Consider the following 56108-nt stretch of genomic DNA (forward strand, 5'->3'; position numbering starts at 1 on the left):
ACGCGAAAAACCCATCATGGTCGATGTCGCGCATCACCATGGCGTTCTTCGGCCGCTTGGTGACGCCCCACCAGTCGATCACGGTCATCCCCATGGTCAGTTCCGAGGCGGTTTCCACGCTGACGTTGCAGTTGCGGCCCTTGAACAGGTCCGGCTTCAACAGATAGGCGATGACGCAAGGGTCGTGCAGCGGGCCGCCGTCGGTGCCGTATTTCTCCTCGTCGAAGCGCTCGAAGAACTCCAGCATCTCGGCGGTGGCGGTGCCGACCTTGGTGCCGAGCGCGCGGAAGGTTTGCGTGCGCTTGGCAGTGGTCAGCGCCTTATGGGTGACATCGAGCGGCATCATCACGATCGGGATGCCGGATTTGAGCACGACATCGGCGGCCTGCGGATCGACATAGATGTTAAATTCGGCGGTCGGGGTGACGTTGCCGCCTTCGAAGAAGCCGCCGCCCATCAGCACGATTTCCTTGATGCGTGGTGCGATGCGCGGCTCGCGGATCAGCGCCAGCGCAATGTTGGTGAGCGGGCCGAGCGCGCAAAGCGTGATCGTGCCGCTTTCTTCGCTCATCAGCGTCTGGACGATGAAATCGACCGCGTACTGGTCCTGCAGCTTCATCGTCGGTTCGGGCAGTTGCGGTCCGTTGAGACCGGTCTTGCCATGCACTTCCTCGGCGGTGACCAATTCGCGCATCAGGGGCCGGATGGCGCCGGCATAGACCTTGATGTCCGGACGGTCAGCCAACTCGCAGATCTTGCGGGCATTCTTTTCGGTAAGCTTCAGCGGCACGTTTCCGGCAACGGCTGATATGCCGACGATCTCCAGTTCGGAGCTGCCGAGCGCCAGCAATATGGCGACGGCATCATCCTGACCGGGATCCGTGTCGATGATGATCTTGCGTGACTGGGGCATTTCAATTCCTTGTTTGGCGAGGTCGTGGGCTTGAACCGATCCGATCGAAACATCCAAATGACGCCGAAGCGGCCGCGAGCTGCCATGCCGAACCGCTCGACCGGGGAAGACGATCCCCGACCTGCGCGCTTCTCCTTGCATCTGCTCGCCGTTTCAAGCGCCATGCCGATCATTCCTGTGAGTCCACGGCCTGGTCTTTTTGGGCGGGTCTGTTGACGGCTTGAACTTGGTCGCGGGGCGGACCATATCAAGGCCATCGGGAAAAATGCCATCTGGGTTTTTCCACTTTATGTCGCTCTTGAGAGGACAATGTAACATGAGCCGAATGACGCCCTTTTCCAGCCCGCTTCTCCTTGGTTTCGACGCCATGGAAAAGACCCTGGAACGCTTGGCGAAATCCGGCGACAGCTACCCTCCCTACAACATCGAACGCCTCAGCGGCGCCGACGGCAAGACCGAAAGGTTGCGCATCACATTGGCGGTCGCCGGTTTCGCCGAAAGCGATCTCGATGTCACCACGGAGGAAAACCAGCTGGTCGTGCGCGGCCGTCAGACCGACGACACCGAGCGCGAATTTCTTCATCGCGGCATCGCCGCGCGCCAGTTCCAGCGCTGTTTCGTGCTGGCCGACGGCATGCGGGTGATCGCGGCGGAGTTGAAGAACGGTCTTTTGTCGATCGACCTCGATCGGCCGGAGTCCGAACGGCTGGTACGGAAAATAAACATATCGGTGAAAGACTGATCGTTACCACTGCATCGGCCGGAAAATCGGCACCGATTTTTCGAAAGCACGATGCAGCAAATTGAATGGCTCTCATGCGGGATGGCCTTGAGCGGCGTCCTCGCGCCAAGGAGGCTTTGAAATGACCAGAACTGAAAACATCACCATGACCAATGGCGAATTCGCTCATCTCGGCGAAGGCTCGGTCGCTTATCTCAGAAAGGTCTCGAGCGACGAATTGCTCGGCCGTTTCCCCAATCTCGGCGAAATCGCCCCCGGCATGGAACTGTGGGCGCTGTTTGCCGCCAATGGTCAGCCGATCCTGCTTTCCGATGCGCGTGACCGCGCTCTGGCCGGCGCCATGGAAAACGACCTGACCACCGTCGCCATTCACTGACAGCGATTCCGGCTGAAACGGAAAAGGGCCGCCCATGGCGGCCCTGTGGCGATATCATTCTCGAAATTCAGGCCGCGTGCGAAGCCTGGGTGTCCGACAAAAGCGCGTGGATAGCGGCGGCGTCGCGCGTACCCCTGATCTTGGCCACCGTGTCGGCATCGCGCAGCACCCGCGCGATGCGCGACAGTGCCTTGAGGTGGTCGGCGCCCGCCCCTTCCGGCGCCAATAGCAGAAACACGAGATCGACGGGCTGATCATCCAGCGATTCGAAATCGACAGGCGTCTCCAGCCGGGCGAAAACACCTGCGATGCGCTTCACGCCGGCCAGCTTGCCGTGCGGAATGGCGATGCCGTTGCCGACGCCGGTCGAACCCAGCCGCTCACGCTGCAGGATGGTGTCGAACACCTCCCGCTCCGGAATGCCGGAAATCGCCGCTGCCCGTTCGGACAGCAATTGCAGCAGCTGCTTCTTGGAGTTCGCCTTCAACGCCGGCAGTATCGCCGGAACGTTGATAAGATCGCTCAGATCCATGCTTGAAAATCCCTTGTTCGCCTGCCGTCACCAGTCCCCACCCCTCGTGCGGCCGGCTCTTATCCCAGTGCGACCGTGGTCGTCACGTCCGTGCGACCTTTGTCGTCACGCTTGCGCGACCTTGGTCGTCGACGGGTCGATCCAGCCGATATTTCCATCGGGTCGGCGATAGACGATGTTGAGATGGTCGGTTCCCGCATTGCGGAAGACAAAGACCGGGCTGTCCTTGGTGTCGAGCTCGATGACCGCCGACGCCACCGACATGGTCTTCAGCGTCATGGTTGATTCGGCGACGATGGCCGGCGCGAAATTCTCCGGAATGTCCTCGTCGTCATCGGCAAGCGGCGCCATCACCGTGTAGGCTATGTCGGTCGGCTGGCCGTTGGCGGCGCCCGAATTGTGCGATTTCAGCCGGCGCTTGTAGCGCCTCAGGCGGGTTTCCAGACGATCCGCCGCGGCCTCGAAGGCCAATGTCGGATCCTGGGCATCGCCGGTGGCCTGCAGCGAAGCGCCGGAATCCAGCCGGATCATGCAGTCCGCCGAATAGCGCGAGCCCGATTTGATGACCGTGACATGTCCGGCAAAGCCGCGATCGAAATATTTGCCGATCGCTTCGCCGACGCGATCATTGATGCGTGTCCGAAACGCATCGCCGATGTCCATGTGTTTTCCCGATATGCGCAGATTCATCTGAAAACTGACCTTCCTGCTCAGGCTTCAAACTGGCCCGAGTTTATACTCGTGATCCGTGCGCACAAGCTTTGCGGCGTCACTTGCGCCGATTTTAAATCCAAACTTTCCGGTTGATCACAAGCCGCCCTTTGACCGTCCCGAGGCCAACGTCGTGACGGACCATCCGCATGCGGGCATCTAGCCCGTCTCATGCGGGCGGGCTTCTAGCCACTTCACCGCGGCTTGTCAATGAAGTGCCGGCCTGTGGAAAATCGACCCGCTCAGCGCCCGGCGCTGGCCATCGCCCGTTTCTCGCGTCGGCGCTGCACCGAAGAGGGGATATTCATGCCTTCCCGGTACTTGGCGACCGTACGCCTTGCAATGTCGACGCCACTTTCACGCAACATGTCGACGATTGCGTCGTCGGAAAGCACGTCGACGGGTTTTTCCTCGTCGATCAACTGCTTGATGCGGTCACGCACGGCTTCCGAGGAATGCGCATCGCCGCCGCCCGAGGCGGCGATCGAGGCGGTGAAGAAATACCGGAGCTCGAACACGCCGCGCGGCGTCAGCATGTATTTGTTGGCTGTGACCCGGCTGACCGTCGATTCGTGCATGCCGATGGCGTCGGCCACCGTGCGCAGATTGAGCGGCTTCAGCTGCCGCACGCCATGGACGAGGAAGGCATCCTGCTGGCGAACGATTTCCGAGGCGACCTTGAGGATGGTCTTTGCCCGCTGGTCGAGGCTGCGCGTCAGCCAGTTTGCATTCTGCAGGCATTCGGCCAGAAAATCCTTTTCCGCCTGGTTCTTGGCCTGCGGTGAGACCTGGGCGAAATAGATATGGTCGACCAAAACCCGCGGCAGCGTTTCGGCATTGAGCTCGACCGTCCAGCTGCCGTCATTGGCCGCGCGCACCTCGACATCGGCGACGATCGCGTCGCTGGCGCCGCCCGAAAACGCCATGCCCGGCCGGGGATCGAGCGCCCGGATCTCCGCCAGCATGTCGAGCAGATCCTCCTCGTCGACACCGCAGATCCGTTTCAATGCGTGAAAATCACGCCGTGCCAGGAGTTCGAGATTGGCGACCAGCGCCTTCATCGCCGGATCGAGCCGGTTGCGCACCGCAAGTTGCAGCGACAGGCATTCGGCTAGGTCGCGGGCAAACAGGCCGGCCGGCTCGAAGGTCTGACACACCGCCAGCACCTTCGCGACGGCGGCGGCATCCGCACCGAGACGAACGGCGATCTCGGCCAGGTCGGCACGCAGATAGCCGCTCTCGTCAAGGCCGTCGGCGAGTTCGGCGGCGATCAGCCGTGCAGCCGGATCGGCGAAGGCTAGCGCCACCTGTTCACCGACATGGTCGCGCAGCGTGATCGCAGCAGTCGCCATATCGCCCGCATCAAACCACTCGGATGAGGAACCCGCGCCATTGCCCGAAGCCGACTTCCATTGTGCCGTCAGGTCGGGACCGAGCCGCTCGCTGGTGCCCGGGTCGTCGGGAAACAGGTTTTCCAGCGACGTGTCGAGCTTGTCCGAGATCGCCTCGGCGCTCCACTGCGTCTCGTTTTCGAACCAGTCGCCTTCGGCGGTGGCTTGCGGCTCCGCCTCGATCTTCTGCGCCTGGTCGCTGGCGGCATCGTCCTGCGGCTCGGCGCGTTCCAGCAGCGGATTGCGCTCGATTTCCTCGTCGATGAAATGCTCAAGCTCGACATGGGTGAACTGCAGCAGCCGAATCGACTGCATCAGCTGCGGCGTCATCACCAGCGACTGCGATTGTCGTAGCTGTAGTTTGGCCGCCAACGCCATGGTTCGGTTTCAAACGCCTCGTCTACGCATCCCGACTTCCGGGCAAGAATTTTGCAGCCGGCCATAAAAACTGGCCCGGCTTTTGCTTGTCAAGGCAATTGGTAGCAAAACGCGCTTACCGGAGCGTTATCCCGGAGCAAAATCGAGAAAAAAGCGCCGCGCGAACCGCACGTGTCAGGAAACAAATTTCACGCTCAGAGCAATTCCAGGAAAAGTGTGAAACGGTTTTCCCGGAAAAGCGCATAGCGCTTTCCCTTGGGAATTGCGTCAAGACGAAAAGACGGAGCGGATTGGCGTTTTCCGTGAAACGACGAACCGTTCAGAGCGTAAAACCCTCGCCGAGGTAAAGTCGCCGCACATCCGGGTTTGCCACCACTTCGTCGGCCCTGCCATGGGTCAGCACCTGGCCGGCATGGATGATGTAGGCGCGGTCGATCAGGCCGAGCGTTTCGCGCACATTATGATCTGTGATGAGGACGCCGATGCCGCGCGCTGTCAGGTGGCGCACCAGTTGCTGGATATCGGCGACAGCGATCGGATCGATGCCGGCGAAAGGCTCGTCGAGCAGCATGTAGGCCGGACGCGTCGCCAGCGCTCGCGCGATTTCCAGGCGTCGCCGCTCGCCGCCCGAAAGCGACATGGATGGCGCCTTGCGCAGATGGCTGATGTGGAATTCCTCGAGCAGTTCGTCGAGATTGCGCTCGCGCACCTTGCGGTCCTTTTCGACCACTTCCAGCACCGCGCGGATATTCTGCTCGACATTGAGCCCACGGAAAATCGACGCTTCCTGCGGCAGATAGCCGATGCCGAGGCGTGCGCGACGGTACATCGGCATCGACGTGACGTCGAAGCCGTCGATCTCGATCGTGCCTTCATCCACCGGCACGAGGCCGGTAACCATGTAGAAACAGGTCGTCTTGCCGGCGCCGTTGGGGCCGAGCAGTCCAACGGCCTCGCCGGCGCGCACGCCGATGGTGACGCCGCTGACGACCTTGCGGCCCTTGTAGCTCTTGGTCAGCCCCTTGGCGATCAGGGTTCCCTTGAACTTTCCCGCATCGACGGTCACCGTGGCCGGCGCCGAAAGCTTGCCGGCGGCCCGTCCCGGAAGACGCGCCGTCAACGACGACAGGCTGGCCATCAGGGGTTCGTCGCTCCCGATTTCGGCGGCGGCGTGATCGACATCTGGACGCGTTGCCCAGCACATGGATCCACCTGAGCCAGTCCGCTTTTCATCTGCACCGTAAGCTTGCAGCCCACCAGAACATTGTCGTTTTGCGACAGAACGACCTTTTTGCCCGAAAGCACCAGCACCTGGCTCTTCATATCGAAGCTGCCTTGATCGCCGGTCGCGACCTGCGCATCCGACTTGATGTAAACCTTGTCGGAGATCTCCAGGTGATCGATGTTGGCCGAGCCCGTCATCGCCGCACCCGCGGCCTCCGTGCCCTTGGCAGCGGCGTTGGGGTCCTTGACGTAGTAGACCGTCATCTTGCCGGCCTTCATCAATGTCGGCCCCTGGACGACGCTGACATTGCCCGTGAAGATGGCGACACTGTCGGCCTGGCGGACTTCCAGCTTGTCGCTCTCGATCTGGATCGGCTTGTCGCCGGACAGTTTGAGGCCTGATTGACTGGTCGTCTGCGCCCATGACGGCACGAGTCCGAGCAGCAGCAACGCTGAAGTTGCAGCCGCGAGCCGCGTCGAACTACTGAGCCGCATTGGTTTCTCCGCTGTTTCCCTGTGCCGCCTTCAAGGCGGCGGAATCGATGTTGACGCGCACTTTGTTCTCGAAAACCAGAACCTTGCCATTGTCCTGGACCGACATCGTATCCGCCGTGATCCGCGACCCGCCACGGCTGACATCGACGGGATCTCCCGTCTTCATAGTGCCTTTGCCCATGTCGAGGAAGACCGATTTGAACTTGGCCTGCATGCCGTCGGTCGTGGTGATCGTCACGTCGCTGGTCAGGTTCATCGTATTGCCGTCGCGATCGTAGGTGCCGTGCGAGGCCTTGACCGCCGCCACATTGTCGGGCGCGATCGGCACCTTGGCGTCGATGCCTTCCAACTCGATGATACCTTGCGTGCTGACATCCTGAATGGCACGCAGCGCCGTCATCGAATAAGGCTGCTTCTGCTTGGTGAAACCGTTGAGCTTGGGATTGGCCATCACCAGCTTGCCGTTGGAAAAGGCAGTGCCTTCCGCCTGAACCTTCACGGCGACGGGTGCGGCGAGATAGGAATAGACCGGGAAAGCGACCGCTATCAGTGCCGCGGCCACTGGCACGGCAAATTTGAGAACGCGCACGCGGCGCGAATGACGCTGTGCACGGTCGAAAGCATCGCCGCGCGTCCGACCGCCCGCCGGGGGAGCCAACACCGCCTCGGCGTTGGTTGGTTCAATAGGTCGCGCTAACATTCACTGCTTTCTTCTAACCCTGCCCGCCCTTGAGCACCGCCTATAGGTGGGACGCCGGCGCTTTCAAGCAAGCACAAGCCCACGAAAACTGCAAAAGTGTGACAACCGCCTTTGTACAGACGAAAACGAAGTCCGCACAACTGCGTGTTCTCCATAGCAGAAACAGACACGCGGCGTAAAATTTATCAGCGCCTGTCTCGCCGCCCGACCTCGCGGTGATTGCCCAAAAACGTGAGGGGAGATGTCGGATGCCCCGCCTAGCCAGCCTGGTCGATCGTGTATGCGGCGTTGCCGATCACGTCGGCGGGACGCTTTTGGCTTTAGATCCGGTCGGCGTCAGGCCGCCTTCCGCTGTATGAGACCAACAAGAACGGTGCGCATTCCCGAATACGATGGGCTGCCAATTTTCACTTCCCAATCAGTGTTGCGTTTCCGAGGGTGCTTCACATTACGCAACGCTTGGCGGAATGTGTTCGGGTCGACGCCTACAGTTCGAGCCATATCTTCGGCGGTTGTGTGTTTGGCGATCATGAAATCTCCTATGCCTTTTGCCTGTATATAGGGCGTTTGCGCAACTCGGCCAAAGGATTAGCCGTTTGCGCAAACTTCAGACTGAGACAATGCCGGAAAGAGAACTGCTTCCCGATGAGAGGATCATGGTCTAAAAGCGTCCCCTTCCGCCGACTGAAAGGCTGACCATGGCACTGAGAGCCGACGACCTGATCGACCGCCGCCGTTTGCGGCGCAAGCTGACATTCTGGCGCGTTGTCGCCATAGGCATCGTGGCCCTTGGCGTGATTGCGCTTTCAACCTGGTTCTATGGCGGCGATTTCGGCGGCTCGACGGTCGACCATATTGCCAAGGTCAAGATCGAAGGCACGATCACCGAGGACGAGGAACTGATCAAGCGCCTGGAAACCATCCGTCTTTCATCGAAGGTGAAAGGGGTGATCCTGTCGATCGATTCGCCTGGCGGCACCACCGTTGGCGGTGAATCGATCTATGAAGAAGTGCGCAAGCTGGCCGCCGACAAGCCGGTGGTGGCGGAAGTCGGCACGCTCGCCGCATCGGCGGGCTATATGATCGCCAGTGCCGCCGATCACATCGTTGCCCGCAAGACCTCGATCGTCGGCTCGATCGGCGTGCTGATCCAGTATCCCGACGTCAGCGGCCTGATGGACAAGCTCGGCGTCAAGCTGGAGGAGGTGAAATCCTCGCCGCTGAAAGCCGCGCCCTCTCCCTTCAAGCCTACCAATGACGACGAGCGCGCCATGGTTCGCAAACTCATCCTCGACAGTTACAACTGGTTCGTCGACATCGTCGCCGAACGCCGCAAGATGACCCGCGAACAAGCGCTGATGCTTGCCGACGGCTCGATATTCACCGGGCGCCAGGGCGTTGCCAACGGGCTGATCGACGCTGTCGGCGGCGAGGCCGTAGCGGTCGACTGGCTGGCCACCAAGGGCGTCGATGCCAAGCTCAAGGTCGTCGAATGGAAGGATACCGAACGGCGCGGCGGCTTCCTGTTCTCGAAAGCGATGGCGCAAACCATCAGCAGTGCGCTCGGCCTGCCCGCCTACAGCGGCGACGTCATCCATGAACTCGGAGCCGACCGCTTGTTTCTTGACGGTCTCGTTTCCGTCTGGCACCCTTGATACGCCGTTTGGGGCAAGTGAAAAAAGCAAATAAAATCATCCTCATAATTTTGACCGCACTGCTTTCACGGGGACCCGTCTCATGATCAAGTCCGAACTTGTGCAGATTATTGCCACGCGCAATCCGCATCTTTTCCTGCGCGACGTCGAAAACATCGTCGGCGCCATCTTCGATGAAATCACCGATGCCCTTGCCGAAGGCAACCGGGTCGAGTTGCGTGGCTTCGGCGCTTTTTCGGTGAAAAATCGTCCCGCCCGCACCGGCCGCAATCCGCGCACCGGCGAATCCGTCGAGGTCGAGGAGAAATGGGTGCCGTTCTTCAAGACTGGTAAGGAACTGCGTGAAAGGCTGAACGGCGGCAAGTAGGCGCGACGTCAGCGCCTGACGGCCTTTCGGACAGGCCAGCTTCCGACGGAAAACATCATGTTCAATCGCTTCATGCTCATCGCGATCTTCGTGCCCCTGGCGATCATCCTGATCGCACTCGCCGTTGCCAACCGCGAACTGGTCGCCTTCACGCTGGATCCGTTCAACCCCGGCAATCCGAAGCTGACCCTGACTTTGCCGCTGTTCATCTTCCTGTTCCTGGCACTCGCCATCGGCATGATCGTCGGCAGCCTGGCAACCTGGGTCAAGCAGGGCCGCTATCGCAAGCTGGCGCGCCAGCGCGGCGTCGAGGCCGAGAACCTGCGCCAGGCGGTCAGCCGTGCGCCGGCGGTACCGCAAAGCCCGGCCCAGGGATCGGCCCAAGGGTCCGCCCAAGGATCGGCATTGCCGAAGCCGACCGCTTGAACCGCCCGCAGGCGGCTTTGTCCCTACGGAGTTTTTCATGCTGACCATTTCGGCCGCAGAGGTCGACCATGCGCTGACCTTTCCCGGATTGGTCGAGACGCTGCGCACGGCGTTTCGCGACGGTGCGGTGCAGCCGGTCAGGCACCATCATACGATCGAGCGGCCAGATGGTGCCGCCTCCACACTGCTTTTGATGCCGGCCTGGACCGATCTCAACGCGGCGGGCACATCGGCCGGCAGTCACGTCGGCGTCAAGATCGTCACCGTGTCCCCCGACAACAATGCCATCGGCAAGCCGGCGGTGATGGGGCTCTATCTCCTGCTCAATGGCGCCACCGGCGAACCCGAGGCCTTGATCGACGGCCAGCGGCTGACACAGTGGCGCACCGCCTGCGCTTCGGCGCTCGCGGCCTCCTATCTCGCCCGCGACGATGCCTCGCGGCTGCTGGTGGTCGGCGCCGGCGCGCTGTCGCCCTTCCTCGCCAAGGCGCACTCGGCCGTACGGCCGATCAAGACCATCCGCATCTGGAACCGCACTCCGGCCAATGCCGAGAAAGTCGCCGCCGACCTGCGCGCCGAGGGTTTTGCAGCCAGCGCGGCGAGCGATCTCGATGCCGAGCTTGGGCAGGCCGACATCGTCTCCTCGGCGACGATCACCACCACGCCGTTGATCAAGGGTGCGCTGTTGCAGCCGGGAACCCATGTCGACCTGGTCGGAGGCTTTACGCCGACGATGCGCGAGAGCGATGACGACGCGATCAGGCTTGCCCGCGTCTATGTCGACACCCGCGCCGGCGCCACCAAGGAAGCCGGCGACATCGTCCAGCCGCTGGCCTCCGGCGTGCTGAAGCCGGAAACCATTGTCGCCGATCTGCACGAATTGGCGCGCGGGCAGAAGAAGGGTCGCGAGAGCGCCGGTGAGATCACGCTGTTCAAGTCGGTCGGCGCGGCGCTCGAGGATCTTGCCGCCGGCATTGCCGTCTACAAGGCGCTCACGGCCTAGTTGCCGTTGCGCCCATCTCGGCGCCCATCGCCTCGGCTATAACACGAAAATCTTGATCCCCGATTTCGAAAAGGCCAAAGCGAAGCTGATAACCCCAGTTCGACTTGCCGACGGTGAATTCGAGCTTGTTGAGCAGCGGCTTGATCCGCGCTTCCTCGGCCTTGGCCCACGCCACATCGCGACGGAACGGCGTGAAGCCAGCGCCCATATCGCCCTGATAGGGCTCGCCTTCCCGCACCGTGCCGATCGCCGTGAAGGCCTGCAGGCCATCTTTCTCGCCCAAAACAGTGTTCGGCGAGTAGTAGACGATGCCATCGCCTGGCTTGACGCGACGCAGCGGTGCCGCCTTGCCGTGGTTGACCTGCATGAAGCCGGCTGCGCGGCCCCGCCGGACATGTTCGGCCGACGCCACGGCGATCCAATACGCGCTCATTTATGGTTACCATTGGCCTGTTCGCCATCGGACAGCCAGTAGACGCGCAGGCGATGATTGTCGGGATCGAGCGCGACAAAAGTACGGCCGAAATCCATGTCGGTCGGCGTCTGCAGGATATTCAGCCCGCGCCCGGACCAGTCGGCATGGGCGGCATCGACCGCATCGGGCGTATCCAGCGCAAACACGATTTCGGCGCCACCGCCTGATGCGGCGGCTGCCGGCTCCGCCGTATGGCGCGACCAGAGGCCGAGCTTGAAGCCGGCATCGAGCACGAACAGCACGAAGGTCGGCGAACTTTCGACCGGCTGACGGCCGAGCAGCGCGCTGTAGAAGGCGCCGCTCTGCTGCGGCTGGTCGACATAGAGGATGACGAAATTCGGGGTGGCCATATCTGCTCTCCAAGGTTCGGTGCTTCGACTTGGCGACCATAAGATGGTCTACTGTCAGATTATGGCAGCAGTCATCTCGAACCACGCGGCGTGTCGAGCGTTGCCCGCCATTCCTTGAGCAGCGCCTGGCGACGACGCGGATAGCGCGTGTCTGTTGCATGGAGTTCGGTGATGCGATCGGTGCGAAAATGCCGGAAATCGTGCCGCATCTCGCACCACGCCACCACCACCCGCACCTTGTCGAAGAAGCCCAGCGCAAATGGCCAGACGACACGCTCGGACGCAGCGCCGCCCGCGTCGCGGTAAAGAAAGCCGAGCTTGCGCTCGTTGCGGATGGCCTGCCGTACGAGGCCAAGGTCGATGGTCTCGATGGCCATGGCGGGAGGGCCGACCAGCAGTGTGCTCGCGTCGAGATCCTCGCGCAGATCGTCCGGCAGGACAGCCGCGATCTTGGCCAACGCGTTGGCAGCGGCGGCCGAAAGACGCTGGTCCGGCTGCTTGGCGACCCAGCGCGAGCCGAGCACGATGGCTTCGATCTCCTCGTCGCTGAACATCAGCGGCGGCAGCATGAAGCCGGGCTTGAGCACATAACCGACACCCGCCTCGCCCTCGATCGGCGCGCCCTGGCCCTGCAGCGTGGCGATGTCGCGGTAGAGCGTGCGGATCGAAATCCCGAGTTCATCGGCCAGCGCTTGCCCGCTCACCGGCCGGCGATGCCGGCGCAGGCACTGGATCAGGTCGAGCAGGCGTTCGGAGCGGGACATCCGGTAGATTTGCCTGTTTCTTTGACATTGGTCCATCGCGGCCAACCTGAACCGGAGAGGCCGACCTGTCGGACTTGGTTGCGAAGCCGGTTGCCCTATGTCAAAAGCGGCCACCCCGTTCGGAGTTGCCCCCGCTTGAAGTCTTTTCGCGACAAACGCCGCGACAACCGTCCACATCCATCCGCGAAGGGTGCGGCGGACGTGTCACGTCCGCGTCCCGGCCAGGCTCCCGCCAGACCGGAAGCGCCACCGCGCGAGCGCCATGAGGCGAAGACGGAAAGTCGTTCCGAACCGAACTCGGCGCCGCGCATCCTGGCCCGCCGCGAAGGCGCTCTGCCCGCCGAACATCTTCCCGTGATCCTGGAAGTGGCGCCCAATGCCGATTATGCGCTCCTCGACAGCGGCACCGGCCAAAAGCTCGAACAATATGGCCCCTACCGTATCGTACGGCCCGAGGGCCAGGCGATCTGGCAAAAGGCCTTGCCGGCAAAGGAATGGGAGCGCGCCGACGCCGTCTTCACCGGCGACACCGACGAGGAGGGTATCGGCCGCTGGCGTTTTCCCAAGCTGCCACTCGGCGAGACCTGGCCGATGAAGCATGACGGCATCGACTATCTCGGCCGTTTCACCTCGTTTCGTCATGTCGGCGTCTTTCCCGAGCAGGCCTCCCATTGGGATCACATGGCCGGGCTGATCGCGGCGGCGAAGCGGCCGGTCAAGGTGCTGAACCTGTTCGGCTATACCGGTCTCGCCTCATTGGTGGCGGCTCGCGCCGGCGCCGAGGTCACCCATGTCGATGCCTCGAAGAAGGCAATTGGCTGGGCCCGTGAAAACCAGGAGATGGCCGGCCTCGGCAGCAAGCCGATCCGCTGGATCGTCGACGACGCGGTCAAATTCGCCGAGCGCGAGGAGCGTCGCGGCAGCCGCTACGACATCATCCTGTTCGACCCGCCGGCCTATGGCCGTGGCCCCAAGGGCGAGGTCTGGCAATTGTTCGAGGACCTGCCTGATTTGACCGAACTTTGCCGGGCGATCCTGACGCCGAAGCCGCTTGCCGTGGTGCTGACCGCCTATTCCATCCGCGCCTCCTTCTTCGCCATCCACGCCTTGATGCGCGATACGTTTGCCGGCATGGGCGGCAAGATGGAATCGGGTGAGCTGATCATCCGTGAAAAGTCCGCCGGCCGGGCGCTCTCGACCTCATTGTTTTCGCGTTGGGTGGCTGAATGAACGAGCGGCATGCAGGCGCACCTGGCCAGGTGAAGGAGGTCACCAGCCTCGCCAATCCGCTGGTCAAGGACATCAAGGCGCTCGCTCAGAAGAAGTTCCGCGACCAGCAGAACGCCTTCATGGCCGAGGGGCTGAAGCTGGTCATCGATGCGCTCGATCTCGGCTGGCAGATCAGGACATTGGTTTTCGCCAAAGCCGGGCGCGGCAATGCGGCGGTGGAGAAGGTGGCCGCACGCACCGTTGCCGCAGGCGGCATGGTGCTAGAAGTGTCGGAAAAGGTGCTGGTCGCCATCACCCGCCGCGACAATCCGCAAATGGTGGTGGGCGTCTTTTCGCAGAAATTCCTCGCCTTGAAGGATGTGCGCGCCGACAATGGCGACGTCTGGGTGGCACTCGATCGGGTACGCGATCCCGGCAATCTCGGCACCGTCATCCGCACCGTCGATGCCGTCGGCGCCAAAGGCGTCATTCTGGTCGGCGATACCACTGATCCATTCTCCGTGGAGACGGTGCGCGCCACCATGGGTTCGATCTTTGCCGTGCCGGTAGCCAAGGCGACAACCGAGGCTTTCCTTGCCTGGCGGGGCGGCTTCTCAGGCCTCGTCGCCGGAACCCACCTGAAAGGCGCCGTCGACTACCGCTCGGTCGATTTTTCCCGCGGGCCCGTGCTGCTGATGATGGGCAACGAGCAGCAGGGGCTGCCCGAAAGCCTGGCTGCGAGCTGCGACAGGCTGCTCAGGATTCCGCAAGCGGGCCGTGCCGATTCGCTCAATCTGGCCGTCGCCACCGGCATCATGCTGTTCGAGATCCGGCGCGGCGCGCTGAAGCTCGAGCCAATCCTGGACCAGCAATGAAGGTTGCCTGCCCGTGAGATCATGGTCTCCCTACGCACTGCTCGTCGTCGCGGCCATCGCGCTCGACCAGTGGATAAAGTACCTGGTCGAGGCCGGTCTGCCTTTTCAGGAAAAGGTTGATCTGTTGCCCTTCCTGGCGCTGTTTCGCACCTACAATACCGGCATCGCCTTCTCGATGTTCTCATCCTTCGGCGACACCGGGCTGATCGTCATTTCGCTCGCCGTCGTTGCCTTCGTGCTGTTCCTGGCGACGCGGATCGCGCCGTCCCAGATCCTTGCCCGCACCGGCTTTGCGCTGATCGTCGGCGGCGCGCTCGGCAACCTGATCGACCGCGCCGTCTACGGCCACGTCATCGACTACATCCTGTTCCACACGACGGTCTGGTCGTTCGCCGTCTTCAACCTTGCCGACGCCTTCATCTCGGTGGGCGCGGCACTGGTCGTCTTCGACGAGCTGTTCGGCTGGCGGCGCGAGCCCGGACCGTCCAACGCCAAGCCTTCCAAAGCCATGCCTTCCAAGGCCAAGTCTTCGAAGGCCAAGTCTTCGAAGGATTGACCCCGTGCCGCCATCGCCGCACAGTTCATGTCGCCAAACACGATCGCGGAGAAAGACATGTCCGAAACCTTCAAAGCCATCCTCGTTTCGCGTGACGCCGAGAAAAAGCAGTCGGTAACCGTGACCGATCTCACCGACGCCGACCTGATGGAAGGCGATGTCACCATCGCGGTCGAGGCAACGACGGTGAACTACAAGGATGGCCTGGCGATCACAGGCAAGGCGCCGGTGATCCGCCGCTGGCCGCTGGTGCCGGGCATCGATTTCGCCGGCACCGTCATCTCGTCTTCCCATCCCGACTGGCGCGCCGGTGACAAAGCCATCCTGAACGGCTGGGGCGTCGGCGAAACCCATTTTGGCGCCTATGCTGGCCGCGCCCGTGTCAAAGGCGACTGGCTGGTGCCGCTGCCGCAGGGCATCAGCCCGCATGACGCGATGGCCGTCGGCACCGCAGGCTATACCGCCATGCTCTGCGTCATGGCCCTGGAGCGGCACGGCATCCTGCCCGATCGCGGCCCGGTGGTGGTGACGGGGGCGGCCGGCGGTGTCGGCTCGGTCGCGGTCTCGATCCTGTCCAGCCTCGGCTACCATGTCATTGCTTCCACCGGCCGCAATGCCGAAAGCCCCTATCTGATCGACCTTGGCGCCGCCGAAGTGATATCGCGCGACGAGCTTGCCCAGCCGGCCAAGCCGCTGGCCAAGGAGCGCTGGGCCGGCGGCATCGACGCAGTTGGCAGCCACACGCTGGCCAATGTGCTCTCGATGACCTCCTATGGCGGCGCGGTCGCCGCCTGCGGCCTGGCCGGCGGCATGGACCTGCCGACCAGCGTCGCGCCCTTCATCCTGCGCGGCGTCTCATTGCTCGGCATCGATTCAGTGATGGCGCCGAAAGCAGTCCGCCTCGAGGCATGGCGCCGCATCGGCACCGACCTCGATCTTCAGAAGCTCGCCAGCCTGTCCAGCACCATCGGGTTCGACGGCATCGTCGATGCCGCGCGCGACATCGTCGACGGCAAGATCCGCGGCCGCGTCGTCGTGGATATGTGACTCCGCCCAACTGCCGGAAGGGATGGAATCGCCAGATCTGCGGCAAACCCGCCGCGCCTCGGCAAAAAGCGCTCATCCGCTAAAATTCGAACGATCCGCCGCAATTTTCCATAATCTCTGTCTGGCAAGGATTTCGCATGATCGCGGAATCCGGCAGCCAACAGGCGGACACTGGCGACGACGTCGATGCGGTGCTCCCGCCGCTGGTGCCCGAGCCGGAATTCTCCAGGCGCGAAAGCCTGCCCTTTCTGACATTCGTCGCCATCGTGGTGGTGGCCGGGCTGGCGCATCTGACCGGGGCACCAATCTTCATTAGCGTCGCATTGCTGGCAACCGGTCTTGCCGGTCTTGCCCTGCATCTGCGCGCCAGGCGGAGCGAACATCGCACCTCTGCCCTTCTTGACGAAACCACTGCCCGCAGCCGCGCCGAGATCGAGACGCTGGCCGACCGCATGTGGGAGATGCAGGAGAGCGATGAGCGCTTTCGCGGCCTGATCGACGCGCTTGGCGATCTCGTCATCCATCGCGACCGCGATGGCTACATCGTCTATGCCAACAAGGTCTTCGCCGATCTCGTCGAGATCGACCAGCGCGACCTTGCCGGCAAGACCCTGGCAGAACTGGGCATCGAGGTCGGCATGGTTCCCGATGCCGCCTTTTCCGACCATGAGTGCCTGAGTTCCACCGATGTCTCTATCAGCACGCCGAGCGGGCAGCGCTGGTTCTCCTGGATCGAACTGTCGGTGCGCGACAAGGACAGCGGCGCGGTTTCGCACCGCGCCATCGCCCGCGACATCACCGCCCGCAAACGCGCCGAATCCTCGCTGATCACCGCACGCGAACGGGCCGAATATGCCAGCCAGGCCAAATCGCGCTTCCTCGCCACCGTCAGCCATGAAATCCGCACCCCGATGAACGGCATCATGGGGATGGCCAGGTTGCTGGCCGACACCAGCCTGTCGCCGGAGCAGCAAACCTATGTCGGCGCCGTCTCGACCTCGGCCAGCGCATTGCTTGCCCTGATCGAGGATCTTCTCGACTATTCCAAGATCGAAGCCGGGCGTTTCGACCCCGAGCCGCAGCCGATGTCGGTGCGCGAGATCGCCGACAACATCATCGAATTGCTGGCAGCGCGGGCTTTCGCCAAGGATATCGGGCTGGGTTGCCATGTCGAACCCGACGTGCCGCAATTGATCACCGCCGATCCGGGCAAGGTGAGGCAGGTGCTTCTCAACCTCATCGGCAACGCCATCAAGTTCACCGACAGCGGCGGCGTGCTGGTGAGCATAGCACGCGCACGCACCGAAACCAGCGACCGCATATGCTTCACCATCGCCGATACCGGTCCGGGCCTGCGTGATGCCGACCTGGAGCGCATTTTCGAGGAGTTCGAGCAGGCCGACGGCACGTCGACACGCACACATGGCGGGGCCGGCCTCGGCCTTGCCATCTCCAGACGCCTGGTGGCCGCCATGGGCGGCACGATCTCGGTATCCAGCCGGCTCGGCCAGGGATCCGAGTTCGTCTTCGAAATCCCTGCGATAGCGGCCACCGAAGCGCCGCAGGGCCACCAGAATGCTCTCTCGGGCAGACGCGCGGTGATCCTGTCGAAGAACGCCGTCGAGGCCGACGCCATCGCCCGCACCATCCGCGCCAATGGCGGCGCGGTCGACATCGCCACCACTGCCGCACAGGCCGCGCCTTTCGCCGCCGGCTGCGATGCGATCCTGGTCGATGCAGCGATGGAAGAAGGCGACGGAAGGCTGCTCAAGCGCCTGCGCCAAAGCGGTTTCTCCGACTGTGAGGCGATCACGCTGATCGCGCCGACCGATCGCGGCATGCTTGGCGAGTTCCGAGCCAGCGGCTACGCAACCTTCCTGGCCAGACCGGTGCGTGGCGGAACACTTCTGCGTGTGCTGTTGAGCAGCCATGCTCCGAGCCTCGGCCCGCCGCAGCCGGAAAGGCGCGGCGCGCCGACGCTGCGCGCCATCGGCAACCGCCAGCGCGGCCTGTCGGTGCTGATCGCCGAGGACAATGACATCAACGCCATGCTGGCCCGCGCCACGCTGCTGAAGGCCGGGCATCGCGTCAAGGTGGTCGGCAACGGCAAGGCCGCCGTCGAGGCTGTCACCGGCGCCGCGCACAAGGACCGCTTCGACGTGGTCTTGATGGATCTCCACATGCCGGTCATGGACGGGCTGGACGCGATTGCCGCCATCCGCCGCCATGAGGAAGAAAGTGCCGTGCGGCCGGTGCCGATCATGGTGCTGTCGGCCGACAGCCAGGAAAAGACCCGTCATGCGGTGTTGGCCCATGGCGCCAGCGGCTTTGTCACCAAGCCGCTCGACCCCGAGGCGCTGGTCAATGCCGTCGAGGGGCAGGTCGTCGCGGCCTGAGCTTTCCACCGCCATTCGGCACGGGCGATCACTTAAACGTAGCCGGTTGATCGTATTCGCCAGCCGACGAAGTATTGCCCATGACGTCGTATCACGGTACTGTCACAATCCTGTTGCACCTACACCGTATCCCCGTGCCAAGAGGGATGGCTCGAAGGAGAATCACTCGTGCATACAGTTATGCCGGAATGTGACACTCGGCCGAACGCCAGCAGCGCCTTGCTTGCCGGACGTAACGTCGATTCCGTCATAAAGGGCGCTGCGCTGGGCCGTATAGGCAATCTTGAAGTGCGGCTCGCTCGCAACGAGGCCGAGATCGCGGCCGCGCAGGAAGTGCGCTACCGGGTGTTCTACGACGAACTTGGCGCCAGGAAGGACCTGTTCCAGGCCCATGACCGCCGGGACGCCGATCGGTTCGATCCGCTCTGCGACCATCTGCTGGTTTTGGACACCACGCTTTCCGGTCCCGAACATCGCCGCATCGTCGGCACATATCGGCTGCTGCGGCAAGAAATCGCGGCCACGGCCGGTGGCTTCTATTCCGAAGGTGAATTCGAGCTGACCAAGCTCATCGCCCGCCACCCCGGCCAGCGCTTCCTTGAACTCGGCCGCTCCTGCGTGTTGCCGGAATACCGCTCGAAGCGCACCATCGAGGCGTTGTGGCAAGGCATCTGGGCTTACATCAACCATTACGAAATCGGTGTGATGACCGGCTGCGCGTCCTTTCACGGCACCGTGCCGGCGGCGCATGCCGAGGCGCTCACCTACCTAGCCCACCACTGCCGGACGAACTCGGCCTGGGACGTGCGCGCGGTGTCCGGGCGCTATTGCTCGATGGATCTGATGCCGATCGAGGCCGTCAATGCCAAGGCGGCGATCGCCGCGATGCCGCCTTTGGTCAAGGGCTATCTGCGCGTCGGTGCCCGCATCGGCGATGGTTGCGTCATCGATCGCGAATTCTCGACGGTCGATGTGTTCGTCGTGATGCCGGTCAAGGAGATCGGCGCACGCTACGTCAACTATTATGGCGGCGAAGCCCAGCGCTTCGCGGCGTGAGATTGAGTAGGCAGTAGGCAGTAGGCAGTAGGCAGTAGGCAGTAGTGATGACGCCACGATTAAGCTCCTGTGACTACTGATTATTCCCTATTCCCTATTCCCTATTCCCTATTCCCTATTCCCTATTCCCCATTCCCTATTCCCTATTCCCCATTCCCTATTCCCTATTCCCCATTCCCTATTCCCTCTCTTCACGGAATATCTTCCGGCCGCCTGCCGGGTCGGCTCTTGTAGGACGGAAACGACCAGCCGAATTTGAGCGCACCACCGCGCACGAGGAACGCCGCCGCAAAACCGGCGAGGTCCGAGGCGAGCGGCGGCAGTCCGGCAAGTTCGCCAAGCGTGTAAAGGCCGGCACCCGCAAGGGCCGCCGTAACGTAGATTTCGGGCCTGAGCAGCACCGATGGCTCGCCGGCGAGGAGATCACGCAGAATGCCGCCGAAAGTGGCGGTGAGCACGCCGGTGATGACGGAGACGACCGGCGAACCGGTAATCGCAAGCCCCTTGGCCGCGCCCATCACCGAAAAAGCGGCGAGCCCGACGGCGTCGAGCCAGAGCAGCCATTTCCAGCGCGATTCGACACGATGCGCGCTGAAGAAGACCAGCACCGCAACCGCGGCGCAGACCAGCACATAGCCGGAGTTGGCGACCCAGAAAACCGGCAGGTTGAGGATAACGTCGCGAAGCGTGCCACCGCCTATCCCGGTGACGCTGGCCAGGAACAGGAAGCCGATAATGTCGAGTTGCTTACGCGAAGCCGCCAGCGCCCCGGTCGCCGCGAAGACGGCGACACCGGCATAGTCAAGAAGCGCGATAGGGTTCATGAGGCCAAGGCAGTAGGGATTAGGGATTAGGCAGTATGAATAGCACGAAGCCGCGCGATTGATACGACTGCCCTAGTTTCCTACTGCCTACTGCCTATCCCCTGCCTCACGCATCTTTCTCAGCCTGTTCGTTCACCGGCCCCGGCTCAACCGGTGCTTCAGCGGCGACGAACTTTGGCCCGCCCTTGGCGACGCCCACCATGGCCGGGCGCAGCACGCGGTCGCCGATCGAATAGCCCGGCTGCACGACCTGGACCACGGTGTTGGCCGGGACATCCGGATTGGGCACTTCGAACATCGCCTGGTGGAAATTGGGATCGAACTTCTCGCCTTCAGGCGCGAGCTTCTTGACCCCATGCCGTTCCAGCGCCGACAGCATGGCGCGCTCGGTGAGGTCGACGCCTTCGATCAGCGCCTTGAAGCCGGCGTCACCCGATGCTTTGGCCTCGGCGGGAATCGCATCCAGCGCGCGGCGCAGATTGTCCGACACCGACAACATGTCGCGGGCGAAATTCGCGACCGCGTAGGTGCGCGCATCGTGCACATCGCGCGCCGTGCGGCGCCGCAGGTTTTCCATCTCGGCCGCCACGCGCAGCGCGCGGTCCTTCAGCTCTTCATTTTCCTTCAGCAGCCGCACAAGGGCTTCATAATCACCGTCGGTGCTGCCTTCCGTGCGCTCGGCTGTGGGCTCGGTCGCCTCGACTTCATCGGGCGCGCGTTCGTCTTTTGCCTGGTCGCTCATCGCCGTTTCCCGTCAATCTCGAATGATGTGGATTTTGTGCCCGATATCGATGTTTGGCGGCCAAAAATCAAGGGGTAAGCGACTATGGAAGCCGCCGGCCAAGGCGGGACAATGACAGGCAAGACATTTCGACTTTAATTCAAATTTTACCTTAACCGCCGGCTTTGCTTGCCACACAGGCATGATGGGGGAACCATTCTCTTGCTGCAGGAGTTTCGAAGCCGAGACAGGATTTTGAGATGATGACCCGCAACATGGGCGAAAAGGCAGAGGGGCTGGCCATCGAGATCAGGCGCCAGTTCGGCGCCGAGGCGGTGACCCGCTTTCTGCGCACCTTGCCGGCCTTCCGCACCGAAGCCGACATCCCCGACCGGCTCAGAGAACTGCTCGACCGCCTCGATGGGGCGGAGCGCGGTGACATCGGCTGGCGCCGGCCGTAACGCAACAATCGATCTTGGCAGCAAACCTCCTATCGGCAATAGCCGGGGAGAGCCGAACCATCTAAGGATAGATGGGTTGGTTCAAATGGAGGACGTAATGCGCAAGGTTTCGATTACCTCATCGCTGATGGCGCTTGTCGGCCTCGGCGCCATAACTTTGGCGGCCTTTCCGGCACAAGCAGACAATCTGCAGCTGCAATTGGGCAAACATGGCCCGCGGCTGAAGCTCATGGAAGATTGCGACCCCGCCTACGACGATTGCGAAGGTCCCCGTCGCGACGATCGGCGCGACCGGCGTCAACGAGGCTGCACGGAAGACCGGGCTCTCGACAAGGCAGAGCGAATGGGCATCCGCCGCGCAAGAATTGAGTCCATCGGCCGCCGGGAGATCACGGTCCGCGGCAGACAGGGTGGCGACCGCGTGCGCGTGACTTTTGGCACCGAGCGCGGCTGTCCTATCCTCGATCGCGAATAGCGGTCGACGTCATCAGCAGGTTGAGCTGGCGGTTGGCTGGCTCGACCGCCAAGCCACGCGACAATTACGCACAGTAATTTTGCGTGATGTTGCCTTGCGGCGGCGAGGCACCGCGCCTATGCTTCCTGATGAACATGATTTCCCCTGAGGCGGTGGCCAACAGCAAGCGCGCCTGGCTGAAGATTCTCGCCCGCTACAAGAAGCCCGACAGGCGGCGCAGCGCCGTCGAACTCGCCATCACCCTCATTCCATTCGCCATACTCTGGGGACTGTCCTCGGCGGCCTATGCCTATGGCCATTGGTGGGGACTGGTCCTCATCCTTCCCGCGGCCGGGTTTCTGGTGCGCATCTTCATGATCCAGCACGACTGCGGCCACGGCTCCTTCTTCGCCAATCGCTACGCCGACGACTGGATTGGCCGCGCGCTCGGCATCCTGACGCTGACGCCCTACGATTGCTGGCGGCGTGCCCACGCGACGCACCACGCCAGCGCCGGCAATCTTGACGAACGCGGCATGGGCGACATCCGGACGCTGACCGTTGCAGAATACCGGCAGATGTCGTGGCGAGGCCGCCTCGCCTACCGTCTCTATCGCCACCCGCTGGTGATGTTCGGGCTCGGTCCGATCTGGCTGTTCATCTTCGAGCAAAGGCTCCCCGTCGGCATGATGCGCGGCGGCCTGACCCCTTGGGTGTCGTCGATGACCACCAATCTTGGCATCGCGGTCGCGGCAGCCATCCTCATCTGGTTCGTCGGCCCAGGCGCTTTCCTGGTGGTCCACCTGCCGATCGTCATCCTCGCCGGTTCGGCCGGCATCTGGCTGTTCTACGTCCAGCACCAGTTCGAGGAAACGGAATGGGCGAAGGATGCCGACTGGGAATTCCAGCACGCTGCCCTGCACGGATCGTCCTATTACGATCTACCGCCGGTGCTGAACTGGCTCACCGGGAACATCGGTGTCCATCACGTCCATCATCTCTCCGCCAAGGTGCCGTGCTACCGGTTGCAGGAAGTGCTGCGGGATTATCCCGAGTTGCGCGACATCGGCCGTGTCACGCTGCTCGAAAGCTTGCGCTGCGTCAAATTGGCATTGTGGGACGAAAACCGCCGCAAGCTGGTGTCGTTCCGCGAGGCACGGGCGGCGGCTTAAGCAATTCCAGGAGAAGTTTGAACGGTTTCCCAGGGAAAGCGCGTAACGTTTTCCCTGGGCAATTGCGTCATAACAAAAGGACCGCCGCGCTATGGGCGCCGCGGCCTGGAGCTCCGATCAGGCAGCCCTGATCATGTCGGCGGCCTTTTCGGCGATCATGATGGTTGGGGCATTGGTGTTGCCACCAATCAGTGTCGGCATCACCGAGGCGTCCACGACACGCAAGGCTTCAAGCCCGCGCACCTTGAGTTGCGGATCGACCACCGCCATCTCGTCGACCCCCATCCGACAGGAGCCGACCGGGTGATAGACCGTGTCGGCGCGGGTACGGATATGGGTCATCAGATCGGCATCGCTCGGCTCGCCGGCGATGTGCATTTCCTTGTGCCGGTAGCGCGTCAGCGCCGGCGAAGCCAGCACCTGCCGGGTGATCCTCACGCCTTTCAGCAGCAGTTCCGCATCGCGCTGGTCGCCGAGAAAGCGCGGATCGATGCGTGGCGCGGCAAATGGATCGGCGCTGGCCAGCCCAACCTCGCCACGTGAGTGCGGCCGCAATATGCAGACATGACAGGAAAAACCGAAGCCGTAGTGCAGCGTGCGCGCATGGTTTTCGACCAGGCCGATGACGAATTGCAGCTGCAGGTCAGGGCGTTCAAGCGCCGGGTCGGATTTGACGAAAGCGCCGCTCTCGGCCGCCGGCGAGGCGATCAGCCCGGTTCCATCCCGGCGCCACTGCGCGATGTGCCTGAGGAAACCCAACGCGCCGCGCGGGCTCATGCCAAGCATATCGGTGTCCTTCGATCTCCAGCCGACGATGAAATCGAGGTGATCCTGCAGGTTCTTGCCGACGCCCGGCAATTCGTGGACGACGGGAATGCCATGCACGGCAAGTTCGGCCGCCGGGCCGATACCCGATAGCAACAGAAGCTGCGGCGAACCGAAGGCACCGCCACAGAGGATCACCTCGCGCGACGCCTGTGCCACTGTCTCGCCTTTGCGTGTCCGGTAGCGGATGCCGGTGGCGCGCTTGCCGTCAAGGACGATGCCTGTGGCGTGCGCCCGCGTGACCACGGTCAGATTGGTCCGCTGCATCACCGGATGGAGATAGGCGGCGGCAGTCGAACAGCGCTCGCCATTACGGGCGCCACCGGCAAACTGGGTCACCTGGAAATAGCCGGCGCCCTCTTGTTCCGGTCCGTTGAAATCGTCCGAGGCGCGAATCTGGTTTTCGCCACAAGCCTCTATGAAGGCCTTGGCGATCGGCCTCGGCGAGCGCTGGTTCGACACTTTCAGCGGGCCGTCCCCGCCATGCAACGCATCAGTGCCGCGCTCATTGCCCTCGGCGCGCCGGAAATAGGGCAGCACCTCATCCCACGACCAGCCCTCGCAGCCTAGATTTGCCCATTCGTCATAGTCGCTGCGATGGCCCCTGACATAGAGCATTGCATTGATTGCGCTGGAGCCGCCCAGCGCCTTGCCGCGCGGCTGGTAGCCCTTGCGGCCGCCAAGACCTTGCTGCGGCACGGTCTCGAAGGCCCAGTTGTTGATTCTGGGCCGGCCGGAAAGCATGCTGATAATGCCAGCAGGAGCGCGGATCAGCATATCCCTGCCCTCGCCGCCAGCTTCGATCAGGCAGACCGTTTTCGATGGATCTTCCGAAAGCCGCGCGGCAAGCGCACAGCCGGCGGACCCACCGCCGGCTATGACATAGTCGTAACGCATGAAGACCCCTCCCCGATCGTCCACGGATTTCCATCCGGATGATCAAGAAAAGGCCTGAACACGACTGATGTAAAGACGCGCGGAATTACCGCAACGTCAGCTGCTGCGAACGCGCCGCCAGGAGTATTTCGGGCCTTTTGGTTCCGGCACGGCGGCTGGCTGGTAGTAGAGCCCCAATCCGCCGGTACGGTCCTCCTCCAGGCGCTTCAACAGCACCGGATTGGAAATCTCGAACTCGTCGAAGCCCAGCCGCAGCATATGCGGCAGCTGGTCCACCAGCACCTGGCCCGTGGCGCGAACGGCACCTTCGAAATGGTAGCGGCCGCGCAGCAGTTCTCCCTTGGAGAACGAGCGGCCGTCGCTGAAGGCCGGGAAGGCCAATGCCACCAGCGACAGCTGGTCGAGCAGGTCGGCAATCTTCTCGAGCTGATCACCCGGCTGCAGCACGACGCCGAGCCGTTCCTTGGCCGAGCGGCGTACCTCCGGATCGAGATCGAGGAAGGCTTGCAACGGCAGGATGAAGCGGCCGTTGCCGGACAGCGCATCGGCGCTTTCGGCATGCGTCCACTCATCCTCGTGAAAACCCGCAGTGGTCCAGAGTCGGGTCTCCGGTGTCGTCGGTCCAGTCATAAAGATTCCTAAAGCCCCAAGATCCAGGTCCGCTGAAAGTCCATCCCACGCAAAGCCGGCGGTCTCCGGACGAAGGTCGCCGTTTGCAGGCCGGCTGAATTTCAGCATACCCTATAGTGATGCGTCGGTCAGCGACTTCTCCAGCCCCGACAGGTGAATGCCGCACTCGGTCTTGGCATGACCGGCCCAGCGGCCGCTGCGCGCGTCCTCGCCCGGCTGCACCGGCTGCGTGCACGGGAAGCAGCCGATCGACAGATAGCCATAGGCGACCAGTGGATTTTCGCGCAGCGCATGCGCGCGCATATAGTCGGCCTGGTCCGATGTCGTCCAATGCGCCAGCGGATTGATGCGGATGCGTGGACCGACCGCCTCGAACACCGGCAGCGCTGCCCGCGTCGCGGCCTGGAAACGCTTGCGGCCGGTGAGCCAGGCTCGAAATGGCGCGACACCGCGCGCCAGCGGCTCCACCTTGCGCACGTCGCAGCAGGCGTCGGTGTTGCTCTGATGCAGATTGCCCGTCGGATCGATCCGTTCGAGTGCTGCTTCCTCGGGTTTGATCACCCTTATGTTGGTCAGCCCGAAATCGGCGGCGAGCGCGTCGCGATAGCCGAGCGTCTCCTCGAAATGCTTGCCGGTGTCGAGGAAGATGACCGGCAGTGTCCGGTCGATCTTGGCGATCATGTGCAGCAGCACAGCCGAATCCGCGCCGAACGACGACACCGCAGCGATCTCGTCAAGGAACAGTTCGCGGGCCGAGCGTTCGATGATCTCGAGCGGCTTCAGATGACCGTAGAGCGCATCGAGCCCCGCCGCTTTGGCGGCGATGCCGTCATCGACGTCTCCAATACGGTCAAGCGGCCTTGGCTTCGCCAGCATAGAGCGCCTCCTTGAACGGCGCGGGACCGACTCGGCGGTAGGCGTCGATGAATTTCTCTTGTGGGTCGAGCCGAAGGCCGAGATAGGTCTCGACGATCTGTTCGATGGCGTCGGTGATCTCTTCCGACGAGAAGCCGCGGCCGATGATCTCGCCGACCGAGGTGTTCTCGTCTGCCGAGCCGCCCAGCGTCACCTGATAGAGTTCGGAGCCCTTCTTCTCGACGCCGAGGATGCCGATGTGGCCGACATGGTGATGACCGCAGGCGTTGATGCAGCCGGAGATCTTCAGCTTCAGTTCGCCGATCTCGCGCTGCCGTTCCAGCGAGGCGAAGCGTTGCGAGATTTCCTGCGCGATCGGGATCGAGCGCGCCGTGGCCAGCGCGCAATAATCGAGGCCCGGGCAAGCGATGATGTCCGATATCAGGTTGGAGTTGGCTGTCGCCAGACCGATGCCGACCAGCGCATCATAGACCGCCTTGAGGTCGGCGCGGGCCACATGCGGCAGGATCAGGTTCTGCTCATGGCTGACACGCAGCTCGTCAAAGCCATATTTCTCGGCGATGTCGGCGATCGCTTCCATCTGGCTGTCCGAAGCGTCGCCGGGCACCTCGCCGATGCCCTTCAGCGAGATCGTCACCGCCGCATAGTCGGGATGGCGGTGCGTCACGACGTTCTGGTCGAGCCACTCCGAAAACCCCTTGGAATCGAGCCGCGCCAGCTTGACCGCCTGGTCGCCTTCCGGCCGCCCAGCGAGCACCGGTGGCGCGAAATAGGCCTCGATCGCGCGGATGTCGGCTTCCGGCAGCTTCAGCTCGGCGTCCTTCAACTCCAGCCACTCGGCCTCGACCTGACGGGTGATCTCCTCGACGCCGGTCTCATGGACGAGGATCTTGATGCGCGCCTTGTACTTGTTGTCCCGGCGGCCATAGAGGTTGTAAACGCGCAGGATCGCCGTGCAGTAAGACAAAAGATCGGCTTCCGGCAGGAAGTCGCGGATTTTCCGGGCAACCATCGGCGTGCGGCCCTGGCCGCCGCCGATATAGACGGCAAAACCGAGTTCGCCGGCGGCGTTCTTCTTCAGGTGCAGGCCGATGTCGTGGGTCTGAATGGCGGCGCGGTCGCGCTCGGCGCCCGTCACCGCGATCTTGAACTTGCGCGGCAGGAACGAGAATTCCGGATGCACCGACGACCACTGGCGCAGGATTTCCGCGTAGGGACGCGGATCGGCGACTTCGTCGGCGGCAGCGCCGGCGAAGTGGTCTGCGGTGACGTTGCGGATGCAATTGCCGCTGGTCTGGATGGCATGCATCTCAACGCTCGCGAGATCCGCCAGGATCGCCGGAATGTCAGACAGCGCCGGCCAGTTGAACTGGATGTTCTGGCGCGTGGTGAAATGGCCGTAGCCCTTGTCGTATTTGCGGGCGATGTGGCCAAGCATGCGCAACTGCTTGCCGTTCAGCGTGCCGTACGGCACCGCGATGCGCAGCATGTAAGCATGCAGTTGAAGATAGACGCCGTTCATCAGCCTCAATGGCCGGAACTGGTCCTCGGTGATCTCGCCGGCAAGACGACGCTGCACCTGGTCGCTGAACTCGGCAACGCGGGCCTGGACAAAATCGTGGTCGAACTCATCGTAACGGTACATGCTTGGTCTTTCAGGGCGCGTCCGCCCATGCCTGGTGTCTTGGTTATGCTGCCCGCGCAGCCTGCTTGCCGAGATCGTTGCGAATGGTCGGGCCGGCGGCGCGGATCTTCTCGCGCAGCCGCACCGGTTGGACGACGCCGTTGACGACTTCAGCGTCGATCAAATTGACGTCGACCACTTCGTTGGCGGCATAGGCCTTGGCGCCGGTCGCCTCGAGCCTGTCCTCGGCTGCCTTGTCATGGGCGAGGTCGGCATGGTCCACCGTCTCGGCCCAGCCGCCATCGGCGTACCAGACGGCAATACCGTCGGTGAGGCGGTTGGCGGTCAGTATCTTCATTGCTGAACTCCTTCGGCGACCGAACTGGACGCGCCTTCATGCCTGTGTGCCGCCAGCGGCTCGGACCGTTCAAAGTTGGCGCCGGCGACCGCATCGCCGATGATGGTCATGACCGGGCCGGAAAGATCGGCGCGCGTTTCCAGCGACGGCAGGTCGGCAAGCGTGCCGTGGAAGCGACGCCGGTTGGCGAGGCTGGCATTCTCGACCACGGCCACCGCCGTATCTGGCGACAGACCCGCCTCGATCAGCCGTCCGGCAACCTCGGCGGCCACCGAGCGGCCCATATAAACGGCGACGGTGGCGCCGGAAATGGCGAGCTTGGCCCAGTCGGGCAGCGAATTGCCCTTGAGGTCGTGGCCGGTGGTGAACACCATCGACGAGGAGACACCGCGCAAGGTCAGCGGCAGTTCGAAATCGGCGGCGGCGGCAAAGGCCGCGGTGACGCCCGGAACCACCTCATAGGCGATGCCGGCATCGCGAAGTGCCGCCATCTCTTCGCCGGCCCGGCCGAACACCAGCGGATCGCCTGACTTCAGCCGCACGACACGCTTGCCTTCACGGCCAAGCTCGACCAGCAGCGCATTGATCTCAGCCTGGCTCTTGGTGTGACAGCCCTTGCGCTTTCCGACCGGCAGACGCTCGGCATCGCGGCGACCCATGGCAACCACCGCCTCCGGCACCAGCGCGTCATGGACGATGACATCGGCTTCCATCAGCAGGCGGTGTGCGCGCAAGGTCAGAAGATCCTCGGCGCCCGGACCGGCACCGACCAGCGCGATGTGGCCGCGAGCCGGCGCATTCGAAAGCAGGAGATCGACGGCAGCATCATGCGCCTGCGAAAGCTGACCGATTTCAGCCGCGCGTGCAGGAGCACCAGTGAAGAAATCATTCCAGAAGCGGCGCCGGGCATTGCCTCTCGGCAGCAGCTTCTCGGCAGCCCCGCGAAACGAAGCGGCAAGCGTTGCCAGCGGCCCGAGCGACGGCGACAGCATACGGTCGATGCGGCCGCGCAGCATCTGCGCAAGCACCGGCCCGGCGCCTTCGGTGCCGATGGCGATGGCGACTGGCGCGCGGTTGACCAGCGCCGGGGTGAAGAAATCGCAAAGCTCAGGCCGATCGACGGCATTGACCGGAATGCTTAGGCGGCGCGCATCCGCAGCCACCCGACGGTCGAGTTCCTCGTCGCCGCTGGCGGCAAACACCATGATCGCGCCTTCGAGCTGCGATGCGTCGTAAGCGGCGGCAAAATGGCTCGCGCCGGCCTGGGCGACGAAGGCGAGCAGGTCAGGCTCGGCGTGTTCCGCGATAATCCGCAGGACCGCACTCGACTGTCCGATCAGCCGCGCCTTGGCCAGCGCCTCTTCGCCGCCGCCAACGATGGCCACAGCTTCGCCCTCGACCCGCATGAACACGGGGAAGGCATTGAGCTTGGGAGCAGTGTGCGACATGGACGCGAGCGGAATCCTGAATGAGCTTGCAGTTCTACGCGCGGGCGCGAGAAACCAGAAGGAACGCACTCGCGCATCCCTTATCGGGATGCAATTGCTTTTCTGAAAGCATCCCGGCCAAGAGAAAAATATTTCTCGTTTACAGATGGAGCGGATTCAAGCTGCTGTCGCAGGCCTTGTTTTCCGGGTCTTTTAGCGCCCGGGGAGAAAAGCCGCAAAACCGTTTTTTCTAAATTCTACCAAATTAGTAGATTAAAGCCGCGAACTCTGGATAGCCAGAATGTCCAACGCCGACGCGGCTGCCGACTGGAACATTAGTGGCTCGGGGCGCGTTCTCAAAAGGCCTGTCATATCGGATCGAAACCCCGGCTGCGGAACGCCACGAAAGGCCACCACGCGGCTGAAAAGGAGCCTGTCATCATGAACACAATCATACTCAAGCACGGTATCTGGGTCATGGTGGCCGATGGCGAGAAGGCGCTTTTCCTCCGAAACGCCGGCGACAACAAATATCCGAATCTCGAGGTGGTGCAGGAAATGCAGCAGGACAACCCGCCCACCCGCGAGCAAGGCAGTGACAGCCCGGGCCGATACAATGATGGTCCCTCCGTACACCGCAGCGCAGTCGAGGATACGGACTGGCACCGCATCGGCAAGGAGCGTTTCGCCGATGAAATCGCCGCCCGGCTCTACAAGCTCGCGCATGACGGCGAATTCAGCGAGATCGTGCTCGTCGCACCGCCGGTGGTGCTTGGGACAATGCGCAAAAAGCTGCATAAGGAGGTCGGGGACAAGGTGACCGCCGAAATTCCCAAGACATTGACCAACCATGCCATACCGGAAATCGAGGCCTTGCTGCAGGCAGCCTGATCATTGTCGATCGGCCCTGACCGATCGAGACGAATAGCACCGCACAAATTCCGATTTGACCGGCAGCTTTCTCGGCTGCCGGTCAAATATTTGCGGCAGCGCCGTCGATTTCATGGCTTTGCGGGTTGCATCGCCGACATACCATCCACCATATTGCAAACAGGCGGCGGCTTTGGGCGGCGCTCATCCAACATCGCTGTTTTTGAAAGGCGCTCCATAGACAATGCCGCATGACACGCCCCTTATCGCCACCATCGTCGCCGGTCTGGGGCTGGCTTTCGTCTTCGGGGCTCTCGCCAATCGCTTCCGCATTCCGCCGCTGGTCGGCTATCTCGTAGCCGGCGTGCTGGTCGGGCCGAACACGCCTGGCTTCGTCGCCGATGCCGGCCTTGCCAACGAACTGGCCGAAATCGGCGTCATCCTCCTGATGTTCGGCGTCGGGCTGCACTTCTCGCTCAAGGATCTGCTGTCGGTGCGTGCCATCGCCGTGCCGGGCGCCATCGTCCAGATCGGCTTTGCCACCGCACTCGGTGCCGGGTTGTCGTGGATGCTCGGCTGGTCGATGGGCGCGGGACTGGTGTTCGGCCTGGCGCTGTCGGTGGCCTCGACCGTGGTGCTGCTGCGTGCCCTGCAGGAACGGCGGATGATCGAGACCGAGCGCGGCCGCATCGCTGTCGGCTGGCTGATCGTCGAGGACCTGGCCATGGTGCTGGCGCTGGTGCTGCTGCCGGCGCTCGCCGGCGTGCTCGGCGGCCAGGAGCAGACCGACGCACATGCGAGCGGGCTGCTGTCGCTGCCGGCCAGCTACGGCATCTGGGGTGTCGTCGGCATCACGCTGGCCAAGGTCGCCGCTTTTGTGATCGTCATGCTGGTGGTCGGCCGCCGGGTCATTCCCTGGATCCTGCATTACGTCGCCCATACCGGCTCGCGCGAACTGTTCCGGCTGGCGGTTTTGGCCATCGCGCTCGGCGTCGCCTTCGGTGCGGCAAAACTATTCGGTGTCTCGCTGGCGCTGGGCGCCTTCTTCGCCGGCATGATCATGAGCGAGTCCGAGCTCAGCCACCGCGCCGCCGAGGAATCGCTGCCGCTGCGCGATGCCTTTTCCGTGTTATTCTTCGTCTCGGTCGGCATGCTGTTCGACCCGTTCAGCCTGATCAGCAATGGCTGGCCGATCCTGGCGACGCTCGCCATCATCGTCATCGGCAAATCACTGGCCGCATTCGCCATCGTTGTCGCCTTCGGCTATCCCATCGCCACGGCGCTGATAATTTCGGCAAGCCTTGCCCAGATCGGCGAGTTCTCCTTCATCCTGGCTGAACTCGGCGTCGGGCTGAAGCTGCTGCCGGAACAGGGCCGCGACCTCATTCTGGCCGGTGCGATCCTGTCGATTGTCCTCAATCCGCTGATGTTCCTGGCCATCGACTGGATGAAGCCGTGGCTGGAACGGCGCGCCGCCAGGACGGCACCGGTTGAGGCAAAACCGGTTGGTCCGGCGACGGAGCCGGGCCAGGTAGCCTCTGTCGCGGCAACGACGAAAAGGGAGGACGGCCCGCCGCCAAAGACGGCACTCACCGGCCATGCCATCCTGATCGGCTACGGCCGTGTCGGTGGCCTGGTCGGCTCGGCGCTGAAAGACGCGGCAATGCCCTTCCTGGTCATCGAGGACGCCGACAAGACGCTGGCGAAGCTGAAAGCGGACAGCATCGAGACCGTCGCCGGCAATGCGGCCAATGCCGAAGTGTTCGCCGCCGCCAATCCCGAAGGTGCCAGCCGGCTGATCCTTGCCATCCCCAATGCCTTCGAGGCCGGCCAGATCGTGCTCCGCGCCCGCGCCGCCAATCCCGGTATCAACGTCATCGCCCGTGCCCATTCCGATGCCGAGGTCGAACATCTCAAGGGTTTGGGCGCCGATACGGTGATCATGGGTGAACGCGAGATTGCGCGCGGGATTGTGGAAGAAGTTCTCGGTTCCAAACCGGAGTTGAGGCGCGAAACCGCCGAGCCATCGGTGGCCTGAGTTCCAAAGCCCAGGCTGCACTCTCGCACGCTGGCACCGTGATCGGCTCGACCACCCTTTCAAGCGAGCATCACGCCACGAATGCAGAGCCGCCATTTTGCGCGATACCACTGAGGTATTTGGCCGGCGGCTTCCCAAGCGCCTTCTTGAACATGGTGATGAAGGCCGTAACGGAACCATAGCCGAGATCGCCCGAGACCTGCTGGACACTCTTGCCGGAAGCCAGTTCCCGAATTGCAACGATCAAGTGCAATTGCTGGCGCCAGCGCCCGAAACTCAGCCCTGTCTCCTTTGCCACAAGGCGGGCGAGGCTGCTTTCGCTGAGCGCCACGCGATTGGCCCATTCCGCCAGTGTGCTGCGGTCGGCGGGATCCTGCGCCAACGCCTCGGCGATCCTGTTCAAGCGCGGCTCGGACGAGATCGGCAGGTGTAGCTGCTGGACAGCCATGCGTGGCAATTCGGTGAGCAGTATCTTGATCAGGAGTTCGCCCCTCGCCCCGTCATCCTCCATCCGATCGGAAAGCTCGATGATCAATTCGCGCAGCAGTGGCGAGATCGAAAGCGTGCAGCACCGCTTCGGCAGATCGGCGGCTCCCGGCTCTATGTAGACGAAAAAAATCCGGGCGTTGGCGGTTGCGACATTGCTGTGCTCCATGCCGCCTGGGATCCACACCCCGCAATGCGGCGGCACCATCCATAGACCGCTTGGGACGCGGCATGTGACGCCGCCTGCAAGCGCGAAAACGAGTTGGCCCTTTCGGTGCCAATGGGAGGGTACCTCCGCTCTGGTCTCTGGGATATCGACGCGCACGGCAATCGCGGGCGCGGAAAGGTCATCCACATCGAAATCGAGCCAGGGGTAGCTGAGAGGCTGCTTCATGGTTGACGGCTTTTAGCGATCAATTGCCTTCATATCTAAATTATTCAAAGGCAAAGATCGATAGGGTCCACTTGCGAACGAGCGGTGCGACCGCCGCGCAGCCAGGAGGTATCAACCATGCTCGCCCTCGTCATCTCCTCCGACAGCGCGACCGGACTGAGGATCTCGGAGCTTGCCGAGCCTCAACCGGCGTCGAACGAGGCGCTTGTCTCGGTCCACACGACCTCGTTGAATCGCGGCGAACTGCGCCTGCTCAGCATACGTCCGAACGGCTGGATACCCGGCCAGGACATCGCTGGGATCGTCGAACGGGCAGCAGCCGATGGCTCAGGACCGGCCGTTGGCGCCCGCGTCGCGGCTTTGGTCGATCAAGCCGGATGGGCGCAACGTGTCGCCGTTCCGACCGACCGTCTCGCCGTCCTGCCCGATGACGTCAGCTTTGCCGCCGCCGCCACGTTGCCAGTCGCGGGCACGACGGCGCTGAGGACTCTACGCCATGGCGGCGACCTGACCGGCCAGCAGGTGCTGATTACCGGTGCAAGCGGCGCGGTCGGCCGTTTCCAGGTCCAGCTCGCCCGCGAGCAGGGCGCCTCGGTGACGGCAATCGCCGCTGCCCGGCACGCCGAGGATCTCCGCGGCCTCGGAGCCAGGCAGATTGTCGAAGCGATCGAGCTGGCCGAGGGACCGTTTTCGCTGATCACGGAGTCGGTGGGCGGCAAAAGCCTCGCACACGCGATCGAACGCATCGCACCTGGCGGGACCATCGTCATGTTCGGTTCGAGCAGCGGCGAACTGACGCCTGTCGGGTTCCGCCAGTTCGTTCCGGATCATGAGGGAGCAAGGCTTCAGACTTTTGCGTACTACACGTCTGGACCAGGCATTGGCGAGGACATCGCCTCGCTGCTCGCTCTGGTCGCAGCCGGCCGGCTCGAAACGCGCGTGGCCTTGACCGTGCCGTGGACAGACATCGCCCAAGCGCTGAACGCACTGCGACAGCGCAGCTTCAGCGGCAAGGCCGTTCTCACCATAACAGGATGAGCATCCTGTTTTGTCACACGTGCTGGCCGCCATTGATGTGAATTTCCGAGCCGGTCACGTAGGACGCCTGCTGCGAGCACAGGAAGAAGATGATGTCGGCGACTTCGGCCGTGGTGCCGAGCCTTCTCAAGGGGATCGTCTCGACGATCTTGTCGGTGCCCGGTGACAGGATCGCGGTGTCGATCTCGCCGGGCGCAATGGCGTTGACGCGGATGCCGTGCGGGCCGAAATCATGTGCCATCTCGCGCGTCAGCGAGCCAAGTGCCGCCTTCGATGTCGCGTAGGCCGTGCCGGCGAAGGGATGCACGCGGGTTCCGGCGATCGAGGTTACGTTGACGATCGAGCCCTTGGCCGCCGCCAGTTCCTTGAACAGGCCGCGCGCCAGCATGATCGGCGCGAAGAAATTGACCTGGAACACGTCGCGCCAGACATGCATCGGCGTGTCGATCGAATCCATACGGCTGTTGCCGTCCTTGAGCTTCGGCGAAATGCCGGCATTGTTGACCAGTGCATGCAGCTGGCCGCCATGCGCTTCCAGCCGGTGGCGGATTTCGGAGACGGCGATGCCGACATCCTCCTGATCGGCGAGATCGACCTTGATGTGGTCTTCCGGCCCGGCCGGCCACGGGCAATCCTCGGCGAAAGCCTGCCTGGAGCAGGTGATGACGCGCCAGCCCTCGCGCGAAAAACGCTTGACGGTGGCGTGGCCGATGCCGCGGCTGGCGCCGGTCAGCACGATGGTCTTTCTGGTGTCGAGTTCAGTCATTTCAAGGTCTCCGGCCGGCAGATGTAGCCGAACGCCGCCGAGGTGGCGAGAGGCCGAAATGTCACCATTCACGTCAAAGGAGGAACCGGGAAGCCAACTCGCCGTTGGTTCGGGAGTGCAGGACAAGGGTGCGGGGTTTCACATCAAATCAATCGGACAGAGCCATGACACAGACAGCACCCCTCGACATCGCCACGGCCTTCACCAAGGCGTGGACAGGCCACGACCTCGAAAAGCCAGCATCCTATGTCGCCGACGACGTCGTTTTTGATGGGCCGATGCAGCAATCGACCGGCAAGGCCCCCTACCTGAAGGGCCTGACCAAACTTTCACAGGATGTGACCGGTGTGCGCATGATCGCTGCTTTCGGCGACGATCACCAGGCGCTGCTGATGTATGACTTGATGACAAAGTCGTCCGGCGCGCTTTCCTGCGCCAAGCACCTTACCGTCCGCGATGGCAAGATTCACAGCGACAACCTGACCTTTGACAGCAAGAAATTGGGCAACGCCAAACCACGGAATTAGCGGATCGGATCAGCCGCCAAGGAGTTCGAGGATGGAGGTCTGCCGCTTTTTGCGCGGACCGCCGACGTCGCCTGGCGGCACCGGGTGCTTGATCGATGCGGTGGCGCCGTCATCCTCTGGCATGGAAAGGCCATCGGCATCTACGGTTTGGGCGGGACGGGCCGCGCGGGACGGCGCTTGGGCAACCGGCGCTGCTGGCCGCGCCGGAGCCTGCTGGCCGACCGACGTTGACGGAACCGGCGCCGTGTTGTTCGCCGAGGGTATCTCGTCGGGGACGAATGTGTCGGCCGGCGTCGATTTCCAGGTGCCGGGCAGTGGCCGCACCGGCACACCCTCGTGGGCCGCAACCATGAACTCGTGCCAGGCCTGCGCCGGCAGTGCGCCGCCGGTGACCTTCTTCATCGGGCTGCCATCGTCATTGCCGAACCACACACCGGTGGTGAGGTTGGCGGTGTAGCCCACGAACCAGGCGTCGCGCGAATTCTGACTGGTGCCGGTCTTGCCGGCCGATGGCCAGGCGAAAGCCGCTTTCCGGGCAGTGCCGATCTCAACCGTGCCCGTCATCATCGAGTTCATCATGCCCACGATCTCAGGCTTGACGACGCGCGGCGCGCTGCCGCCGCCGCTGTCGTAAAGCACCTTGCCCTCGGTGGTCGTCACGCGCCGGATGAAATGGATGTCGGGCTTGTAGCCGCCATTGGCAAAGGGGACATAGGCCGAGGTCAGCTCCAGCGGCGTCACTTCCGAAGTGCCGAGCGCGATCGAGGTGTTGGACTGCAGATCGGACTGGATGCCCATGCGGTGCGCCGCCTCGACGACCGCGTTCGGCCCGACCTCCATGGTCAGTTGCGCCGCCACCGAGTTCAGCGACTTGGCCAGCGCGGTGGCCAGCGTCACCTTGCCGAAATACTTGCCGCCGTAATTGTCGGGCGTCCAATTGCCGATCTTGATCGGCGCATCGTTGCGGATGCTGTCGGGCGTGCGACCGGCTTCGAGCGCGGCCATATAGACGAACGGCTTGAACGCCGAGCCCGGCTGGCGACGTGCCTCCGAAGCACGGTCGAACTGGCTCGTCGAATAGTCGTAGCCGCCGACCATGGCGCGCACCGCGCCGGAATCGTCGATCGACACCAGGGCGCCCTGGCTGACGTTGAGCTTCTTGCCGCTGTCGTCGATCAGCCTGCGGATCGATTGTTCGGCGAGCTTCTGCAGGTTCAGGTCGACGGTGCTGTCGATGACGATGTCGCCGCGTACGTCGCCGATCAGGTCGGGCAGTTCCTCCATGATGGTATCGGCGACGTAATTCTCCGAGCCGGTCCAGTAGGACGGCGCACGCGTTGCCGGCGCGCTCATTGCCGAGGTCAGTTCCTTGGCGCTGATCTTTCCCTCGTCGCGCATGGCGGCAAGCACCAGTTGCGAGCGTTCCTCGGCGGCCTTCGGATCGCGTGCCGGCGACAGCCGCGACGGCGCCTTCAACAGGCCGGCAAGCAATGCGGCTTCCGACAGGGTGACGTCACGCGCGCTCTTGCCGAAATAGCGGCGCGAGGCGGCCTCGACGCCATAGGCGCCGGAACCGAAATAAACCCGGTTGAGGTACATTTCGAGGATCTGGTCCTTGGTGTGCTTGTGCTCCAGCCACAGCGCCAGCAGCACTTCCTGCACCTTGCGCTCCAGCGTGCGGTCGGGTGTCAGGAACAGGTTCTTCGCCAATTGCTGGGTCAGCGTCGAACCGCCCTGCGAGAAATGCCCGCCAAGCACATTGGTGACCATGGCGCGAGAAAGCCCGATCGGGTCGATACCGAAATGCGAGTAGAAGCGCCGATCTTCAATAGCGATGACGGCTTCCGGGATATAGGGCGACATTTCATGCAGGCCGACGGCCTCGCCACCGCTCATGCCGCGATTGGCGAGCAATTGGCCATCTGCCGAAACGATCTTGATGTTGGGGGCGCGGTCGGGAATCGACCAGGTCGTCGCCGCCGGCATCTTGGCGCCATAGTAGACGACGATGCCGGCCACGCCGATGCCGCCCCAGATGGCCAGCACGAAGCACCAGTAGAACAGCCGGCCGAGCACACCGAACAGGCCGCGCCGGCTTCTGCCGCGCTTGGCCCGCGACGATTTCCCTTTGGCCGGCTTGCGTTTTGCGGAGGCTTTGCGATTGCTCGGCACGACGCGATCCTCCTCGTTCACCGAAAGACCCGCCGAGGACCGCGCCTGCGGCGGCCCCTCGAAACTGGGTTCGATGCGACTGTCCCTGCGGTTCGCCATGCGCTGTGCTTGATATCCCCGATGCCTATGGCGTTCGGGTTGAAGAGTAGATGCGGCGATTTAAGGGCGGGTTAAGTCGTGTCCGAATGCCGGCCTTGGCATTGGTCAACGATGTTGATGCGAAAAAGCCGCTACGCCTTGATATCTCGCTAGAGACCCGCCGCCTTCGCCAGATAGGGCGCCAGCGCCAGCGCATAGGTGGCCGTCATATGGTGATGGTCGCGCCAGACGATGATGTTGCCGACCACGGCCGAACAGCTGTTCTTGCCACATAAGGCATCGTTCATGTCAACGACGCGGACCCCCGGCAATGCCCCTGCGGCGAGGGCGAAGACGTCGCTCGTCTCCACCTCGTGTCGCGCGTTGACGCATTTGTCGGGATCGGCGGCCAGGCAATCACCGGGATCGAACTTGACGAAAGGCGTGTTCCGGATGGCGATAATGCGCACGCCGGCTCTGTTCAAGTCGCTCCAGATGCCGCGCAAACCGTCGATCATTGCTGGCTCCGGTGTGTCGGAATAGCGAGACTGGCTGGTGAACATCAGGTCTGGCCGCAATTTCCTGATCTCGGCGAGAACGTTGTCGCGCCATGTTGCGCAGGCCTCATACGGCTTACCGTCATCCGTCACCGCGGCAAGGGTGAAAGGGCATGCAGCCTTGGTGAAGGTGACCAGTTTCCACTTGCGGTCCCTGGCAATCTCGTCGATGGCCGGGATCCATTGTGCTGCGTGTGAATCGCCTGCGACGACAATGGTCCTGGTTCCCTGGGGATCGCCGAGCTGGCAGCCCACAGCTTGCGTGCTGTCCTGCTCCTGATGGCATTTCAGTCGATAGACGATCGGTACGTCACGCCTGAGTTTGCCGAGGGATGGCAGCAGTTCCACGTCGCGCGGAACCGAAGCGTTGGCAAGCAGCGCTGCCGGCCCTGGATAATTCGGTGTCCCGATCAGGGTGATATCGACGTCTTGCCTGTCGAGCGCATAGCCGAACCCACCCGACACCATCACGCAGACGGCAACGGCGGCAGTGGCATAGGCCAGAGGTTTCCGTTCCGTATCCGGCCGCGGCTGCCGGTAGCGCTGTTCGACATATCGGTAGGACAGGTCCGAGATTGCCAGCGTCAGGGCGATCAGCACGACACCTGCAAAGAGCCCGGCGGCGGGGCGATGCGCCGAATAGAAAACAACCAGCGGCCAATGCCAGAGGTAGATCGAATACGACCGGTCGCCGACATAGCAAAGGATGCTGGCGTCAAGTGCGCGAAACCGACCTAGTTTGATGCCGCCGGCGGCAATGATGAGCACCGTTCCCAGGGTCGGCAGCAACGCAAGAGCGCCAGGAAATGGCGTCGAGGCGGAAAGGAAAAGCGCTGAAAACCCGATAGCGCCAATACCGGTCATCGCCATTGCGGTGCGCAATGGCAGCCCTGCCCTGAACCGATGGACCGTCAGCGCCAGCAGGCCACCGAGCGCCAGCTCCCACAGACGGGTATGGGTTACGAAATAAGCGGCGGCCGGATCGCTCCGGGTGATGAGAACCGAGGCGATCAGCGATCCGGCAAAAACCGCGGTCAGCCCTACGAGGAATACGCCTTTCGCTGGCCGCCCGAGACGGCGCGCCAGCCAAAGGCCTGCCACCATCAGCAATGGCCAGACGATATAGAACTGCTCCTCGATCGATAGAGACCAGTAATGTTGTACCGGGCTCGCCGCCTCCTCGGCGCCGAGATAGTCGACCGCCTGCCAGGCAAGCCGCCAGTTCTGCACATAGAGCGCACTGGCAGCGACCTGGATCGCCGTCTCTTCCCAACGGGCCATGGACAGGAAGACCAGCGTTCCGGCGAGCGTGGCAAGAAGGGCCAGGATCGCAGTCGGCAGCAGTCGCCGCACTCGCCGCGAATAAAAGGCCATCAGCGAGATGCGACCATCGCGCAACGCCATGCGGGCAAGCAGACCGGTGATGAGATAGCCCGAGATGACGAAGAACACATCGACCCCGACATACCCACCAGGAAGAACCGCGGGCCAGATGTGGAAAACCACCACCAGGGCAACGGCAATGCCACGCAGCCCCTGGATTTCAGGCCGCAATGCAACAGGCCCCTCAGCGTTTTCTGTCAACACCACCCGCCTCAGACCTGATTTCAGATGGGCTCGAACTTCACATCCGGCTGGTCGGGACCGCCCGCTTGCCGCAACAGCGCGAGAATGTGTTCGCTCCTGTCAACCTGCTGTCGCCTCCAGTTCGAGGCGTTCGTTACATGCAGCCAGCCATCGACCACCATGAAAAAATCCTCGGATTGATCATGTCCAGCGCCGAAGCGAAGCGATTTGTTTTCAGCGAACCGAACCATCGCCGGGTCGATCGACCTGTAGAGCACCGGCCAGTTGCCGCCGCCGGAATCCATATGAAACTTGTAGCTCGGGGCGAAATCCAGCCGCCGTCGCAACAGGCTTCCATCGAAAAAACAGAAGCCGGGCCACAAAAACCAGCCGCCTGGTGTCGGCGTATCGCGCCGCACGCTGCCGTAGAGGCTCTTGCCCTCCATCCGGTCGCGGATCGAAAATGGTTCAGTTGGAAAGATGTCATGATCGATGAAGCCGAAAAGCTTCGGCCCGAACCCAGGCAAGAAATTCCGCACGATCCAGTTGAGCGCTTGACCGTGCGATCTGCTGACGACCAGCCTGTTCTTCGGCAATGCCACATAGGGAACATGCTGGCGACGGCAGAGATCGCGGATCGCTTGCCTCGCCTCGTCCTTCTTGCTGTTGTCGAAGACGATGTAGCTCTCGTGCTCGGCAACGTATCGGCGCACCAGGTGGATCTGCCATTCGATCATTTCGGGCCGGTTGAAGGCCACGGTGGCGACGACCGCACCGCGGAATACCTGCTCTTGCCCTTGCAATTCGCTGACCGGCGCGGATGTCCTCAGAAAGCGAAACACCCGCCAATGATAGCGCAACAGCGCCTCGCGCCTTGGCGGCCTGTTCAGCCTCTCCCATTCCGCGACGGTAATTCTGGGCGGATCGTCGTCTTCCGGCGCGTCGGAAGCCCCCATGTCGCGCTCCTGCATCTGCCCCACCGGTGCAGGCTAGTTCTGCTGGATCGAAATGCCCTTGTCGTCGATCTTGAGTTCGACGCCTTTGGGTTTGGTCTGCTCGCGATAGACGTAGATGCCGAGCGCAATGACCACGACGACGAGCGCGCCAATGACGAGATAGAGCGTATTCTGTTTCATGGCGCGCTCTTTGCGTTGTCGAGCCTCAGGCTCTTTTCAGGACCTTGACCAGCACCAGCAGGATGATGGCGCCGATCGTGGCATGGATGATCGCGGCGAGAGTGCCGCCGCCGATGGAAAATCCGATCCTCGGAAACAGCCAGCCAGCGATGAACGCGCCGACGATACCGACAATGATGTTGCCGATCAGACCGAAGCCGAAGCCGGAAACGATAAGACCGGCGAGCCAGCCGGCGATGGCACCGATGATGATGAAGACGAGCAGGCTTTCGACACCCATAGAGAGTTCCTCCGAGCAAGAGGGCGACGGCGGAACGGAAAGCTCCGAATCGGCCTCGATATCAACGGCTTCAGGCTATTCGAAAGCGGTCGGCCTCACCAGCGGCGCCATCATTGATCGTCATCGTCGCTTGCGGCAGGGCGCCAACTGGTCGGCTCGACCTTCTTTTGCGTGTGACTGTCGATATAGACCCACCAGCCGTCGTCGCGATATTGCGCGATGGATTCATTGATGACCCCGTCGCTGTCCTTCCAGGTCACGGAGACCTTGGAGCCGTCTGTCGGTGCGGTCGCAATCGGCTTTCTGTCCGTCATGTCATCCCCTTTTGAGCCGGCAAAGCTGAGCCGACAGAACGCCGCGGCCCGCATCGGTTCCAGCCGCGGAGCGCGCCGACGACCGTCAGCTATGGGCGAAGATATCCTCTTCGTCCCAGCCCATCAGGTCAAGCTTGGCACGCGTCGGCAGGAAGCGGAAGCAGGCATCGGCTTCCTTGATCCGCCCATCGCGCGCCAGCCGTCCGGCAAGCACATCGCGCAACCGGTGCAGATAGAGCACATCGGAAGCTGCATATTCGAGCTGTTCGGGCGACAGCGTCTCGGCCGCCCAGTCCGACGATTGCTGCGCCTTGGAGAGGCCGACGCCAAGAAGCTCGAAGCAGATGTCCTTCAGCCCGTGGCGGTCGGTGTAGGTGCGGGTCAGCCGCGAGGCGATCTTGGTGCAGAACACCGGCTCGGGCATGACGCCGAACGCATTGTAGAGCACGGCAAGGTCGAAGCGTCCGTAGTGGAACAGCTTGGTTACGCCGCGGTTCCGCAGCAGGCTGACGAGGTTCGGCGCCTTCTTCTGGCCGGGCGCGATCTGGATCACATCGGCCGTGCCGTCGCCAGGCGAAATCTGCACCACGCACAGCCGGTCGCGATGCGGATTGAGCCCCAGCGTTTCGGTGTCGATGGCCACTGCCCCGACATTGTAGTGCGAGAGGTCGGGCAGATCATGCTTGTGGAAACGGATATCGGCCATTGTCTTCTCCGGTCGAGCCTTGCGCGTCCCTTGACCCGCAAGGGACGCTGTAGCGCTTTGTCTTGTGGCCCGTCCTCGCCGCGTTCCGCTGAAAAATCAACTGAAAGTTGATTTTCACGCCGCGTCAGCGGGTCAGCGCATCGAGAATCCGCGCCCAGGAGCGCTGGCCCTTGTGGAAGGAGCTGAGCTCGTATTTCTCGTTGGGCGAGTGGATGCGGTCGTCGTCGAGGCCGAACCCGACCAGCAGCGATTCCATACCGAGATAGGTCTGGAAGTCGCCGACCACCGGGATCGACCCGCCGCTGCCCGTCGTCACCGCCGGCTTCGGCCATTCGTCGGACAGCGCATCCTTGGCCTTGGCCAGGAAGGGCGAGTCGTAGGAAAGCTGGATTGCCGGCGAGCCGCCATGCGGATGGAATTCGACCGAGCAGTCGGCCGGAATCCGCTCCTTGACGAATTTCTGGAACGCCGCGCGGATTTTCTTGGGATCCTGCTTGTGTACGAGGCGAAACGACACCTTCGCCGAGGCTTCGGCCGCGATCACCGTCTTGAAGCCCTTGCCGGTGTAGCCGCCGATGATGCCGTTGAACTCGGCCGTCGGCCGCGCCCAGGTCAACTCCAGCACGGAGCGGCCCTTTTCGCCCGACGGGATCGACAGGCCGACTGGCCCGAGGAACGTCTCGGCCGTCTCGCCCAGCGTCTCCCAAGATTTCAGGATCTGCGAAGGCGTTTCCTCGACGCCGTCATAGAAGCCGGGAATGGTGATGTGACCGTCCTTGTCGTGGATATCGGCCAGCACCTTGGCCAGGATGCGGATGGGGTTGGCGGCGGCACCCCCATAGAGGCCCGAATGTAGGTCGCGATCGGCCGCCTTCACCGTGATCTCCTCACCGACCAGCCCGCGCAGCCCGACGCAGATCGACGGCGTGTCGCGGTCCCACATGCCGGTATCGCAGACCAGCGCGAAATCGGCCTTGAGTTCGTCGGCATTGGCTTCGAGGAACGGCTTCAACGAGGGCGAGCCGGATTCCTCTTCGCCCTCGAACAGGATGGTGATGCGGCAAGGCAAATTGCCGTGCACCTGCTTCCAGGCGCGGCAGGCCTCGACGAAGGTCATCAGCTGGCCCTTGTCGTCGGCCGAGCCGCGTCCGGTGATCACCTTGTGATCCGGGCCGACCTCCTTGACCGCGGGGGCGAACGGGTCGCTTTCCCACAATTCGATCGGATCGACCGGCTGCACGTCATAATGGCCGTAAAACAGCACATGCGGCGAACCGGCCGGGCCATCGTGATGGGCGACCACCATCGGGTGTCCGGGCGTGTCGCGCACACTGGCATCGAAGCCGATCAGCTTGAGCTCCGCCACGAGCCATTCCGCCGCCTTGCGGCAGTCGGCGGCATAGGCCGGATCGGTGGAGATCGACTTGATCCTGAGCAGGCCGAACAGGCGTTCGAGGCTCTGGTCGAGATTCTTGTCGAGACGGTCGAGGACGGGGGAAACTGCGGACATATGTGAAGCCTTTCGATTCAGAACCCGAACCGTAAAGGCAGGACAGCAAAACGAAAAGCCCGCGATCATTGGACCACGGGCTGCAAACGTCTGTCTGGGATAAAAAAGACCGCCGTGGTGGAGGGGGAACCACGGCGGCCTTCTACTCGAAACGATGCGGCAGCCCGGAGAGGGGGGATAGGCTGCCGCAGGTGTCCGGGATAGGCGGGGGACGGGCCTTGCTCCGGACTCGGCGAAAACTGCCGATGACGTGTATTTGGGTCTCTGAACGTGGCGATTCAAGGGCACGAAAATTACAGTTTTGTAACATAGGCGTGAGCGGGGTGACGGCGATCTGTCAGGGTGTTGCCGGAACCGATAGTCGAGGCTGCCTTTGGCATGGACCAAGCCGCCGCGCCGCGCTATCCCTGCCGGCATGAAAAAAGGCGATCATCTCTTCCTTGTCGACGGCTCCGGCTACATCTTCCGTGCCTATCACGCGCTGCCGCCGCTGACCCGCAAATCCGACGGCCTGCCGGTGGGCGCCGTTTCCGGCTTCTGCAACATGCTGTGGAAGCTGATGCTCGACGCCCGCAACACCGATGTAGGCATTGTGCCGACGCATTTCGCCGTCATTTTCGACTATTCGTCGAAAACCTTCCGCAACGACCTCTACCCCGAATACAAGGCCAACCGCTCGGCACCGCCGGAAGATTTGATCCCGCAATTCGGCCTGATCCGCCAGGCGACCAGGGCGTTCAACCTGCCCTGCGTCGAGATCGAAGGCTACGAGGCCGACGATCTGATCGCCACCTATGCGAGGCTGGCCTGCGAAGCTGGCGGCGACACCACCATCATCTCCTCCGACAAGGATCTGATGCAACTGGTCGGCGACACGGTCGCCATGTACGACCCGATGAAGGACCGCCAGATCGGAATCCCGGAGGTGATCGAGAAATGGGGCGTGCCGCCGGAAAAGATGGTCGATCTGCAGGCGCTGACCGGCGATTCGGTCGACAATGTGCCTGGTGTGCCCGGCATAGGGCCGAAGACGGCGGCGCAACTGCTCGAACAGTTCGGTGACCTCGACACGCTGCTGGCCCGGGCCGGCGAGATCAAGCAGGACAAGAGGCGCGAATCGATCATCGCCAACGCCGACAAGGCGCGCATTTCGCGTCAGCTGGTGACGCTGATGAACGATGTGCCGGTCGCCGAGGGACTGGACGATTTCGTCCTGCACGCGCCGGACGGCCCGAAGCTGATCGGTTTCCTCAAGACCATGGAATTCACCTCGCTGACCCGCCGTGTGGCGGAAGCGACCAGCACCGAGGCCGGCGACGTCCAGGCCGTCGCGGTCACCGTCGAACGCGCCGATCATGCTCATGGCCCAGATGTCGGGGCCGGGTTGCCGCCGGTTGCCCGAAACGCGTCCGGCACTGAACCGGACGAAGCCGGCGGGACGGCGGAGACGTCAAAACAAGGCGATACCCCTTCCCTGCTCGCGGCACTGCGGCTGGAGCGCGCGGCCACCGGCAAGATCGATATTTCTGCCTATCATTGCATTCGCGATGTCTCGACCCTGAAAGCCTGGGTGGCCGAGGCACGGGAGGCGGGCATCGCCGCCTTCGATGTCAGGGCAACATCGGCTGATCCGATGCAGGCCGAACTGATCGGCATGGCCATCGCCACAGCGCCCGGCCGCGCCGCCTACATTCCTTTTGCCCACATGAGCGGCAATGGCGACCTGCTCGGTGGTGGCGCGCTCGAAAACCAGATTCCGCTGCGCGAGGCGCTGGCCGTGCTGAAACCGCTGCTCGAAGACCGATCGGTTCTCAAGGTGGCGCAGAATCTTAAATACGATCTTGTCATCATGAGCCGCTACGGCATCGATGTCGCACCGTTCGACGACACCATGCTGATCTCCTACGTGCTCGATGCCGGCACGCCCCATGGTCACGGCCTGGACTCGCTAGCCGAGAAATGGCTGGGTCATACCCCTCTCCTGCTCAAGGACGTCACCGGCTCCGGCAAAAGCTCCGTCGGTTTCGATCAGGTCGACATCGACAAGGCGACCGCTCATGCCGCCGAAGACGCCGATATGACGCTGCGGCTCTGGCTGGTGCTGAAACCGCGGCTTGCCGCCAAAGGCCTGGTGTCGGTCTATGAGCGGCTGGAGCGGCCGCTGGTGCCGGTGCTGGCGCGCATGGAACAGCGCGGCATCTCGGTCGACCGGCAGATCCTGTCGCGGCTCTCCGGCGAACTGGCGCAGGGCGCCGCTCGCCTCGAAGAGGAGATTTACCAGCTCATCGGCGAACGCATCAACATCGGCTCGCCAAAGCAGCTCGGCGACATCCTGTTCGGGCGCATGGGCCTACCCGGCGGTTCGAAGACCAAGACCGGCCAGTGGTCGACCTCGGCGCAGCTTCTCGAAGATCTCGCCGCCGAAGGTCACGAACTGCCGCGCAAGATCGTCGACTGGCGCCAGCTGACCAAGCTGAAATCGACCTATACCGATGCGCTGCCGGGCTTCATCCACCCCGACACCAAGCGCGTTCACACCTCCTACGCGCTGGCCGCGACGACGACGGGACGCCTGTCGTCCTCCGATCCGAACCTGCAGAACATCCCGGTGCGCACCGCCGAAGGCCGCAAGATCAGGACCGCCTTCATCACCGACAAGAGCCATCGGCTGGTCTCGGCCGACTACAGCCAGATCGAACTGCGGGTGCTCGCCCATGTCGCCGAGATCCCGCAATTGCGGCAGGCTTTCGCCGACGGCGCCGATATCCACGCCATCACCGCGTCTGAGATGTTCAACGTGCCGGTCGAGGGCATGCCTTCGGAAGTCCGTCGCCGCGCCAAGGCGATCAATTTCGGCATCATCTACGGCATTTCGGCCTTTGGTCTCGCCAACCAGCTGTCGATCCCGCGCGAGGAGGCCGGCAACTACATCAAGAAATATTTCGAGCGCTTCCCCGGCATCCGCGATTACATCGAGGAGACCAAGGCCTATGCCCGCGAGCATGGCTTTGTCGAAACGATCTTCGGCCGTCGCATCCATTACCCCGACATAAGATCGTCCAACCCCTCGCTTCGCGCCTTCAACGAACGCGCCTCGATCAACGCCCGCCTGCAAGGCACCGCCGCCGATATCATCCGCCGTGCCATGATCCGCATGGAGGAGGCGCTGGAAAAAGCAGGGCTTTCCGCACGCATGCTGCTGCAGGTGCATGACGAACTGATTTTCGAGACCGTCGAGGCGGAAGTCGAGGCGACGATCCCGGTCGTGCGTCACGTCATGGAAAACGCGGCGATGCCAGCGGTATCGATGTCGGTGCCGCTGCATGTCGATGCGCGCGCCGCCAACAACTGGGACGAGGCGCATTGACGCTCCGCCTCTTCGTCATCCTAGGGCGAAGCAAGGAGCGAAGCGACGCGGCGTAGACCCTAGGATGACGAAGCGATGGGCCTCAAGCCGCTTCGGCCAGGCACTTGGCACACGTCCCGCGAAACTCGATCACCGCCTTCTTGGCGGCGAAGCCTGTCGAGCGCACCCATTCGTCCAAGCTGTGGCCGACATCGTGGTCGGACATTTCGGTCACCTGCCCACATGTGTCGCATATCGCGAAGGCGGTCATCGAATGGCTGTGGTCGTGCGGCTCGGCGCAGGCGACGAAAGAATTGATGCTTTCGAGCCGGTGCACGAAACCTGACTTCACCAGCGTGTCGAGCGCTCGATAGACCTGCAGAGGCGCGCGAAAACCGCGCTCGCGCAGTTGGTCGAGCAAGGTATAGGCACTGAGCGGTCCGCTGGCGGTCTCGAGTTTCTCGAGCACGCACAGCTGGTTCTTCGTCAGCACATCCCTTGCCGCCATGATCCTGTTTCCAACTCGCCTTCCGTCGCTTGCGCCGCGCACAAACTATCCATGTACCCATCCAGATAGCGACGAACAGGCATTTTTGCTACTGTTTCCAGCATTCTGCCCGCAAGGCGGTCGAGAACATCGATCGGAGCGGGGCAACAGGCAGGTTGCTCTGCGATGTAACGTTCAAAATACTGACAATATCTTCAGCGAGGATTGCCGCGCTTGGAATTTCGGTCGGGCTTGGGGAAGCAATCATGATCAAATTGACGCGGCGGACGCTGCTGGTCGGCACGTCCGCTTTGACCATGGCCGGCATGGTGTCGTTCCGGACCATGGCCGCATCGCGCACCTATCATGCGCTGCTGGTCGCCTGCACCGAATATCCCAACCTTCCGCAGAGGAATTGGCTGGTCGGGCCGAAGAACGACGCAGCCCTCGTCCGCGACTATCTCCTGAAGAATGTGCCCGACCCGGTGCGGTTCGCGCCGGAGAACGTCACGCTGCTCGCCAAGGATGTCCCCGGCGCCAGTGGCCTGCCGACCCATGCGGCCATCAAGGCCGCATTGGCCGACCTTGCCGCCAAGGTTCAGCGCGACGATTTCGTCTATCTGCATCTGTCCGGTCACGGCGCCCAGCAGCCGCAGATGGTCAAGGGCGACGAAACCGACGGGCTCGACGAGATCTTCCTGCCCGTCGATATCGGCAAATGGATCAACCGCGATGCCGGCGTGCCCAATGCGCTGATCGACAACGAGATCGGCGCGGCACTCGACGCCATTCGCGACAAGGGCGCTTTCGTCTGGGTCGTGTTCGACTGCTGCCATTCCGGCACCGCGACACGCGCCGTCGAGGTCGATGACGAGTTGGAGCGCAAGGTCGAGTTCGCCGACCTGGTCGGCGGCAACGAGGCCGAGCGGGCTGCCGCGATCAAGGCCTATGACGAGGTGATTTCGGTCGCCGGCTCGCGCGGCGTCGACGACAATGGCACGCGCAAGCCCGCCTTCACCCTGACGCCGACCGGTGGCGAACCGATCACCAAGGGCAAACTGGTCGCCTTCTATGCCGCGCAGACGGTGGAGACGACACCGGAAATGCCGCTGCCTAAGGGCATCGCGGATGCGCCGCGGTTCGGCCTGTTCACCTTCACCATCCTGTCGAAACTGGCCGAGAATCCCAACGTCACCTATCGCCAGCTCGGCCAGGCCGTGCTGCAGCAATATTCGGCCGACAGCCGCACCCGGCCGACACCGCTGTTCGAGGGCGAACTGGATGCGCGGGTGTTCGGCACCGACAAGACCGACGCGGTCATGCAGTGGCCTGTCGTCATCAAGGACGGCGAAGCGACGATCGGCGCCGGCCTGCTGCACCGCCTCACCCCCGGCAGCAAGCTCGCCATCCTGCCGTCGGCGCTATCGCCGCTGTCCGACGCTGTCGGATTTTTGGAAGTGCAGTCGGCAAAAAACCTGGAAAGCCGCGTCAAGCCGGTCGAGTTCGACAAGAAGCCGGCGCTCAAAGTCGTCGACATTCCCGCCAATTCCTATGCGCGGGTGGCGGAGATCGCCGTCGACTACAAGCTCGTCTTGGCGCGGCCGGCCGCGGCCAAGGGACTTGAGAAGGAAACCGCTCTGGTCAATGCGGTTCTCGACGAACTGGCCATAGCCAGGGAGACCGGCTTCAACATCGAGCTGGTCGAGCCCGGCAAGAGCGCCGACCTCCGCCTCGCGGTGATGCGCGAGAATGCCGTTCCCGGCGCCGCCAAGGATGCGACCGCTAAGCCGGCGCTGTGGTTCCTGCCGGCGTCGGGCGACGTGACCTTGAAGGAGGGCGGCAAACCGCCGCTGATCATCATTCACGACCGCCAGAAACTGGCCGATGCAACGACCAGGAACCTGCGCACCATCTTCCGTGCCACCGGGCTTTCGCGGCTGGCGGCGGCCTCAGACTACAAGCCCGAGGTCGACGTCCAGTTCCAGGTCAAACGCCGCGACAAGAATGGCCTCGAACCGCTGCAGGCCTCGGTGGTGCCGCGCGTCTCGCCGGGCGACGAAGTGCATGTGCTGGCCAAGAACGGTTCGGATCTGCTGGTCGACATCAATGTGCTCTATGTCGGCAGCGATTATTCGATCACCCATATCGTTGCCGAACGCCTCGCCCCGCAAGCCATGCTCGAAGAGGGGCTGCTGGCTTTCACCGACACCAGTTTCGGCATGGAGCGGATGATCGCGGTTTTGACCGAGGCGCCGCCGGAGAGCGAGAAGCAGGATCTGAGCTTCCTGGCACAGGACGGCGTCGCCTCGGCGACACGCGGAATGGACTCTGCCGGCTTCTCCGACATGCTGACCGATCTCGGCATGGCGCCGGCAACCCGCTCGGTGATGCGGCTTGCCGACAAGAGCGGCCCGAAGGGCGCGGTGATGATCTTCCCGATGGAGACGGTGCCGCGCGCCTGAGCGGATGCCGGCGCGCAGGGCTCTGCGGCGGCTCTTGCGCGATCGGCGCGATATGAGAACATTCCCGGCCGCTGACGCATGACGGCCGGATGAAACGGATAGGATCGATTGTGAAGAATTCTGTGTTTTCCTGGCGTGGAACGGTAGCCGGCCTTGCCGGCGGCCTGCTGCTGATCGCCAACGCTTCGGCGGACGATGCCTGCGGCCTGTGCGTCAAGCAGATCGTCACCAACTCGGAACTGGCGACGTGTTTTCTCGATCAGTACGACCAGTTCGCCAAAAGCGGCAGCGACGCGGTTGTCGTCGATCTCAGCAACTGCGCCTCGCGCGGCGTCGTCGAAGCCTTGCCGTCACCGAACAAGGGTGCGGCGGACCCTGATGTCCAGTTCATGATTTCGCGCCTGCAGTTGCAATGCCTGAAAAAGAAGCTGGAGACGCCGGGCATTGTGCTTGATCCCTCCGCCACCATTGAACTGGACAGCTGCGGATGAAGAAGCCGACGGGCAACACCAGGCAGACAGCAATGACCGCACCCGCAAAAGCGCAGGCCGGCAAACCGGCCCTGCAGGAAACCACCGAGGGTTTCCCGTGGCCAAGCAGCCACGAGATCAAGAAGGAGAGCAACCCCTTCACAGACCGCGATTGGCGGATGCTGGTCTATGCCTGGTCGGGCATGGCCGTGCGTCTCGCCATCATCTTCACCTTGATGTTCTCGGTCTACCAGTTCCTGGCCAACCAAGAGCAGAAGCGTGTCGAGCAGACCATGTCGCTTGTCGAACTTTGGGAGAACAAGGACTACCAGCAGGCGCAGCGCGCGCTGAAAGATCGTCTGACGGCGCTCAACGCCAAATATGACAATCTGCTCAGCGCCAACCCCTCGCCGACCGAGGAGCAGGTGTTCCGGCAACGCATCGGCATCGAGGCGATGACCGCCTCCGGCGGCGACATGCCGCTCGCCGATTTCAGCGAGAATTTCGATCGCATCGTCTATTTCCTCAACCGGCTGTCCTTCTGCATCGACGGCGATTTGTGTTCGCGCAAAGTGACCGATGCCTATTTCCGTGACTATGCCGTCTCTTTCTGGAGCTATTTTGCCGGCTACATAGATAAGCAGCGCAAGGCGGGTTCTCCCACTTTCGCTTCGGCAATCGAGAACTATGTGCGTAGCGGGCCGCCCGCGCCCGAAGCCAAATAGCGGCACGAAAAAAGGCGGCGGGATTGCGCCGCCGCCTTTGTCTCCACCGCCAATGCGCAGCGATTACTTATACAGGCTGTTGATCCACTGGACGTTGGCGGCGTTCAGACGCACGGCAGTGTTCGCGTCGGGGCTTTCCGCCACGTTGACGCCGGTGACGATGCGCTGCTTGGCCTTGTTGTCGTAGGCATAAACCGAGCTGCCGCTCGACCCTGGGAACGTATCGCAGTCGTACTGGAAATATTCCGGCGCGATGTTTTCGGCGTGCACTTCGCAGTTTGCCTTCCACATCGTGCCCATCGGCTTGTCGCCGGGATAGCCAACGAGATTGGCGGTGAAGTCGCCAAGATCGTCATAGTTCGCATAGCCCAGCCAGCCGAGATTGGTGCCGACATCCTGCTTCAGCGTGACGATGCCGAGATCCCACAGCAGGACCGAACCATAATACCCTTGGTAGTTGTCGATGAAGCCTTGCAGCACATAGGCGCTTTCGAAGGCGAAGGCGCCGAACGGTGCGTCGTCGGCCGTGCTGCCGTTGAGCCCCGGCACGAACAGATAGTCGGAGAGCCAATCCTTGTCCTCATGACCGTAGAGGCAGTGCGCGGCGGTGAGCACCGTGCGCGGGCCGATCAGCGTTGCCGAACAGCTGCCGAAGCTGCCCGTCTTCGGCGATTTGGCTTCGAGATAGCCGATTGCCGAGAACGGATAGGTCTTGGTGTTCTTGACCTGCTCGCGATCGTCGGTGCCGAAAACCTGGCGGCCGGCTTCGCCTTCGCCGAGGTCCGGATCCTCGGTCTTGCGCTCAGCCCCGTCTTTTCCAGTGGCCGGAGCGTTCAGTTCCTTGATGATAAGCTCCCGCAGCGCTTCGCTCGGCTCGATCTTGATCTCCTTGCCATCGGCGGACCGTCCGACGATGCCGTAGGATTTGACAGCCGTTGCCTCGTCGGCAAGCGGCGCGGCGCGGCTGTCTTCGTCGGTCAGCTTCGGTGGCGCGATTGGCTTTGCCCGCCCGGGCTTGTAGTCGCCTGAAGTCGCGTCGCGCGCGCTTTCGCCATTGCCGGCACTGGCGGAGCCAGGATCGGCGGCGAAAGCTGGAACCGCCCACATTGCGGCGGAAAGTAATGTGGACGCAATGAGTGCGTTTGTCAGTTTTGTCATGGTGAGACTCTCCCAAAAATCAGCAAGGACTGGATCAAAATACAGAAATATTGTCGAGATCGTGGTGGGGTCGAAAAAGGAGTTTGGTTACCGCACTTGAAATATGACCATCGCCTATGCGGTCGGTCAAAGCCCCCGCCAAAGACACCGGCGCGGATATATTGCCTAAATTAATACAACATTGGAATGACAATTAGCTTCCACATAGCCCGTGGGGGGCTATAGGGTTTTGAGCGGGGTCTGCACAGGAACGCGATAAGCGAAGCAGTGCCTGACTTGGTGTCCCTGCCGTGCTGCTACAACAAAAGCTGCGCGGCCTGACCATCAGTCTGAGGCTTGCTTTGTTGATCATGCGCTGGGGCTGGTCCGCTCGGGAACATATCAGGAGGGCTTCAGATGAACATCATCCTTCGGTTCAGGCCGATCGCCGCCGCATCGCTGCTCGGCATCGCGGCCGCCCTTGCGGCAGCCAATTCCACCCAGGCCGACGAAGCGGTCACCCGACCGGAGGCAGCGGTCTCGCCAATGAAGCGCGTGACGGAAGCCAGAGCGAAAGCAGCGGCGGAGAACCCCGACGCGGCCGACCGCGTCTATGGCGGCAACCAGGCCGAAAAGGGAGCCTACCCGTTCCAGGTCGCGCTGCTCACCACCGACAGGCTGGACGAGAATCCAGCATCGCAGGCCAACGCCCAATTCTGCGGCGGCAGCCTGATCGCGCCTGAATGGGTGCTGACGGCAGCACACTGCCTCAACGACAAGGGCCAGCCGGTTTCGCCTGAGAGCGTCACCGTGCTGACCGGTGCAACCGATCTCAGCGAGGGCAAGCGCCACAAGGTGGTGGAGGTCATCGTCAACGAAGCCTACAGCGAACAGACCCTCGACAACGACATCGGCCTGCTCCGGCTTGCCGAACCGGCCGATGCGTCGACCATCAAGGTCACCCATGACGCAACGCCCGAGACAGGCAAAACGACGGTCACCGGCTGGGGCAAGATGCAGGATGGCACCTTCCCGACCACGCTGATGGTTGTCGATCTCGACCTGCAGCCCAACCAGGCCTGCAACAGCGGCATCAAGGCCATCTATGCGCGTGATCTGAAGGCAGCGCTCGGTGATCTGTCCCGCCGTATGCGCTATTCGGAAAAAGGCATCGACGCGGCGGCCAATGCGATCGCCGCCGACATGACCGACCCGCTGACCGGCAACATGATCTGCGCCGGCACCACCAGCGGCGTGCGCGATGCCTGCAACGGCGACAGTGGCGGCCCGCTGTTCATGACCGGTGCCGAAGGCCCGGTCCAAATCGGCGTCGTCAGCTGGGGCGAAGGCCCGGCGGACGGCAGTGCGGCCTGCGGCCACAAGGACGCCTACGGCATCTACACGCGGCTGGCCAACTACACCGGCTGGATCGAGGCGAAGATGAAGACCTCGGCTCCGGCACCGGCAAAGCCCAAGGCGGGACTGGGCACCGCCCAGAAACCAGCCACGCCCTGAAGCAGGGCTATTCGCTTTCAAGCAAAACGGCGGGAGATGTTCCCGCCGCTTTTTGTTTGCCGGCTTATCGAGAGGACTTATTTTCGCGGCGGACCTTTGCGCTCGGCCGAAGCTGCCCACAGATTGATATCGGACTCCCGGGCATAGGTATCGATCTCGGCGAGTTCGGCATCGCTGAAGTCGAGCACCTTGAGCGCGCCGACGCAGTCCTCGACCTGCTCCGGCCGGCTGGCACCGATCAGCGCCGAGGTCACCCTCCCCTTGCGCAGCACCCAGGCCAGCGCCATCTGCGCCAGCGTCTGTCCGCGCTTGCTGGCGATGGCGTCGAGCGCTTTTATGTTGGCGATGGTCTTGTCGTTGATGAAGGCTGTCTTCAGCGACTTGCCCTGGGAGGCGCGGCTGCCGTCCGGAATGCCGCCGAGATACTTGTTGGTCAGCATGCCTTGCGCCAGCGGCGAGAACACGATGGAGCCGACACCGAGCCCTTCGAGCGTGTCGAGCAGGCCGTCTTCCTCCACCCAGCGGTTCAGCATCGAATAGCTCGGCTGGTGGATGACGCAAGGCGTGCCAAGCTGCTTCAAGATATCGGCGGCCTCGCGCGTGCGCTGCGAATTGTAAGACGAGATGCCGGCATAGAGCGCCTTGCCCGAGCGCACGGCATGGTCGAGCGCACCCATCGTTTCTTCCAGCGGCGTGTCGGGATCGAAACGGTGCGAATAGAAGATATCGACATAGTCGAGCCCCATCCGCTTGAGGCTCTGGTCGAGGCTGGCCAGCATGTATTTGCGCCCTCCCCATTCGCCGTAGGGACCGGCCCACATCTCGTAGCCGGCCTTGGTCGAGATGATCAGCTCGTCGCGGTAGGCGGCGAAATCGGTGCGCAGGATTTCACCGAAGGCAGTCTCGGCAGAACCGGGCGGCGGACCGTAATTGTTGGCAAGGTCGAAATGCGTGATGCCGAGGTCGAAGGCCTTGCGCGCGATCGCCTGCTTGGTCTTGTGCGGCGTGTCGTTGCCGAAATTATGCCACAACCCCAGCGAGATCGCCGGCAGCTTCAGGCCAGAGCGGCCACAGCGGTTGTAGATCATCTTTTCATAGCGGTTTTCGGCAGGCGTGTAGGGCATCGGAAAATCCTCAAATGGAAACGAGCCGGTCGGCTGCATCGCGACAACGCGGCGAGTTGGCTCTGCCCCTCACCCTTACCCCCTCTCCGTCGAAACGGGGAGAGGGTTGAGGTGTGCTGCCCTATTTCTTCTTCGCCAAAAGCGCCTTGGCTTCCTTGACGCCAAGTGCCGCCGGCCGTTCGCAGGTGGTCTGCATGGCGACGAACTTGCCGGTTTCGCCGGAGCGCAACAGGCCGGTCATCACGTCGACGGCGTGCAGCGCCAGCTCCATCGAACAGCGGTGCGGCCGGCCTTCCGCGATCGCCACCGCCATGTCGGCGAGGCCCGATGTGCGGTAGTTGGCCATCATGCCTTGCGAATGCATCTCGTTGGGCACGCCGAACGGATGCGGCCAGTTCGGCAGCTTCTTGACCGGCTTGGCCGCGTCGGTGAAGCGAACGTCACCACCGAAGAAGTTCGGGTCCGGCACGAACACCGTACCCGCCTCGCCATAG

57 protein-coding genes (2 of these 57 running past the window's edge) are annotated in these 56108 nt (G+C 62.8%); 24 read left to right on the forward strand and 33 right to left on the reverse strand.

All coding sequences use genetic code 11. The features are described 5' to 3' along the window. Positions 1-913, reverse strand: the 5' portion of a protein-coding gene (locus NKI21_RS22360; protein ID WP_352440864.1) for a nucleoside hydrolase. The gene continues 29 nt to the left of window position 1, outside the view; 913 of the gene's 942 nt are visible here — the first part of the coding sequence; it begins with the start codon at positions 911-913; its stop codon lies off the left edge, out of view. 316 nt (positions 914-1229) lie between these two features. Between NKI21_RS22360 and NKI21_RS22365 the strand changes: the two genes are divergently transcribed. Next, positions 1230-1655 carry an Hsp20 family protein gene (locus tag NKI21_RS22365; RefSeq protein WP_023760739.1) on the forward strand — a complete coding sequence of 142 codons (426 nt, stop codon included), beginning with the start codon at positions 1230-1232 and terminating at the stop codon, positions 1653-1655. A gap of 121 nt (positions 1656-1776) precedes the next feature. After that, positions 1777-2031 (forward strand): BQ00720 family protein, encoded by a 255-nt coding sequence (locus tag NKI21_RS22370; RefSeq protein WP_023760740.1) that lies wholly within the window; start codon positions 1777-1779, stop codon positions 2029-2031. A 67-nt stretch (positions 2032-2098) separates the two neighbouring features. Here NKI21_RS22370 and ptsN read toward each other — a convergent pair whose 3' ends face one another. The 7 genes from ptsN to NKI21_RS22405 all read right to left on the reverse strand — a co-directional run bounded on the left by ptsN (position 2099) and on the right by NKI21_RS22405 (position 7993). Beyond that, positions 2099-2563, reverse strand: a complete 465-nt coding sequence (ptsN, locus tag NKI21_RS22375; protein WP_013529589.1) for a PTS IIA-like nitrogen regulatory protein PtsN — start codon at positions 2561-2563, stop codon at positions 2099-2101. 105 nt (positions 2564-2668) lie between these two features. After that, a complete protein-coding gene (hpf, locus tag NKI21_RS22380; protein WP_013529588.1) occupies positions 2669-3253 on the reverse strand; it encodes a ribosome hibernation-promoting factor, HPF/YfiA family in 585 nt (194 codons plus the stop codon). A gap of 263 nt (positions 3254-3516) precedes the next feature. Further along, complete coding sequence (gene rpoN / locus NKI21_RS22385; protein WP_352440863.1) at positions 3517-5043, reverse strand: RNA polymerase factor sigma-54; 1527 nt, start codon at positions 5041-5043, stop codon at positions 3517-3519. A gap of 319 nt (positions 5044-5362) precedes the next feature. Next, on the reverse strand, positions 5363-6181 hold the full coding sequence (gene lptB, locus NKI21_RS22390) for an LPS export ABC transporter ATP-binding protein (protein ID WP_013529586.1): 819 nt from the start codon (positions 6179-6181) through the stop codon (positions 5363-5365). Next, positions 6181-6762: an LptA/OstA family protein gene (locus tag NKI21_RS22395; protein WP_023812537.1), complete on the reverse strand. Its 582-nt coding sequence runs from the start codon at positions 6760-6762 to the stop codon at positions 6181-6183. Before NKI21_RS22395 ends, lptB begins: the two co-directional genes overlap by 1 nt. Next, positions 6749-7462 carry an LPS export ABC transporter periplasmic protein LptC gene (lptC, locus tag NKI21_RS22400; RefSeq protein ID WP_352440862.1) on the reverse strand — a complete coding sequence of 238 codons (714 nt, stop codon included), beginning with the start codon at positions 7460-7462 and terminating at the stop codon, positions 6749-6751. The genes NKI21_RS22395 and lptC overlap by 14 nt, the downstream gene beginning before the upstream one ends. Before the next feature lie 336 nt (positions 7463-7798). Further along, positions 7799-7993, reverse strand: coding sequence for a hypothetical protein (locus NKI21_RS22405; RefSeq protein ID WP_127296383.1), 195 nt, complete (start codon positions 7991-7993; stop codon positions 7799-7801). Positions 7994-8160: 167 nt separating this feature from the next. On the opposite strand from NKI21_RS22405, the gene sppA reads away from it, so the two are divergent. The 4 genes from sppA to lhpI all read left to right on the forward strand — a co-directional run bounded on the left by sppA (position 8161) and on the right by lhpI (position 10913). Next, a complete protein-coding gene (sppA, locus tag NKI21_RS22410) occupies positions 8161-9117 on the forward strand; it encodes a signal peptide peptidase SppA (RefSeq protein WP_352867366.1) in 957 nt (318 codons plus the stop codon). 82 nt (positions 9118-9199) lie between these two features. Beyond that, positions 9200-9484, forward strand: a complete 285-nt coding sequence (locus NKI21_RS22415; protein WP_006200394.1) for an integration host factor subunit beta — start codon at positions 9200-9202, stop codon at positions 9482-9484. Between the two features lie 57 nt (positions 9485-9541). After that, a complete protein-coding gene (locus NKI21_RS22420) occupies positions 9542-9910 on the forward strand; it encodes a DUF1049 domain-containing protein (protein ID WP_352440860.1) in 369 nt (122 codons plus the stop codon). Positions 9911-9947: 37 nt separating this feature from the next. Next, entirely contained in the window at positions 9948-10913 is a 966-nt protein-coding gene (gene lhpI, locus NKI21_RS22425; protein ID WP_352440859.1) for a bifunctional Delta(1)-pyrroline-2-carboxylate/Delta(1)-piperideine-2-carboxylate reductase, read from the forward strand. Here the strand turns inward: lhpI and NKI21_RS22430 are convergent. The 3 genes from NKI21_RS22430 to NKI21_RS22440 form a co-directional block, all read right to left on the reverse strand. After that, positions 10903-11346 carry an EVE domain-containing protein gene (locus NKI21_RS22430; RefSeq protein WP_352440858.1) on the reverse strand — a complete coding sequence of 148 codons (444 nt, stop codon included), beginning with the start codon at positions 11344-11346 and terminating at the stop codon, positions 10903-10905. The two genes, lhpI and NKI21_RS22430, sit on opposite strands and share 11 nt — an antisense overlap. After that, a complete protein-coding gene (locus tag NKI21_RS22435) occupies positions 11343-11738 on the reverse strand; it encodes a VOC family protein (RefSeq protein ID WP_352440857.1) in 396 nt (131 codons plus the stop codon). The genes NKI21_RS22430 and NKI21_RS22435 overlap by 4 nt, the downstream gene beginning before the upstream one ends. Before the next feature lie 71 nt (positions 11739-11809). Next, positions 11810-12502 carry a helix-turn-helix transcriptional regulator gene (locus NKI21_RS22440; protein WP_352440856.1) on the reverse strand — a complete coding sequence of 231 codons (693 nt, stop codon included), beginning with the start codon at positions 12500-12502 and terminating at the stop codon, positions 11810-11812. Between the two features lie 135 nt (positions 12503-12637). Between NKI21_RS22440 and NKI21_RS22445 the strand changes: the two genes are divergently transcribed. From NKI21_RS22445 to olsB, 6 genes are all read left to right on the forward strand, one after another. Beyond that, positions 12638-13732: an RsmD family RNA methyltransferase gene (locus NKI21_RS22445; protein ID WP_352440855.1), complete on the forward strand. Its 1095-nt coding sequence runs from the start codon at positions 12638-12640 to the stop codon at positions 13730-13732. Beyond that, positions 13729-14586: a TrmH family RNA methyltransferase gene (locus NKI21_RS22450; RefSeq protein WP_013529576.1), complete on the forward strand. Its 858-nt coding sequence runs from the start codon at positions 13729-13731 to the stop codon at positions 14584-14586. Before NKI21_RS22445 ends, NKI21_RS22450 begins: the two co-directional genes overlap by 4 nt. Before the next feature lie 13 nt (positions 14587-14599). Continuing rightward, positions 14600-15142, forward strand: coding sequence for a signal peptidase II (gene lspA / locus NKI21_RS22455; RefSeq protein WP_023812529.1), 543 nt, complete (start codon positions 14600-14602; stop codon positions 15140-15142). A gap of 57 nt (positions 15143-15199) precedes the next feature. After that, a complete protein-coding gene (gene acuI, locus NKI21_RS22460; RefSeq protein WP_128303215.1) occupies positions 15200-16189 on the forward strand; it encodes an acrylyl-CoA reductase (NADPH) in 990 nt (329 codons plus the stop codon). A 137-nt stretch (positions 16190-16326) separates the two neighbouring features. Then, the gene (locus tag NKI21_RS22465; protein WP_352440854.1) at positions 16327-18585 is read left to right on the forward strand and encodes a response regulator; all 2259 of its coding nucleotides are present in this window, start codon (positions 16327-16329) and stop codon (positions 18583-18585) included. Between the two features lie 180 nt (positions 18586-18765). Then, positions 18766-19641 (forward strand): l-ornithine N(alpha)-acyltransferase, encoded by an 876-nt coding sequence (gene olsB, locus NKI21_RS22470; protein WP_023812526.1) that lies wholly within the window; start codon positions 18766-18768, stop codon positions 19639-19641. Between the two features lie 191 nt (positions 19642-19832). On the opposite strand, the gene NKI21_RS22475 is transcribed toward olsB, so the two are convergent. Continuing rightward, entirely contained in the window at positions 19833-20465 is a 633-nt protein-coding gene (locus NKI21_RS22475; RefSeq protein WP_352440853.1) for a trimeric intracellular cation channel family protein, read from the reverse strand. Positions 20466-20571: 106 nt separating this feature from the next. Beyond that, the gene (gene grpE, locus NKI21_RS22480) at positions 20572-21207 is read right to left on the reverse strand and encodes a nucleotide exchange factor GrpE (RefSeq protein WP_127296395.1); all 636 of its coding nucleotides are present in this window, start codon (positions 21205-21207) and stop codon (positions 20572-20574) included. Positions 21208-21446: 239 nt separating this feature from the next. Between grpE and NKI21_RS22485 the strand changes: the two genes are divergently transcribed. From NKI21_RS22485 to NKI21_RS22495, 3 genes are all read left to right on the forward strand, one after another. Then, a complete protein-coding gene (locus NKI21_RS22485; RefSeq protein ID WP_023812523.1) occupies positions 21447-21647 on the forward strand; it encodes a hypothetical protein in 201 nt (66 codons plus the stop codon). Positions 21648-21744: 97 nt separating this feature from the next. Beyond that, complete coding sequence (locus tag NKI21_RS22490) at positions 21745-22122, forward strand: hypothetical protein (RefSeq protein WP_023812522.1); 378 nt, start codon at positions 21745-21747, stop codon at positions 22120-22122. A gap of 128 nt (positions 22123-22250) precedes the next feature. Further along, a complete protein-coding gene (locus NKI21_RS22495; protein WP_023812521.1) occupies positions 22251-23273 on the forward strand; it encodes a fatty acid desaturase in 1023 nt (340 codons plus the stop codon). Between the two features lie 117 nt (positions 23274-23390). Here the strand turns inward: NKI21_RS22495 and NKI21_RS22500 are convergent, their stop codons facing one another. The 6 genes from NKI21_RS22500 to cysG all read right to left on the reverse strand — a co-directional run bounded on the left by NKI21_RS22500 (position 23391) and on the right by cysG (position 29931). Next, entirely contained in the window at positions 23391-24995 is a 1605-nt protein-coding gene (locus NKI21_RS22500) for a GMC family oxidoreductase (RefSeq protein WP_023812520.1), read from the reverse strand. 96 nt (positions 24996-25091) lie between these two features. Next, on the reverse strand, positions 25092-25625 hold the full coding sequence (locus NKI21_RS22505; protein ID WP_023812519.1) for a DUF934 domain-containing protein: 534 nt from the start codon (positions 25623-25625) through the stop codon (positions 25092-25094). Positions 25626-25736: 111 nt separating this feature from the next. Beyond that, positions 25737-26501 (reverse strand): phosphoadenylyl-sulfate reductase, encoded by a 765-nt coding sequence (locus NKI21_RS22510; protein WP_023812518.1) that lies wholly within the window; start codon positions 26499-26501, stop codon positions 25737-25739. Next, complete coding sequence (locus NKI21_RS22515; RefSeq protein WP_023812517.1) at positions 26476-28146, reverse strand: nitrite/sulfite reductase; 1671 nt, start codon at positions 28144-28146, stop codon at positions 26476-26478. Before NKI21_RS22515 ends, NKI21_RS22510 begins: the two co-directional genes overlap by 26 nt. Before the next feature lie 43 nt (positions 28147-28189). Then, on the reverse strand, positions 28190-28483 hold the full coding sequence (locus NKI21_RS22520; protein ID WP_023812516.1) for a DUF2849 domain-containing protein: 294 nt from the start codon (positions 28481-28483) through the stop codon (positions 28190-28192). Next, positions 28480-29931 carry a siroheme synthase CysG gene (cysG, locus tag NKI21_RS22525; protein ID WP_023812515.1) on the reverse strand — a complete coding sequence of 484 codons (1452 nt, stop codon included), beginning with the start codon at positions 29929-29931 and terminating at the stop codon, positions 28480-28482. The genes NKI21_RS22520 and cysG overlap by 4 nt, the downstream gene beginning before the upstream one ends. A gap of 420 nt (positions 29932-30351) precedes the next feature. Between cysG and NKI21_RS22530 the strand changes: the two genes are divergently transcribed. Together NKI21_RS22530 and ybaL are read left to right on the forward strand one after the other, a co-directional pair. Next, complete coding sequence (locus tag NKI21_RS22530; protein ID WP_023812513.1) at positions 30352-30801, forward strand: baeRF12 domain-containing protein; 450 nt, start codon at positions 30352-30354, stop codon at positions 30799-30801. A 223-nt stretch (positions 30802-31024) separates the two neighbouring features. Then, complete coding sequence (gene ybaL, locus NKI21_RS22535; protein ID WP_352867376.1) at positions 31025-32818, forward strand: YbaL family putative K(+) efflux transporter; 1794 nt, start codon at positions 31025-31027, stop codon at positions 32816-32818. Positions 32819-32888: 70 nt separating this feature from the next. On the opposite strand, the gene NKI21_RS22540 is transcribed toward ybaL, so the two are convergent. Beyond that, on the reverse strand, positions 32889-33698 hold the full coding sequence (locus NKI21_RS22540; protein ID WP_352867379.1) for an AraC family transcriptional regulator: 810 nt from the start codon (positions 33696-33698) through the stop codon (positions 32889-32891). 117 nt (positions 33699-33815) lie between these two features. On the opposite strand from NKI21_RS22540, the gene NKI21_RS22545 reads away from it, so the two are divergent. Beyond that, on the forward strand, positions 33816-34736 hold the full coding sequence (locus NKI21_RS22545) for a zinc-binding dehydrogenase (RefSeq protein WP_352867382.1): 921 nt from the start codon (positions 33816-33818) through the stop codon (positions 34734-34736). 13 nt (positions 34737-34749) lie between these two features. On the opposite strand, the gene NKI21_RS22550 is transcribed toward NKI21_RS22545, so the two are convergent. After that, positions 34750-35502 carry an SDR family NAD(P)-dependent oxidoreductase gene (locus NKI21_RS22550; protein ID WP_023812510.1) on the reverse strand — a complete coding sequence of 251 codons (753 nt, stop codon included), beginning with the start codon at positions 35500-35502 and terminating at the stop codon, positions 34750-34752. Positions 35503-35666: 164 nt separating this feature from the next. Here NKI21_RS22550 and NKI21_RS22555 point away from each other — a divergent pair, with 164 nt between their 5' ends. Beyond that, positions 35667-36029 (forward strand): nuclear transport factor 2 family protein, encoded by a 363-nt coding sequence (locus NKI21_RS22555; RefSeq protein WP_352610157.1) that lies wholly within the window; start codon positions 35667-35669, stop codon positions 36027-36029. A gap of 9 nt (positions 36030-36038) precedes the next feature. Here NKI21_RS22555 and NKI21_RS22560 read toward each other — a convergent pair whose 3' ends face one another. From NKI21_RS22560 to NKI21_RS22595, 8 genes are all read right to left on the reverse strand, one after another. Next, positions 36039-38300 (reverse strand): transglycosylase domain-containing protein, encoded by a 2262-nt coding sequence (locus NKI21_RS22560; RefSeq protein ID WP_352867386.1) that lies wholly within the window; start codon positions 38298-38300, stop codon positions 36039-36041. Positions 38301-38449: 149 nt separating this feature from the next. After that, positions 38450-40420 (reverse strand): acyltransferase family protein, encoded by a 1971-nt coding sequence (locus tag NKI21_RS22565; RefSeq protein ID WP_352610154.1) that lies wholly within the window; start codon positions 40418-40420, stop codon positions 38450-38452. 23 nt (positions 40421-40443) lie between these two features. Next, positions 40444-41358, reverse strand: a complete 915-nt coding sequence (locus NKI21_RS22570; RefSeq protein WP_352610152.1) for a hypothetical protein — start codon at positions 41356-41358, stop codon at positions 40444-40446. A 33-nt stretch (positions 41359-41391) separates the two neighbouring features. After that, the gene (locus tag NKI21_RS22575; RefSeq protein ID WP_013529552.1) at positions 41392-41538 is read right to left on the reverse strand and encodes a hypothetical protein; all 147 of its coding nucleotides are present in this window, start codon (positions 41536-41538) and stop codon (positions 41392-41394) included. 25 nt (positions 41539-41563) lie between these two features. Then, entirely contained in the window at positions 41564-41818 is a 255-nt protein-coding gene (locus NKI21_RS22580) for a GlsB/YeaQ/YmgE family stress response membrane protein (protein ID WP_013529551.1), read from the reverse strand. 110 nt (positions 41819-41928) lie between these two features. After that, entirely contained in the window at positions 41929-42132 is a 204-nt protein-coding gene (locus NKI21_RS22585) for a hypothetical protein (protein WP_127296410.1), read from the reverse strand. 85 nt (positions 42133-42217) lie between these two features. Next, on the reverse strand, positions 42218-42838 hold the full coding sequence (locus NKI21_RS22590; RefSeq protein WP_031213535.1) for a ribonuclease D: 621 nt from the start codon (positions 42836-42838) through the stop codon (positions 42218-42220). A gap of 124 nt (positions 42839-42962) precedes the next feature. Next, positions 42963-44348 (reverse strand): M20/M25/M40 family metallo-hydrolase, encoded by a 1386-nt coding sequence (locus tag NKI21_RS22595; RefSeq protein ID WP_352610150.1) that lies wholly within the window; start codon positions 44346-44348, stop codon positions 42963-42965. A 415-nt stretch (positions 44349-44763) separates the two neighbouring features. Here NKI21_RS22595 and polA point away from each other — a divergent pair, with 415 nt between their 5' ends. Then, positions 44764-47715: a DNA polymerase I gene (polA, locus tag NKI21_RS22600; RefSeq protein WP_164780326.1), complete on the forward strand. Its 2952-nt coding sequence runs from the start codon at positions 44764-44766 to the stop codon at positions 47713-47715. A gap of 82 nt (positions 47716-47797) precedes the next feature. Here polA and NKI21_RS22605 read toward each other — a convergent pair whose 3' ends face one another. Continuing rightward, positions 47798-48202 carry a Fur family transcriptional regulator gene (locus NKI21_RS22605; RefSeq protein WP_013529546.1) on the reverse strand — a complete coding sequence of 135 codons (405 nt, stop codon included), beginning with the start codon at positions 48200-48202 and terminating at the stop codon, positions 47798-47800. 245 nt (positions 48203-48447) lie between these two features. On the opposite strand from NKI21_RS22605, the gene NKI21_RS22610 reads away from it, so the two are divergent. The 3 genes from NKI21_RS22610 to NKI21_RS22620 all read left to right on the forward strand — a co-directional run bounded on the left by NKI21_RS22610 (position 48448) and on the right by NKI21_RS22620 (position 51838). After that, positions 48448-50643 (forward strand): caspase family protein, encoded by a 2196-nt coding sequence (locus NKI21_RS22610; RefSeq protein WP_023812502.1) that lies wholly within the window; start codon positions 48448-48450, stop codon positions 50641-50643. A gap of 110 nt (positions 50644-50753) precedes the next feature. Beyond that, complete coding sequence (locus NKI21_RS22615; protein ID WP_352867391.1) at positions 50754-51134, forward strand: hypothetical protein; 381 nt, start codon at positions 50754-50756, stop codon at positions 51132-51134. Continuing rightward, a complete protein-coding gene (locus NKI21_RS22620) occupies positions 51131-51838 on the forward strand; it encodes a DUF4760 domain-containing protein (RefSeq protein ID WP_352555782.1) in 708 nt (235 codons plus the stop codon). The genes NKI21_RS22615 and NKI21_RS22620 overlap by 4 nt, the downstream gene beginning before the upstream one ends. Positions 51839-51901: 63 nt before the next feature. Here the strand turns inward: NKI21_RS22620 and NKI21_RS22625 are convergent, their stop codons facing one another. Then, complete coding sequence (locus NKI21_RS22625) at positions 51902-52996, reverse strand: trypsin-like serine peptidase (protein WP_352867395.1); 1095 nt, start codon at positions 52994-52996, stop codon at positions 51902-51904. Between the two features lie 396 nt (positions 52997-53392). Here NKI21_RS22625 and NKI21_RS22630 point away from each other — a divergent pair, with 396 nt between their 5' ends. Continuing rightward, complete coding sequence (locus NKI21_RS22630) at positions 53393-54490, forward strand: S1 family serine peptidase (RefSeq protein ID WP_352867398.1); 1098 nt, start codon at positions 53393-53395, stop codon at positions 54488-54490. Positions 54491-54567: 77 nt separating this feature from the next. Here NKI21_RS22630 and mgrA read toward each other — a convergent pair whose 3' ends face one another. Then, positions 54568-55614, reverse strand: a complete 1047-nt coding sequence (gene mgrA, locus NKI21_RS22635) for an L-glyceraldehyde 3-phosphate reductase (RefSeq protein ID WP_352754017.1) — start codon at positions 55612-55614, stop codon at positions 54568-54570. A 121-nt stretch (positions 55615-55735) separates the two neighbouring features. Further along, positions 55736-56108: the final stretch of a Gfo/Idh/MocA family protein gene (locus NKI21_RS22640; RefSeq protein WP_352754015.1), read on the reverse strand. The gene runs 770 nt beyond the window's last position; 373 of the gene's 1143 nt are visible here — the last part of the coding sequence; the start codon falls outside the window, past its right edge — the gene reads right to left on this strand; it ends in the stop codon at positions 55736-55738.

This window comes from Mesorhizobium sp. M0715, assembly GCF_040320355.1.
Lineage (GTDB): Bacteria > Pseudomonadota > Alphaproteobacteria > Rhizobiales > Rhizobiaceae > Mesorhizobium.

Coding starts and splice junctions, on each gene's coding strand:
- ybaL (WP_352867376.1), top strand. CDS start 31,025: ATGCCGCATGACACGCCCCTTATCGCCACCATCGTCGCCGGTCTGGGG.
- NKI21_RS22585 (WP_127296410.1), bottom strand. CDS start 42,132: ATGACGGACAGAAAGCCGATTGCGACCGCACCGACAGACGGCTCCAAG.
- grpE (WP_127296395.1), bottom strand. CDS start 21,207: ATGAGCGACCAGGCAAAAGACGAACGCGCGCCCGATGAAGTCGAGGCG.
- NKI21_RS22485 (WP_023812523.1), top strand. CDS start 21,447: ATGATGACCCGCAACATGGGCGAAAAGGCAGAGGGGCTGGCCATCGAG.
- hpf (WP_013529588.1), bottom strand. CDS start 3,253: ATGAATCTGCGCATATCGGGAAAACACATGGACATCGGCGATGCGTTT.
- NKI21_RS22625 (WP_352867395.1), bottom strand. CDS start 52,996: ATGACAAAACTGACAAACGCACTCATTGCGTCCACATTACTTTCCGCC.
- NKI21_RS22420 (WP_352440860.1), top strand. CDS start 9,542: ATGTTCAATCGCTTCATGCTCATCGCGATCTTCGTGCCCCTGGCGATC.
- NKI21_RS22475 (WP_352440853.1), bottom strand. CDS start 20,465: ATGAACCCTATCGCGCTTCTTGACTATGCCGGTGTCGCCGTCTTCGCG.
- acuI (WP_128303215.1), top strand. CDS start 15,200: ATGTCCGAAACCTTCAAAGCCATCCTCGTTTCGCGTGACGCCGAGAAA.
- NKI21_RS22495 (WP_023812521.1), top strand. CDS start 22,251: ATGAACATGATTTCCCCTGAGGCGGTGGCCAACAGCAAGCGCGCCTGG.
- NKI21_RS22515 (WP_023812517.1), bottom strand. CDS start 28,146: ATGTACCGTTACGATGAGTTCGACCACGATTTTGTCCAGGCCCGCGTT.
- NKI21_RS22580 (WP_013529551.1), bottom strand. CDS start 41,818: ATGGGTGTCGAAAGCCTGCTCGTCTTCATCATCATCGGTGCCATCGCC.
- NKI21_RS22490 (WP_023812522.1), top strand. CDS start 21,745: ATGCGCAAGGTTTCGATTACCTCATCGCTGATGGCGCTTGTCGGCCTC.
- NKI21_RS22365 (WP_023760739.1), top strand. CDS start 1,230: ATGAGCCGAATGACGCCCTTTTCCAGCCCGCTTCTCCTTGGTTTCGAC.
- NKI21_RS22595 (WP_352610150.1), bottom strand. CDS start 44,348: ATGTCCGCAGTTTCCCCCGTCCTCGACCGTCTCGACAAGAATCTCGAC.
- NKI21_RS22630 (WP_352867398.1), top strand. CDS start 53,393: ATGAACATCATCCTTCGGTTCAGGCCGATCGCCGCCGCATCGCTGCTC.
- NKI21_RS22450 (WP_013529576.1), top strand. CDS start 13,729: ATGAACGAGCGGCATGCAGGCGCACCTGGCCAGGTGAAGGAGGTCACC.
- NKI21_RS22440 (WP_352440856.1), bottom strand. CDS start 12,502: ATGTCCCGCTCCGAACGCCTGCTCGACCTGATCCAGTGCCTGCGCCGG.
- polA (WP_164780326.1), top strand. CDS start 44,764: ATGAAAAAAGGCGATCATCTCTTCCTTGTCGACGGCTCCGGCTACATC.
- NKI21_RS22545 (WP_352867382.1), top strand. CDS start 33,816: ATGCTCGCCCTCGTCATCTCCTCCGACAGCGCGACCGGACTGAGGATC.
- NKI21_RS22560 (WP_352867386.1), bottom strand. CDS start 38,300: ATGGCGAACCGCAGGGACAGTCGCATCGAACCCAGTTTCGAGGGGCCG.
- NKI21_RS22500 (WP_023812520.1), bottom strand. CDS start 24,995: ATGCGTTACGACTATGTCATAGCCGGCGGTGGGTCCGCCGGCTGTGCG.
- NKI21_RS22520 (WP_023812516.1), bottom strand. CDS start 28,483: ATGAAGATACTGACCGCCAACCGCCTCACCGACGGTATTGCCGTCTGG.
- NKI21_RS22505 (WP_023812519.1), bottom strand. CDS start 25,625: ATGACTGGACCGACGACACCGGAGACCCGACTCTGGACCACTGCGGGT.
- lhpI (WP_352440859.1), top strand. CDS start 9,948: ATGCTGACCATTTCGGCCGCAGAGGTCGACCATGCGCTGACCTTTCCC.
- NKI21_RS22610 (WP_023812502.1), top strand. CDS start 48,448: ATGATCAAATTGACGCGGCGGACGCTGCTGGTCGGCACGTCCGCTTTG.
- NKI21_RS22570 (WP_352610152.1), bottom strand. CDS start 41,358: ATGGGGGCTTCCGACGCGCCGGAAGACGACGATCCGCCCAGAATTACC.
- NKI21_RS22430 (WP_352440858.1), bottom strand. CDS start 11,346: ATGAGCGCGTATTGGATCGCCGTGGCGTCGGCCGAACATGTCCGGCGG.
- NKI21_RS22395 (WP_023812537.1), bottom strand. CDS start 6,762: ATGCGGCTCAGTAGTTCGACGCGGCTCGCGGCTGCAACTTCAGCGTTG.
- lptC (WP_352440862.1), bottom strand. CDS start 7,462: ATGTTAGCGCGACCTATTGAACCAACCAACGCCGAGGCGGTGTTGGCT.
- cysG (WP_023812515.1), bottom strand. CDS start 29,931: ATGTCGCACACTGCTCCCAAGCTCAATGCCTTCCCCGTGTTCATGCGG.
- NKI21_RS22415 (WP_006200394.1), top strand. CDS start 9,200: ATGATCAAGTCCGAACTTGTGCAGATTATTGCCACGCGCAATCCGCAT.
- NKI21_RS22590 (WP_031213535.1), bottom strand. CDS start 42,838: ATGGCCGATATCCGTTTCCACAAGCATGATCTGCCCGACCTCTCGCAC.
- NKI21_RS22575 (WP_013529552.1), bottom strand. CDS start 41,538: ATGAAACAGAATACGCTCTATCTCGTCATTGGCGCGCTCGTCGTCGTG.
- NKI21_RS22550 (WP_023812510.1), bottom strand. CDS start 35,502: ATGACTGAACTCGACACCAGAAAGACCATCGTGCTGACCGGCGCCAGC.
- sppA (WP_352867366.1), top strand. CDS start 8,161: ATGGCACTGAGAGCCGACGACCTGATCGACCGCCGCCGTTTGCGGCGC.
- olsB (WP_023812526.1), top strand. CDS start 18,766: ATGCCGGAATGTGACACTCGGCCGAACGCCAGCAGCGCCTTGCTTGCC.
- NKI21_RS22620 (WP_352555782.1), top strand. CDS start 51,131: ATGAAGAAGCCGACGGGCAACACCAGGCAGACAGCAATGACCGCACCC.
- ptsN (WP_013529589.1), bottom strand. CDS start 2,563: ATGGATCTGAGCGATCTTATCAACGTTCCGGCGATACTGCCGGCGTTG.
- NKI21_RS22435 (WP_352440857.1), bottom strand. CDS start 11,738: ATGGCCACCCCGAATTTCGTCATCCTCTATGTCGACCAGCCGCAGCAG.
- NKI21_RS22510 (WP_023812518.1), bottom strand. CDS start 26,501: ATGCTGGCGAAGCCAAGGCCGCTTGACCGTATTGGAGACGTCGATGAC.
- NKI21_RS22605 (WP_013529546.1), bottom strand. CDS start 48,202: ATGGCGGCAAGGGATGTGCTGACGAAGAACCAGCTGTGCGTGCTCGAG.
- NKI21_RS22540 (WP_352867379.1), bottom strand. CDS start 33,698: ATGAAGCAGCCTCTCAGCTACCCCTGGCTCGATTTCGATGTGGATGAC.
- mgrA (WP_352754017.1), bottom strand. CDS start 55,614: ATGCCCTACACGCCTGCCGAAAACCGCTATGAAAAGATGATCTACAAC.
- NKI21_RS22405 (WP_127296383.1), bottom strand. CDS start 7,993: ATGATCGCCAAACACACAACCGCCGAAGATATGGCTCGAACTGTAGGC.
- NKI21_RS22555 (WP_352610157.1), top strand. CDS start 35,667: ATGACACAGACAGCACCCCTCGACATCGCCACGGCCTTCACCAAGGCG.
- NKI21_RS22530 (WP_023812513.1), top strand. CDS start 30,352: ATGAACACAATCATACTCAAGCACGGTATCTGGGTCATGGTGGCCGAT.
- NKI21_RS22465 (WP_352440854.1), top strand. CDS start 16,327: ATGATCGCGGAATCCGGCAGCCAACAGGCGGACACTGGCGACGACGTC.
- lptB (WP_013529586.1), bottom strand. CDS start 6,181: ATGGCCAGCCTGTCGTCGTTGACGGCGCGTCTTCCGGGACGGGCCGCC.
- rpoN (WP_352440863.1), bottom strand. CDS start 5,043: ATGGCGTTGGCGGCCAAACTACAGCTACGACAATCGCAGTCGCTGGTG.
- NKI21_RS22370 (WP_023760740.1), top strand. CDS start 1,777: ATGACCAGAACTGAAAACATCACCATGACCAATGGCGAATTCGCTCAT.